Source organism: Myceligenerans crystallogenes (genome assembly GCF_039529775.1).
In the GTDB taxonomy this organism is placed as follows: Bacteria; Actinomycetota; Actinomycetes; order Actinomycetales; family Cellulomonadaceae; genus Myceligenerans; species Myceligenerans crystallogenes.
Genome location: NZ_BAAANL010000002.1, coordinates 195894 through 252439 on the forward strand (window position 1 = coordinate 195894; position 56546 = coordinate 252439).

Consider the following 56546-nt stretch of genomic DNA (forward strand, 5'->3'; position numbering starts at 1 on the left):
GCGCCCCGCGAACGCGAGGCCGTGATCATCCTGGGGTCCGGGCCCAACCGGATCGGGCAGGGCATCGAGTTCGACTACTCGTGCGTGCACGCCACCCTGGCCCTCGAGGGCGACTACGAGACCGTCATGGTCAACTGCAACCCCGAGACGGTCTCCACCGACTACGACACGTCCGACCGGCTCTACTTCGAACCCCTCACCTTCGAGGACGTCCTGGAGGTGTACCAGGCCGAGCTCGCCGCCGGGCCCGTCAAGGGCATCATCGTGCAGCTCGGCGGGCAGACACCCCTGTCCCTCGCGCAGCGCCTCGCGGACGCCGGCCTGCCGATCCTCGGCACCCCGCCCGAGGCGATCGACGCCGCCGAGGACCGCGGCGTGTTCGGGCAGGTGCTCGCCGACGCCGGCCTGCCCGCCCCCGCGTTCGGCACCGCCCGGTCCCTGCCGCAGGCGCGGGAGATCGCCGAACGGATTGGCTACCCCGTGCTCGTGCGCCCCTCTTACGTGCTCGGCGGGCGCGGCATGGAGATCGTGTACTCCGCCGAGCAGCTCACCGGATACGTCGAACGCGCCCTCGCGTCGGCCTCCGCCGCGGCCGCCTCGGCGGGGACGCCCGGCACCCTGCCCGCGCCCCTGCTCATCGACCGGTTCCTCGACGACGCCATGGAGATCGACGTCGACGCCCTCTACGACGGCCACGAGCTGTTCCTCGGCGGCGTCATGGAACACATCGAGGAGGCCGGCATCCACTCCGGCGACTCCGCCTGCGTGCTGCCGCCCGTGTCCCTGTCCGAGGCGGAGATCGCGCGCATCCGCGCCTCCACCGAGGCCATCGCCAAGGGCGTGGGCGTGCGCGGCCTGCTCAACGTGCAGTACGCGCTCGTGTCCGACGTGCTCTACGTGCTGGAGGCCAACCCGCGCGCCTCACGCACCGTGCCGTTCGTGTCCAAGGCCACCGGCACCCAGCTCGCCAAGGCCGCCGCCCGCGTCATGGTCGGCGACACCATCGCCGACCTGCGCGAGAACGGCCTGCTGCCCGCCGAGGGCGACGGCGGCACCCTCGACCTCGACGCGCCCCTGGCCGTCAAGGAAGCCGTGCTGCCGTTCAAGCGGTTCCGCACCCGCGAGGGCATCGTCGTGGACACCGTGCTGGGCCCCGAGATGCGCTCCACCGGCGAGGTCATGGGCTTCGACAAGGACTTCCCGCACGCGTTCGCCAAGTCCCAGGCCGCCGCCTACGGCGGGCTGCCCACCTCCGGCACCGTGTTCGTGTCCGTCGCCGACCGCGACAAGCGGCACGTCGTCTTCCCCGTCAAGAAGCTCGCCGAGATCGGGTTCACCGTGCTGGCCACCGAAGGCACCGCCACCGTGCTGCGCCGCAACGGCATCGACACGCAGGTCGTGCGCAAGTACTCCGCCGGCCGCGGGCCCGCCGGCGAACCCACCGTCGTCGACCTCATCCTGGACGGGCAGGTCGACCTCGTCGTCAACTCACCCTCCGGGCAGGGCGCCCGCGCCGACGGGTACGAGATCCGCGCCGCCACCACCGCCGCCGACCGGCCCATCGTCACCACCGTCGACCAGCTCGCCGCGGCCGTCCAGGGCATCGAGGCGGTGCGCGGCGGCCCGTTCGCCGTGACCAGCCTCCAGGAGCACACCGCCACCACCCACGCCCGCCGCGCCGCCGGCAGCACCACCGACGACACCGCCCAGGAGGCCCTCGTATGACCAGCCCCGGCACCCCGCCCGCCGCGCCGGCGCAGGAGCAGGCGCCCACGCAGGGCACCGCGTTCTCCTTCGGCACCCGGTTCGCCGCCGCGATGGACGAGCACGGGCCGCTGTGCGTCGGCATCGACCCCCACGCCGCGCTCCTCGACGCCTGGGGCCTGCCCGACACCGCCGCCGGCGTCCGGGAGTTCTCCCTGCGCGTCGTGGAGGCCTGCGGGCCCCACGCGGCCGCCCTCAAGCCCCAGGCCGCCTTCTACGAACGCCACGGGTCGGCCGGCATCGCCGCCCTCGAGGACACCCTCGCCGCCGCCCGCGCCGCCGGCGTCCTGACGATCGTGGACGCCAAGCGCGGCGACATCGGCTCCACCATGGCCGCCTACGCCGACGCCTACCTGCGCGACGGCTCACCCCTGGCCGGCGACGCCCTGACCGTCAACCCGTTCCTCGGCCTCGGCTCCCTCGACCCCGCCGCCGAGCTCGCCGCCGACACCGGCCGCGGACTGTTCCTGCTGTGCCTCACCTCCAACAAGGAGGGCCCCGACGTGCAGCACGCCCGCCTCGCCCGGCACGGCAGGCGCCACGACGACCCCGACGGCGCCCAGCAGGTCACCGTCGCGGCCTACATCGCCTCCTACGCCGCCGCCCTCAACGCCCTGTCCAGCCCGCTCGGGTCCGTCGGGCTCGTCGTCGGCGCCACCGTGGGCGACGCCGTGGCCGCGGCCGGGGTGGACCTCGTGGCCGCCAACGCGCCCATCCTGGCCCCGGGAGTCGGCGCCCAGGGCGCCGGCGCCGCCGAGCTCGCCGCCACGTTCGGCGAGGCCCGCGGACGCGTGTGCGCGTCGTCGTCCCGCTCGATCCTGGCCGCCGGACCCGACGCCACCGCCCTGCGCGCGGCAGCCTGCGCCGCCGCCGACGACGCCCGCCACGCCCTGCGCGGCTGACCACACGACAACTCCGGCCGCAATGTGGCACATGTCACACCACTGCTGCCAGCAAAGGGGTTGACAGGAAGGTGATGTGGACTTTCGGAACATTCTGCTTACCCTTTACGGCGAAATGCTCTTGATGGGATGTTCACCAGACCACAAGGACCCCTGTGAATGTGCGCCACGCGGCGGTTCTGGATTGCCGACCAGGGAAGTCATGGCTAGTTTCGATGCAGCAGTCTCGAAAGACCCACGGACGAAGCAACCGTCCACAACCTGAGTAGGTGACTTGCGTGGCACTCCCTCCCCTTACCCCTGAGCAGCGTGCAGCCGCACTCGAGAAGGCGGCAGAAGCCCGGCGTGTACGCGCCGAGATCAAGAACAAGCTGAAGTACTCCCAGGGTTCGCTCAAGGACGTCATCGAGAAGGGGAAGACGGACGACGTCGTCGGCAAGCTCAAGGTCGTCTCCCTGCTGGAGTCCATGCCCGGAGTGGGTAAGGTGAAGGCGAAGGCGATCATGGAGGAGATCGGGATCGCCGAGACGCGCCGCGTGCGCGGCCTCGGGCCGCACCAGTCCGCGGCCCTGATCGAGAGGTTCGGCTGACATCTCAAGCGCACGTACCCCCAACGACCCCCCCGCCCGCCTCACGGTCCTCGCAGGACCCACGGCGGTCGGGAAAGGTACCGTCTCCGCTGACGTCCGCGAGCGGTACCCGCAGGTGTGGCTCTCGGTGTCGGCGACCACACGGTCGCCGCGCCCCGGCGAGGTGGACGGGCTCCACTACCGGTTCGTGAGCCACGAGGAGTTCGACCGGCTCGTCGCAGCAGGCGAGATGCTGGAGTGGGCAGTGGTCCACGGCCAGAACCGGTACGGCACGCCGCGCGGCCCCGTCGAGGACAAGATCCGGGCCGGCGTGCCGGTCCTACTCGAGATCGACCTCCAGGGGGCGCGGCAGGTGCGCGAGGCCGTCCAGACGATGGACGGCCTCGACGCATGCTTCGTGTTCCTCGCCCCGCCCAGCTTCGCCGAACTCGAACGGCGCCTCGTGGGGCGCGGCACCGAGAGCGCCGAGGAACGGGAACGCCGCCTGGCCACCGCGCGCGTCGAGCTCGCCGCGGAGAGCGAGTTCGACGTCACCATCGTCAACGACGAGGTCCATCGCGCCACGGACGAGCTCATGTCCGTGATGGGCGTGCCCGCACTGACCAGGTAAACTGGCCGCCGGACTTTTTCCTGCGCTTACCCCCTTAAATCCCTGAACTTCTGGAGCTGCATCATGGCCGGATCCGTCGCACAGCCCGAGGGCATCACCGACCCGCCGATCGACGAGCTGCTCGCGCACGTGGAGTCGAAGTACGGCCTCGTGCTGTACGCGTCCAAGCGTGCCCGGCAGATCAACGCGTACTACTCCCAGCTCAACGAGGGCCTGCTGGAGAACGTCGGCCCGCTCGTGGAGACGCGCAACCAGGAGAAGCCCCTGTCGATCGCCATGCGCGAGATCAACCAGGGCCTCCTGACCATCGAGGAGATCGACCCCGCCGAGGTCGAGGCCCGCGAGAAGGCCGAGGCGGAGGCCGCCAAGGCGCTGCCCGACTTCCCCGGCTGACCAGGCCCCTCGCGGTGCGGATCCTGCTGGGAGTCAGCGGCGGCATCGCCGCCTACAAGGCGGTGCTGCTGCTGCGCCTCCTGCGTGAAGAAGGTCACGCCGTGCGCGTGATCCCCACGCGGGCGGCACTCCGGTTCGTCGGCGCGCCCACGTTCGAGGCGCTGTCCGGCGAACCGGTCAGCACCGAGGTGTTCGACGACGTCCCGGGCGTGCAGCACGTCGCGCTCGGCCAGACGGCCGACCTGATCGTCGTGGCGCCGGCCACCGCGGACCTGCTGTCCCGCGCCGCGGCCGGCCGCGCCGACGACCTGCTGACCAGCACCCTGCTGGCCGCCCGCTGCCCCGTGGTCATGGCCCCGGCCATGCACACCGAGATGTGGGAGCACCCCGCCACCCGCGCGAACGTCGCCCTGCTGCGCGAACGGGGCGTGCACGTCATCGAACCCGCCAGCGGCCGCCTCACCGGCAAGGACTCCGGGCCCGGGCGCCTGCCCGAACCGGAGGACATCGCCGCCGCGGCCCTCGCCGTCGCCGCACGGCACGGGCAGGCCGCCGCCGGCATCGCCGGGGCCGGAGGCGCCCCGGCCGGGGACCTTACCGGCCTGCGGGTCGTCGTCTCCGCCGGCGGGACGCGCGAGCCCATCGACCCCGTCCGGTTCATCGGCAACCGCTCCAGCGGCAGGCAGGGCGTGGCGCTGGCCGCCGCGGCCGCGCGCCGCGGGGCGCGGGTGACGCTCGTGGCGGCCAACGTCGAGCAGGCCGTGCTCGCGCCCGGCGCCGCCGCCGACGTCGTGCCCGTGGGAACCACCGCGGAACTCGCCGACGCCGTGCACACCGCCGCCGCGTCGGCCGACGTCGTCGTCATGGCGGCCGCCGTCGCGGACTTCCGCCCCGCGCTCACCCCGGACGCCAAGATCAAGAAGGTCCCGGGCCGCCCGCCCGCCCCGATCGAGCTCGTCGAGAACCCTGACATCCTCGCCGGCCTCGCCCGCGACCGCCGCCGGGACGGGCAGACCGTCGTCGGGTTCGCCGCCGAGACCGGCGACGACGACGGCGACGTGCTCACCCACGGCCGCGCCAAGGCGCGGCGCAAGGGCGCGGACCTGCTCGTCGTGAACGCGGTGGGGGAGCGGCTCGGGTTCGGCGCCGCCACCAACGAGGTCACCGTCCTGGACGCGGCGGGCGACGTCGTCGCGCACGCGTCCGGCAGCAAGGACGCCGTGGCCGACGCCGTCTGGGACGCCGTGGCCAAGCTCCGCAGCTCCTGACGTGCCGCCTACCCGCCGCATGCAGGCCGTTGACCCGCGAGATCTGTCTCACCTGTCGGATGGTCTGATTCGCGGGCTGAGACCAGTAAGCTCTTGCTCATGACTGATCTGCGCCTGTTCACCTCGGAGTCCGTCACGGAAGGACACCCGGACAAGGTCTGTGACCAGATCTCCGACGCGATTCTCGACGCCCTGCTGGCGCAGGATCCCGCCTCCCGGGTCGCGGTGGAGACGATGGTGACCACCGGTCTCGTGCACGTCGCCGGCGAGGTGACCACCGAGGCCTACGTCGAGATCCCCCAGATCGTGCGCGACGTCGTGCGCGGGATCGGGTACACGTCCAGCGCCATCGGGTTCGACGGCGACTCCTGCGGCGTGTCCGTCTCCATCGGGCAGCAGTCGCCCGACATCGCCCAGGGCGTGGACAAGTCCCTCGAGGGCCGCGACGACACCGCCCCCGGCATCGACCCGCTCGACGCGCAGGGCGCCGGCGACCAGGGCCTGATGTTCGGCTACGCGTCCGACGAGACGCCCTCGCTCCTGCCGCTGCCGATCTGGCTGGCCCACCGCCTCGCCGAGCGGCTCGCCGCGGTGCGCAGGTCCGGTGAGCTCGTCGGGCTGCGCCCGGACGGCAAGACCCAGGTCACCATCGGGTACGACGGCGACCGCGCCGTCTCCGTGGACACGGTGGTGCTCTCCACGCAGCACGACCCGGACATCGTCCAGGAGAAGCTGCACCGCGAGATCGCCGAGCACGTCATCAACCCCGTGCTGGACGCCGCCGCGGCCGAGTCCGGCCTGGCCGTCGCGGACGCGCGCCTCATCGTGAACCCGACCGGCAAGTTCGTCGTCGGCGGCCCGCAGGGCGACGCCGGCCTGACCGGCCGCAAGATCATCGTCGACACCTACGGCGGCATGGCCCGCCACGGCGGCGGCGCGTTCTCCGGCAAGGACCCGTCGAAGGTCGACCGGTCGGCCGCCTACGCGATGCGCTGGGTCGCCAAGAATGTCGTGGCCGCGGGACTCGCCCGCCGCTGCGAGGTCCAGGTCGCCTATGCGATCGGCAAGGCCCACCCGGTGGGCCTCTACGTCGAGACCTTCGGCACCGAGACGGTCCCCACGGCCCGCATCGAGGCCGCCATCCGCGAGGTCTTCGACCTGCGCCCGGCCGCCATCATCCGCGACCTGGACCTGCTGCGCCCCATCTACCGCGCCACGGCCGCCTACGGCCACTTCGGCCGCGACCTGCCGGGCTTCACCTGGGAGCAGACCACCCGCGTCGACGCCCTCCAGGCCGCCGTCTGACCCGAGTCACCGCGAGCGCGGGGTGGGGCCCACGGGCCGCACCCCGCGCTCTGCCGTTCCCCGTGTCGTCAGGGCTCGTCAGGGCTCGGCCGGGCCGGGATCGTCACCGCACGGCGAGGCCCAGCCCGCGCAGGTCGGCCCGCGCCGCCTCGGTCGTGGTGAAGCGGATCGCGTGGAAGCCCGCGGCGCGGGCGGAGTCGACGTTCTCCTGCTTGTCGTCGAGGAAGACGGCGCGGGACGGGTCGACGCCGAACGTGCGGGCGAGCAGCTCGTAGATGCGCACGTCGGGCTTGGCCAGCCCGACGCGGCCGGAGACGACGACGTCGTCGAGCAGCCCGATCGCGGGAGCGGCCGGCTCGGCGTGGTGGAACGTGTCGGCGGACCAGTTCGTCAGGCCGTACAGCCGTAGGCCGAGCTGGGACAGCTCCGTGACCAGCGCCTCCGAGCCCGGGACCGGGCCGGCGAGCGTGCGCGCGTACCGCTCGGGGTAGGCGGCGAGGTCGGCGACGCGATGCGGGTGGGTGCGCTCGAGCCGGTCCGCGAGGTCGGCGAAGGTGCGCCCGGCGTCCGCCTCGTGGTTCAGCTCCGCGAAGCCGATCTCGTCGAAGAAGGCGGTCGTGTCCTGGCGGGACCAGGTGCGGCCCGTCGTGTCGGTGTAGCCCTCGTAGGCGCCGTACGGGTCCCACTCGACCAGGACGTTGCCGAAGTCGAGCACCACGGTGTCGATCGCCGGTCCGGGCGGTGCGCTCCCGGGTACCGTGGCGGGCACGCTGCCGGGCATGTCGTCGGGCGGCGTGGCGTCCGCGTTCCTGTCGTCGGTCACAGAATCTCCTCCGGGTCCATCCTGGCGCGGGCGGTGCCGGGTTCCCGCCGGGCCGACCGCACCGCCATCGAGGCGCGCAGCCGGCGCGCGAGCTCGTCGCCCTGGTCGAGCGGCACGCGCAGCACCGTACGCACGACGGGCGCGGTCCCGTCCAGGACGTCCGGCGGTGCCGCGGACCCGGGGGCGCCGTCGTCCACCGGCACCGGCCCGAGGACGTTCTCGCCGCTGAGCCCGACCCGGTCGACGACGGCCGCGACGGCGGCCCGGTCGCCCGTGACGGAGGCGACGCGGACGGCGGGCGGCAGCCCGAGCTCGGCGCGTTCGGAGAGCTCGCGGGCGGCGAACCCGCCCGGATCCCAGCGCACAAGGGCCTGGGTGGGGCCGGGCGCGCCGTCGCCGACCAGCAGGACCCGCCCGTCGGGGCGCGCGAGCGCGGCGGCGGCGAGCCACCGCCCGAGCGCCTCGGTCCCGGCGGCGAGGTGCGTGCCGCCGGACATCACCGCGGCGTCGAGCAGCAGGACGGCGGCGTAGCCGCCCTCCGGCACGGGTTCGGCGCCCGGGGTGGAGACCACGAGCGCGGGCGTGCCGGGCACGGTGTCGAGCACGCCCGCGGGGGCCGACGCCGCGGACACCCGCACCGGCACGCCCGGGAACGCCCGCCCCAGCTCCTCCGCCGTGCGCGCCGAGCCGACGCGCACGGACCGCAGCCCGGTCCAGCTGCACTCCGGGCACGACCAGCCGCCCGCCATGCGCCCGCACCAGGTGCACTGCGGGGACGCGTCGGCGTGCGGCAGCCCGAGCGGGCCGTGACACGTCTCGCAGCGGGCCGCGACGCGGCACCGGGAACAGGCCACGACCGGCAGGTATCCGCCGCGGGGCACCTGCACGAGCACCGGCCCGAGCTCCAGCGCCTCGCGCGCCACCCGCCACGCCACGGACGGCAGGCGCGCGGCCGCCGCGGGCCCTTCGCGGGCCAGCTCCACGGAGGTCAGGGCGCGCACGTGCGGCGTGAGGGCACGCAGGGTGTCGCGCGGGGGAGCGAGCTCGCGGGCGCGCCCGCTGGCGAGCATCGCCTGCGCCTGGACGGTGCGGCCGGGCGCGCCGAGCAGGTAGGCCGCGCCGGCCTGCCCGGCGCGGATCGCCAGCACCTCCCGGGCGTGCGGGTACGGCGCATGCGGCTCGGCGAGCGTCTCCTCGCCGTCGCCCCACAACACCACGAGCCCCAGCTCCTGCACCGGCGCGAACATCGCCGCCCGCGTCCCGACCACGACGGGCGCGTGCCTGCGCAGCGCCGCCAGGAACGCCCGGTACCGCGGCGCGGGGCCGTCGTCGGCGGTGAGCCGGACGTGCCCGCCGGGCCCCGCGGGGATGCCCGCGGCATCGAGCGCCGCACGCACGCGGACGACGTCGCGCGCGTCCGGGACGACGACGAGCGCGCCCCGCCCGCCGGCCACGCACGCGGTGACGGCGGCGGCGACGGCCGTCGCCCAGCGCGGGACGAGCGCGCCGGACGACGACGCGGAAGGCCCACCGGTGCTGTCCGTGGCGGCCGCGCTTCTGCTGCCGGAGCGCGTCCCGTCCGTCCCGGGCAGCGCCGACCAGACGGCGTGCGGGCCGTCGCCGCCGAGCACCCGGCGCAGGAACGCCTCGCCGCCGAGGTAGGGCGCCCAGGCCGACGTGCCGGTGCCGCCGGGGTCGGTGTTCCAGTCGCCGGGTTCGGCCGGCAGCTCGGCCTCGGGGCCCGGCCCGGTCCCGCGGAGGTCTCCGGAGCCGCCGGCGTCTGCGGCGTCGTCCCCGCCGGTCTCGTCAGCGGTTGTCTCGTCCTCGTCCGGCTCGTCGCCGGACTCGTCCTCGTCGGCGCTGTCGTCGGAGGGCAGGCCGGGGGCCTCCTTCTCGACCCGGGCGTGCCGGGGCGGGACGGCGAGCCGCAGCACGTCGGACAGGGTGCCGCCGTAGCGGGCCGTGACGGCGCGGCACAGCTCCAGCACCTCGGGCGTCAGGACCTGTTCCGCGGACACGACGCGCTTGAGCGGCACCAGCCGCCCGTCGTGGTCCGACTCCGCGAGGCGCGCGACGATGTACCCGCCGGCCTCCTGCCGCCCGAAGCGCACCTTGACCCGCACGCCCGGCCGGGCGTCGTCGGACATGGGCTCCGGCACGAGGTAGTCGTAGGAGCGGTCCAGGTGCGCGGGCTGCAGGTCGAGCACCACCCGCGCCACGGGAAGCACTGCCGTGATCGGCACCCCGCCGGTCTCCTCGGCCGCGGCGGCGGCCGGCGCGCCGGAACGCGGCGCCGCGCCGGCGGCGTCGTCCATCCCGGGGAGCACGTCCTGGTCCACGCGGCCCATCTCACCACGGCTCACCGACACCCGGGTGCCCAAACCGCCGGATACCCGGCCGGACTCATCCGGCACAGAGTCGCTCCCGTGACGGCTCGCCCGAGGTCGCGTACGCACGACACTCGCGGCATTCCTCGAGGATCGGATGCCGGCACTCGACCGTGTGCCGGAGGAACGCGGCCGCGGCCGCGGTGCGGTCGGCCTCGGCGCTCAGCCGGTCCGCGGCGGCCGAGAGCAGGACGGGGCGCGCCGTCCCGCCCGCGGAGCGCAGCTGCCGGATCGCGGGCAGGCCGACGCCGGCCTGCCGGAGGCGGTGGATGATCCGGGCCTCGTGCACGTGCTGCTCGGTGTAGTCGCGCTGGTTGGCGCCCGACCTGTCCGGCGTCAGCACGCCCTCGTCCTCCCAGTGCCGCAGGACATGGGCGGGAACGCCGATCACACCGGCCGCGGTCGAGATGCGCATCGCCTCATCTTGCCTTCAGGTCGGCCTGAAGTTCTACCGTCCCGGTCATGGAACTGCGTACTCGTCCGAACCCCTTCTCCGGCCTCGACTCCCGGGCCGCGCCGATCCCGCCCGGCCGGCTGGCCGTGGCGGTGACCTCCGGCGTGCGGTCGCTCGTGGCACCCCGTCGGGCGGACCGCCGGCTGCTGGCGACGATGGGCGAGCTGGCCGAGCGGCCGGCGCCCCGGGCGCGGCGGACCGTGCGGCTGCAGACGCTGCGCCAGCGGCCCCGCCGGGTGCCGGGCCGCGTCCTGTACGAGGGCCTGGCCGGGGCCGACGAGCTCAGCCTGCAGTCCTTCGTCGTCCACCATCCCGAGGCCACGATCCTCGTCGACCCGGCCGTTCCCCGCGACCTGGAGAATCAGGCGATGAGTGAGCTGCAGCCCGTGCTGCGCCGCCTCCTGCAGCCACCCGCCTCGACGATCCCGACCGCGCAGGCGCTGGCGGAGTCCGGTGTCCGGCCCGACCTGGCGCTCAGCACCCACGCGCACTGGGACCACGTCTCCGGCCTGCTCGACCTGCCCGGCCTGCCGGTCGTCCTGCACGCCCGCGAGCTGACCTGGGCCGCCGGCGGGACGCGCGCGCCCGCCGGCGGGGTGCGCCGCGGGCTGGCCGGCCGGGAGCTGCTCGAGTTCGACCTCGACGGCCCGCCCGTGCTCACCTTCGAGCGCAGCCACGATCTCCTCGGCGACGGCGCCGTCGTGCTCGTCGACCTGGCGGGCCACACGCCCGGCAGCGTCGGCGTCCTGCTCGCGACCGGCGACGGGCCGGTGCTCCTGGTCGGGGACACCGCCTGGCACGGAGCGCAGGTCGACCAGCTGCACCAGCGCTCGGGATTCCTCGGCTGCCTGGTCGACGACGACCGCGAGGAAACCTGGCGGAACCTGCACCGGCTGCACGTCCTGCAGGACAGGCTGCACGTCGTGCCCGCGCACGACCACGGCCGCGCGGCACGGTGGGCAGATCGCGTCAGGCCGTAGCCCGCGCGGGCCGGTACCGCAGCGCGACCGCCCCGGAGCGGAACTCCCGCCGGTCCACGAGCTCGAGCCGGATGCGCTCACGCAGCCCGGCGAGCAACGTCGGCCCGTGCCCGGCCAGGACCGGCTGCACCACGAACTCGTACTCGTCGATCAGCCCGAGATCCGCGAGCGCCGCCGGGAGCGTCACGCCGCCCACCCAGAGGCGCTCGCCCGGTTCCTGCTTGAGCCGCTGGACGGCCTGGCTCAGGTCGCCGTGCACCAGCTCGGCGTTCCAGTCGACCTCGTCCAGCGTGCTCGACACGACGTGCTTCCTGGCCCGGTCGATGGCTTCGGCGAAGGGGATCTCCCACGCGTCCATCCAGCCGGGCCAGGTTCCGGTGGCGGGTCGGCGCCAGGCGGCTTCCATCATCTGGTAGGTGACCCGCCCGAACAGCAGCGCGTCGGCCTGCTCCATCTCGGTAGTCCAGTAGCGCATCGACTCCTCGTCGGGAGGCGGCCCGGCCTCGTGATGGCAGCAGCCGTCGAGCGTGACGTTGATCGAGTACCGCAGTGTTCTCATCTCGCTGCTCCCTTGGTGTTCGCCCCCGGTCGGCCGGATGAAGCCCGGACGTCCTCGTCACTATCTCGGCGTCCGGATCGCACTACGTCAACCATCCTCGGATCTGCTTCACAGGTCCCGCGACCCGACAGATTTGGTGGTGTCGGGCATCGCCTGGCATCCTGCCTGGTGAAGCCGATTTCTGTGGGATTGCAGGCGAAACAGGCAGGGGCGCTCAGTGGGCGACGAGACCAATCCGGCCGGCGGGGACCTGTCACCGTATTCGCTCGCCGGCGGTCGGCGAACCCCGGACAAGCCGGGGGCGTTGCGTAGGTTCATGTCGTGGCTCGGCGGTTCCTTGCTGTTGTACATCCTCGGCGATCCGCTGAGGGAGCAGGTCATCGATCCTTTGTTCAGCCCGTTGCGCGACGGTGGAAACGAGGTGGTGTCGTTCCTGCTGCGGCCGCTCTCGGTCCTGCTGATCCCCGTCGCGGTCTGCATTGGCGTCGTCGTGCTCGCGATGCGCGGTGCCCCTCGTCCGGCGCGGTGGCCGCGGCGGTTGCGTGGTGTCACGGCGGCTCTCGTGACCGTGTTCCTGGTGGCGACGCTCGCCAGCAGTTACGCGGGCCAGCCGGCGTTGACCCACCTGGCCACGGTCGCGCTGGTGCTCATCGCGGTCCTCCTGCTCGAGGGGAACGCGTGGACCAGGAGTGGCCGACGGGTCGGGCTCGCCGGCACGATCCTTGCCCTGGCCTCGCTGCACTACGGTGTCTCGCAGGCCAAGGCGGGCTCGGGGGCGTTCGAGCTTCTCGCGGATCCTGGTGCCGCGACTCTTGACCTCGCCGGTTTCTTCGGCCTCGGCATCGTCCTGTGCACGTTCGGCCTCGCGGTTCTCGTCGACTCCCGCAGGCTCCTGACAACGGCCCTGCTCGGCGCTTGCCTGCCGATGGCACTATGGAGCGGAATCGCGTTCCTGGCCAGGGGTGTCCCCTGGGCGTCCGCGGCGTATGGGCTCGGAGCGATCGCTCTCGCGGCGGCGGCTCTGGCCCTGCGCCGTAGCACCACCCAGGCGCCCGGCACTGCCGGAGTGATCGGTCGCATCAGCGGCCGGACCGGAACCTGTGCCGCCCTGATCGCCGGGTTCGCGGCGATGGCACTGGCGGTCGCTCCGATCGTCGACGGGCATGGCTTGTACCTCAGCTACCGCGTCCTGCTCGCGGGGACGAGCGCTCTGCTCGCTCTCTCCTTCTGGTGCTGCGCGGCCGCACAGGTCGCGGGCCGGGTGGTTCTCACCGGCCTCGCGGGACTCCTGACCGGCGCCTCGTTCGTCTGGAGCGCGACCTGGAGTGCGATGGCGGGCATCTCCGGGATCGGCGATCCTGACTACGCCATCGACAGGTACAACGACTGGACGCTGGCCGCGAGCTCGCAGGCCCTTCTCGCCGCGGCCTTCCTCGTCGCCGGTGGCGGAATCCTGCTGCGCCGCTTCGACCGCGAGGAGCGCCTCATCGGTCTGATCGCACGGGCCCTGGACCGCTTCATGCGATAGGAGCATGGTCCGTCGGTGCCGTCGTCGGCTCCCGGGACGCGTCCCGGCGTCGCAGGAAGGCCCAGGTCGTGGCGGCTGCCGCGAGGCACAGCCCGCAGTTCACCCGGATCGCGGCCGTCACGCCGTCGAGTGTCGCCGTGGTTCCCGGGCCGTCCGGCGACGCCAGCACCACGGCGGTGAGCACGGCACTCAGGAGCGGCGTGCCCATGGTGATCCCGACCTGCTGGCTCATGGTGGTCAGCCCGGTCGCCAGCCCGTGCTCGGATTCCGGGACGTCGCTGGTGGCGGTGACCATGAAGGCGACGATGACGACGAGGTTGGCGACGCCGCCGGCGAAGGTGGCGGCGAGGATCAGCCAGATCGAGCTCCCGGCCTCGGAGACGAGGACGAGCGGCAGCGTGGCGGCCGCCTGGGCGAGGAAGCCGCCGGTGATTGCCGTCCGGTTCCCGTACCATGCGATGATCCTGGGCCCGATCAGCCCGCCGATCACGGTTCCGAGCCCCAGCACGGCGAACGACAGCCCGGCCGCGAGGGGCGTGTAGCCGAGCACGTTCTGCAGGTAGAGCGTCAGCAGGAACACGAGCGAGGTCTCGGTGGCGAACGCGAGGAACCCGGCGATGTTCCCCCACGCCACGTTCCGCCGGGTCAGCAGCCCCAGCGGTACGAGCGGGTGGGGCACCACGCGTTCCACCACGACGAAGAGCGCCAGCAGCACGACCGCGCCCGCGAGCGCCGCCAGGGTGAGGGGGTCGGTCCAGGAGGTTGCGGCGGCGTGGGTGAACCCGTGGACGAGGGCCAGCAGCCCGAGGGTGACGACGACGGCGCCGGGCACGTCGAGCCGGGGTCGCGTCCGGCTGCGGCTCTCGGCGAGCACGAGGGGTGCCACGATCAGCACGGCCGCGGCGATCGGCACGTTGACGAGGAACGCCCACCGCCAGGACAGCAGGTCGGTCAGCAGCCCGCCGAGGATCGCCCCGGTGGTGAACCCGGCGGCCATGAGGGATCCGTTGAGCCCGAGGGCCTTGTCCCGTGCGCGGCCTTCGGGGAAGGTCCCGATGAGCAGCGCGAGCGCGGCGGGCGCGACGATCGCGGTGGCGAGGCCTTGGGCGACCCGCGCGCCGAGCAGGACGGCGGGCGTGCCGGCCAGGCCTCCGGCGAGCGACCCGGCGCCGAGGAGCGCCATCCCGATCAGGAACATGCGCCGGCGTCCGGCGATGTCGGCGACGCGTCCCATGAGCAGGGTGAACCCGGCGGAGGAGAGCGCGAACGCGGTCGCGATCCACTGCAGGTCCGCGATCCCGAGCCCGACGTCGGCGCCGATGGCGGGCATGGCGACGTTGAGGACGGAGAAGTCGACGGCGAGCGTGAAGCTCGCGGTGAGGAGCACGGCGAGGGCGGTCCGCTGCCGGCCGGTGAGGGTGTCGTGCCCGACGACGCCGGCCGCGGGCTTGCTGGTGGTCATGCGCCCACCCTGGGCGCCGTCGTCGGGCGCAGCCACACCCCGTGGAGACGGTCACGGGCGAGCCTGTCACTGCCGGGGACAGGCTGCGGCGCGCGCGCCGCGTGACAATGGGCGGGTGAGCGACGTGAGCGTGCTGTCCAATCCGCTGGGGGAGTTCCTGCGGTCCCGCAGGGCGGCGTTGCGTCCGCAGGACGTGGGGCTGCGTGGTTACGGCCGACGGCGTGTGCCGGGGTTGCGGCGCGAGGAACTGGCGATGCTGGCGGGCGTGAGCGCGACGTACTACGCGCGGCTCGAGCAGGGGCTGAGCGTGAACGCGTCGGAGGCGGTGCTCGCGTCGATCGCCACGGCCCTGGAGCTGGGGCCGGACGAGCGGGCGCACCTGGATCAGCTGGCTCGGCCGGCGGCGCGGGTGCGGAGGCGGGAGCCGGTCCGGCACGACCAGGCGCGGGCGGGGATGCTGCGCCTGATCGGGACGCTGGGGCAGACGCCGGCGGTGATCCTGGGGCGCCGCAGCGAGGTGCTGGGGTGGAACGTGCTGGGGCACCGGCTCGTGGCGGGGCACCTGGATGCGGCCGCCCCCCTGAGCCCGCGGGAGCGGCCCAACCTGACGCGCATGCTGTTCCTGGACGAGCACACGCGGGAGCTGTACCCGCACTGGCCCGTGGAGGCCCGGCGTGCGGTCGCGTCCCTGCGCGTGCTGGCCGGCAGGGATCCCGAGGACCAGGAGCTGACGGCGCTGGTGGGGGAGCTGACCGTGAAGAGCCCGGAGTTCGCCCGCAGGTGGGCCGGGCATCCGGTGGACCGGTGCGTGTCGGGCACGAAGCTGTTCCGTCACCCGGAGGTGGGGGAGCTCGAGCTCGCCTTCGAGGTCCTGGCTCCCGCGGACGACTCCGGCCACCGCCTGCTGATGTACACCGCGACCTCGGAGGCGGCGGCCGCGACGCTGACCCTCCTCGGCCGCTGACCGGCACCACCTCGCGGGCGGCGCGCCGGGGTCAGTGGGTGTGCGCGGCCGCGAGGTCCCGCAGGGTGCTGATCTCCGCGGCGGCGTCGTCGGCCCCGTAGACGGCCGAGCCCGCCACGAAGACGTTCGCCCCGGCGTCCGCGGTCCGGTCGATCGTCGCGCGGGAGATGCCGCCGTCGACCTGGATCCAGATGTCCAGGTCGGCCTCGCGCGCGGCCTGCCGGGTGCGGCGGATCTTGGGCAGCATGTCCGCCATGAACGACTGCCCCCCGAACCCGGGCTCCACGGTCATGATCAGCACCATGTCGACCTCCCGCAGCAGGCCGAGGTGCGCCTCGACCGGCGTGCCGGGCTTCAGCGCGACGCTCGCCCGCGCGCCCAGCCGCCGCAGCTCCCGGGCCAGCCGCACCGGATCCTTGGCCGCCTCGACGTGGAACGTCACCGACGCGGCTCCCGCCTCGGCGTACGCGGGCGCCCACCGGTCCGGGTCCTCGATCATCAGATGCGCGTCCACCGGGACCGGCGACACTTTCGTGAGCTGCTCGAACACCGGGATCCCGAGCGTCAGGTTCGGCACGAAGTGGTAGTCCATGACATCCACGTGCACGTAGTCCGCGGACGCGATGCGTCCCAGCTCGGACTCCAGGTTCATGAAGTCGGCGGCCAGGATGCTCGGTGCGATCAGAGGCTTCACGGGGCCAAGCGTAGGACAGCCCGCCAGGCAGGGACCGGTCAGCTCTTCTTGCGCAGCAGCGTCAGGTGCATCGCGTCGGTCCCGTGGACGTGCGGCCACAGCTGGACGTCGTCGCGGGCCTTGTCGCCCGCGGGCAGCGGGATCTCGGGCCTGCTCCCGTCGGGTGCGGTGCGCAGGGCGCGCCGCAGCGCCGCCGGCGTATCGAGGCGCTCGACGTCGTCGCGCCGGCGCAGCACGTCCGTGACCACCAGCTGGGTCTCGGCCAGGACGGGGGAGCAGGTCACGTACGCGACCACGCCGCCCGGCTTCACGGCGTCGAGCGCGGACGCGAGCAGCTCGCGCTGCAGCCCGGTCAGCGTCGCCAGGTCCGACGGCGCGCGCCGCCAGCGGGACTCGGGACGACGGCGCAGCGCGCCCAGCCCGGTGCACGGCGCGTCCACGAGCACCCGGTCGTACGACGACGGTTCCGCCGCCCCCACCTCGCGCCCGTCCCCGGTCCGGACCTCCTCGACGACGCCGTCCGGGATCGCCTGCAGTGCCCGCTCCACCAGCCGGGCCCGGTGCGGCTGGATCTCGTTCGCGACGAGCGTCGCCCCGAACTGCGCCGCCATCGCGGCCAGCAGCGCCGCCTTGCCGCCCGGCCCTGCGCACAGGTCGAGCCAGCGCTCGCCCTCGCCGTCGGAGTCCTCGATCGGCACGCCCGCGAGCGCCAGCGTGACGAGCTGTGATCCCTCGTCCTGGACGCCGGCGCGTCCGTCGCGGACGGCGGGCACGGCGCCCGGGTCGTTGCCGTCAAGGACGAGGGCGGTGGGGGCCCAGGTGCCGGGCAGGAGGTCGGCGTCGTGCCAGGCGTCGTCGTCGGAGGTGTCGACGAGGCCGGGGCGGGCCACCAGGGTGACGCGGGGTGCGGCGTTGTCGGCGCGCAGGAGGTCGCCGAGCTCGGCGACGTCGCGGCCGTGCCCGGCGAGGGCCTCGCGCAGGGAGCGGGCGATCCAGGCGGGGTGCGACTCGACGACGGCGAGAGCGCTGACCTCGTCGGGGGCCGCGGCGGTGAGGCGTTCCAGCCACTCGCCGGGCTCGACCTCGGAGACCCGCCGCAGCACGGCGTTGACGAACTGCGCCGGCCCGGCGCCGACACCGGCGCGCGCGAGCGCGACGGTCTCGGAGACGGCGGCGTGCGAGGGCACCCGCATCCCGAGCAGCTGGTGGGCGCCGAGGCGGAGCACGTCGAGCACGGCGGGGTCGAGATCGCCGAGCGGCCGGTCGACGCAGTGGGCCAGGACGGCGTCGTACCGGCCGCGCATCCGCAGCGTGCCGTAGGTCAGCTCGGTCGCGAACCCGGCGTCCCGCCCGCGGATCCTGCGCTCGGCCAGCAGCGGCGGCAGCACGAGGTTGGCGTACGCGTCGGACTCGTCCACCTGCCGCAGCACGTCGAACGCGACCGTGCGGGCGGCGTCGGTCCGCTTGGCCCGCTCCCCGGGAGCCTGCCGCGAGACGGGCCGCTCCCCGCGCACCCGGGCCGCCGACCGCTGCCGCCCTCGGGCGTCCCGCCGCTCGTACCCCGAGTCGCCCCGGCCACGCTCCGACCCTCCGCCGTTGCGGCCACCGCTGGGAACCCGAGAATTGTTCGACACCCGGCGATCCTATTCGCCCCACGGAACTTCGCCCCACCGGACGCCCGCCGTCCAGCCCCGACGGATCCGGGGCCGATGCGGTCGGCCGGTCGTCGACGCCGGTCGGCCCGATGTCGAGAAGTCGGCCGCTCGGGGGACCGACCGCACTGACATCCGGCCGACCGCCTCCCAGCCCAGCTCCCAGCCCAGCTCCTAGGCGGGCGGCCCCAGGGGCAGGCCCGCCTCGACGGCGGCTCGGCCCGCGCCGCGGGCCCAGTCCGGGGCCGGCATCAGCTTCTTGCCCGGGGGCTTGACCTCGCCGAGGGCCACGGCGTGGGTCGCCGTGCCGACCAGGACCCGCTTCCGCTCGGCCCGCACGACGCCGGGAGCCAGGTCCTCGACCTCGGGCACCGGCGTGACCGGGCCCAGCCCGAGCCGCGCGTCACCACCCGCACCCGGACCCGAACCCCGGTCGCCGTCGCCGGCCACACCAGGCAGCACCGTCCACGCCCCCGGCGCCGGGGTGCACCCGCGGATGCGCCGGTCGATCGCCAAGGCCGGCACCCCCCAGCGGATCTCCGCGTCGGCGGAGGTGAGCTTCGGGGCGACCGAGACGCCGTCGGACGGCTGCGGCCGCGGGGCGAGCGTCCCGTCCTCCAGCGCGTCCAGGGTGCACACCAGGAGCTCCGCCCCGGAGACGGCGAGCCGGCCCAGCAGGTCGCCGGACGTGTCGGCGGCCCCGATCTTCTCCGTCGTCGTGCCGAGCACCGGCCCGGTGTCCATCCCCTCGTCCAGGAGGAACGTCGTGGCCCCGGTGATCTCGTCGCCGGCGATGATCGCCCGCTGCACCGGCGCGGCGCCACGCCAGGCGGGCAGCACGGAGAAGTGCAGGTTGACCCATCCCAGCCGCGGGACCGCCAGGACCTCCGGCCGCAGGATGTGCCCGTAGGCGACCACGGGCGCCGCGTCGACGTCGAGCTCCCGCAGGGCCGCCAGGAACTCCGCCCCGCGCGGCACGTCGGTGATCACCGGGATCCCGGCCTCGTCGGCCCGCGCCCGCACCGGGCTCGGCGTCAGCTTCCGCCCCCGCCCCGCCGGCGCGTCGGCTCGCGTCAGCACGGCGACCACCTCGTGACGCGACGCGATCAGCGCCTCCAGCGAGGCAAGAGCGGGTTCCGGGGTTCCGGCGAAAAGGAGACGCACCCGGCCAGTCTAGGTCGCGACCTGGCTGGTCCACGCGATGAGCGGGGGAGCACCCGCCCCCGCCACGAGACGGACGTCACGTCCGCTCCCGCCCCGACCTGTGGCAGGCTGTGCTGCGCAAGCTGTACGAACGAACGTGCTCCGGGGTCGGTGAAAATCCGAGCCGGCGGTGAAAGCCCGCGACCCGCGCCCTGCCTCACGGCAGGCCGGTTGACCTGGTGGAATTCCAGGGCCGACGGTCAAAGTCCGGATGGGAGGAAGCACGTGCGGTCGCGGGCTGCCGCAAACCCGCAAGGGGGAGGCGCGTCCACGGCCGACGCCGTCGTCCGTGCCGTCACGCCGGGAGACCGGCCAGGCGGCCACGGCCCATCGGTGAACCCCCGGAGCGCTGAGGCTCCGGGAGGGAAGTTCACACATGTTCACCGGCATCGTCGAGGAGACCGGCACCGTACGGTCCCTCGTTCACCCTGACGACGACGCAGCCGACGCCGTCCTCACCGTCACCGCACCCCTGGCCGCGTCCGACGCGCGCCCCGGCGACTCCGTCGCCGTCAACGGCGTCTGCCTCACGGTCACCGGCATCGGCCCCGAAGAAGGCCAGCTCGCCTTCGACGTCATGCCCGAGTCGCTGCGCCGCACCACCCTCGGCGCGCTCACCCCGGGCGCCCGCGTCAACCTCGAGCGGGCCCTCCCGGCGAACGGCCGCCTCGGCGGCCACATCGTCCAGGGCCACGTCGACGGCACCGCCACGCTCGCGTCGCGCGAGCCCGGCCCGCGCTGGGACGACCTCACCTTCACCGCCCCGCACCCCCTGCTGCGCTACGTCGCGGAAAAGGGCTCGATCACCCTCAACGGCGTCTCCCTCACGGTCACCACCGTGTCCGACGACGCCGTCGGCGACGACGCAGCCGGCCACGGCAGCTTCGGCGTCTCCCTCATCCCGACCACCCTCGAGGCCACGAACCTCGGCGAGCTCGCCCCCGGCGCGCCCGTCAACGTCGAGGTGGACGTCCTGGCCAAGTACACCGAACGCCTCCTGACGGCGGCAGGACGCCCGCAGGACACCGGGCTCACGCGGGAGGTGACCGCATGACCGCCGTCGTCCCCGATCACGAGCGGCACACGGCCGCCGTCGCGCACACCGTGCCCGCCGCCCTCGAAGCGCTCCGCGCCGGGCGCCCCGTGCTCGTGGCGGACGACGCCGCCCGGGAGAACGAGGTCGACGTCGTCCTGTCGGCCGCGAGCGCCTCGGCCGAGTGGGTGGCCTGGACGGTGCGGCACACGTCGGGCTACCTGTGCGCGCCGATGCCCGCGGCCCGGGCCAACGCGCTGCACCTGCCGCTGATGTGGCCGGACTCCGAGGACCCGCTCACCACCGCGTACACCGTCTCAGTTGATGCCCGCGGCGTGGGGACCGGGATCTCCGCGGCGGATCGCGCCCTGACGCTGCGCACGCTCGCCGACCCGGCCACGACCCCGTCGGACCTCATCCGCCCCGGCCACGTCCTGCCGCTGCGCGCCCGCCCCGGCGGCGTCCGCGAGCGCCAGGGGCACACGGAGGCCGCGGTGGACCTGGTGCGCCTGGCTGGCACGCCGGCCGGATCGCCCCCGGCAGCGGCGGGTCCGGCAGCCGTCGCCGCGATCGCGGAGCTGGTGTCCGACGACGGTACGATGCTGCGGTACGACGACGCCGCGCGCCTGGCCGCGGAAATGAATCTGGTGCTGATCACGGTTTCAGACCTCGTGGAATTCCTTGACGAGGTCGAACCGGTCACCGCTCCCGCTGATCTTCCCGCGGCGGACGGGCCCGCGCGCGTCCGCCGGGTGGCGACGGCGGTGCTGCCGACGGAGCACGGCACGTTCGAGGTGACGTCGTACCGGGACCTGGTCACGGGCGCGGAACACCTGGCCCTGGTCGCACCGCCGGCCCCGGGCGACGCCGCCCCCGCGCCCGCCCCGGCGCTGGTCCGCGTCCACTCCGAGTGCCTCACAGGCGACGCGTTCGGCTCCCTGCGCTGCGACTGCGGCCCGCAGCTCGCCGCCTCCCTGGAGGCCGTGACCGCCGCTGCCGCCGCGGGCCGGCCCGGCGCCGTCGTCTACCTGCGCGGGCACGAGGGCCGCGGCATCGGCCTGGCGGACAAGATCGCCGCCTACGCGCTCCAGGACCGCGGCCTGGACACCGTGGACGCGAACGCGCACCTCGGCCTGCCGGTCGACGCGCGCGAGTACGGCGCGGCGGCCGCGATCCTCGCGGACCTGGGCGTCAAGCAGGTCGAGCTGCTCACGAACAACCCGGCCAAGACGGGCGGCCTGGCCGCCGACGGCGTCGACGTCGTCGGACGACGCCCCCTGCACGTGGGCGCGGGCCCGCACAACGCCCGCTACCTCGCGACCAAGCAGGAGCGGATGGGACACCTGACCGGGGAAACCACCCACGAGATCGCCGACGAATTCCAGGAGGCAGGACGATGAGCGGGCACGGAGCACCGCAGGTGCGGGTCGACGGACGCGGGCTGCGCGTCGTGGTGATCGCGGCGAGCTGGCACACCCGGGTCATGGACGGTCTGCTGGAGGGCGCGCGCCGCGCGCTGCGCGACGCCGGCGCCGACTGGACGGAGGTGCGCGTGCCGGGGTCGTTCGAGCTGCCGGTCGCGGCGTCCCGCCTCGCGGGCCTGACCGGCCGGGCGTCCGGCGACGCCGCGGGCCTCCCGGACGCGATCGTCGCCCTCGGCGTCGTCATCCGGGGTGGCACACCCCACTTCGACTACGTGTGCGCCGCGGCGACCAACGGCCTGACGGATGTGTCCGTCCGCTCCGGCATCCCCGTCGGGTTCGGCCTGCTCACCTGCGACAACGAGGAACAGGCCCTCGACCGTGCCGGCCTTGCGGGCAGCTCCGAGGACAAGGGCGCCGAGGCTGTCCAGGCTGCGGTCGCCACCGCCGTGGTGCTGGAACAGCAACTAGGCTCGGGCGCGTGAAGACCTTCGAGTCCCTGTTCGCCGAGCTGTCCGAGAAGGCCGAGACCCGCCCCGCGGGCTCGGGCACCGTGGCGCAGCTGGACGCGGGCGTCCATGCGATCGGCAAGAAGGTCGTCGAGGAGGCCGCCGAGGTGTGGATGGCCGCCGAGTACCAGTCGGACACCGAGACGGCCGAGGAGATCTCCCAGCTCCTGTACCACCTGCAGGTGCTGATGCTGGCCAAGGGACTGACGCTGGAGGACGTGTACGCGCATCTGTAGCGGGACGGCCGGTCCCGGGCGCCGCCGCGCCGGGACCGGCCCCCTCCCGCACCGCAGACCCGCCGTCACCACTCACCGCTAGGAGGCAGCCGACGATGCTGCGTATCGCCGTCCCCAACAAGGGCTCCCTGTCCGAACCCGCGTCCGAGATGCTCCGCGAAGCCGGCTACCGGCAGCGCCGCGGCGGCCGCGAGCTGGTGCTCGCCGACCCGGCCAACGGGTGCGAGTTCTTCTTCCTGCGCCCGCGCGACGTCGCCGTCTACGTCGGCGCCGGCACCGTGGACGCCGGGATCACTGGCCGCGACCTGCTGCTGGACTCCGGCGCCAACGCCGTCGAGCACCTGCCGCTCGGGTTCGCGCGCTCCACGTTCCGGTTCGCGGCACCCGCCGGCACCGTCACCGACGTGGCCGGGATCGCCGGCAAGCGCGTCGCGTCGTCGTACACCACCCTCGTGGCCGACCACCTCGCCGAGCAGGGCGTCACCCCCGGCGAGCTCGTGCACCTCGACGGCGCCGTGGAGAGCTCCGTGGGCCTCGGCGTCGCGGACCTCATCGCCGACGTCGTCGAGACGGGCAGCACCCTCAAGGCCGCGGGCCTGGAGGTGTTCGGCGACCCGATCCTCACCAGCGAGGCCGTGCTCATCCGCCAGGCCGACGCCGCCGAGCCGGCCGGGGTCCGCACCCTGACCCGGCGCCTGTCCGGCGTCATCACGGCCCGCTCCTACGTGCTCATGGAGTACGTGGTCCCGAACGAGATCCTGGAACAGGCCGTCGCGATCACGCCCGGGTTCGAGTCCCCGACCGTCTCCCCGCAGCACCACCGGGCGGCGTCGGCCGTGCGCGTCATGGTGCCGCGCGGCGACACCAACCGCGTCATGGACGCCTTGCACGACGTCGGCGCCCGCGCGATCATCGTCACGTCCATCCACGCCAGCCGCATGTGACCGCCCGCGGGTGACGGGCCGGGAATGACGGGCCGAGGGAAGGTGCCGTGGCGATGACCGACGACGCGCCGCCCGACGACGCGGGGCGCTACCGCACCTTCCGCGGCCGGTTCACCACCCCCGTGGCGTGGGGCACGGGCGTCGTCATCGTCGCGGGCTGCGTGTTCGTGGCGCTCGTGGCCACCAGCCCCGGATCCCACGACCTGGTGAACCAGGCCTCGATCATCGTCACCGGCCTGCTGTTCGCGCTGCTCGCCGTCCGGTTCGCCGCCATCCGCGCCGTACCCGACCGGCACGGCCTGCTCGTGGTCAACTACGCGCGCGCCCGCCGCCTGGAATGGGCCGAGATCGTCGCCGTCCGGTTCGGCCTCGGCGACCCGTGGGTCCACCTCGACCTCGCGGACGGCACAGTGCTCGCCGTCATGGCCGTCCAGCGGTCCGACGGCGAGCACGGGATGCGTGAGGCGCGACGCCTCGAATCACTCGTCAGCGAGCACGGTGAGGCGCGCGATCCCGGTCCCGGCCACCCTCACGGCGGCTGAACCCGCCGCGACGCTCGCCCCGGTCGTCCGAACGGTCGCCCTCACGGCGCCCGCCACCCGGGTTGCCCCGGTCCAGCTGGATCCGCAGCGCCTGCCCGGCCACCCGCGCCCGGCTCAGACGCGCCATCGTGTCCTCGTCCAGCGGCGCCGAGATGTCCACCAGCGAGAACGACCCGAAGATGTCGATCTTGCCGACGTCCGACCCGGTCAGACCGCCCTCACCCGTCAGCGCGCCCACGATCCCGCCCGGGTTCACCCCGTGCGAGTGGCCCACCGCGACGCGGTACCGCGTGCCCGGACCGCCCGGCGCACGGCCCGAACGCTCCCGGCCGCGCCCGTCCCGGCGGCCCGTGCGGTCGCCGTCCCGGTCGTGCCGCTCACCGTCGCGCGTCGCGCGCTGGCTCGCCGCCCGCGTCCGGGCCTGCTCCCGCTCGTACTCCTCCTGCTCGGCCCGCAGCTGCGGCCCGTCGTCGCCCACCGCCATCGCCGCGAGCGCCGCCGCGGTCTGGACCAGCTCCTCGACGTCGAGGACAAGGGCGCCCTCGCCGGAGGTCGCGTCCGCGCCGGCGGCGTCGTCGGCCGGCGCCGCGGCCGCGGCCTGCTCGGTCAGGTGCGTGCGCAGCATGCTCGCGTACAGGTCGAGGCGCCCGGCCTCGCGGCGCGGGCCGACCTTCTTGAGCAGGTCGGCGAACTTGTGCGCCGACACGTCGCGCGGCGAGGGGATCTCGACCTCCTCGAGGCGGGTGCGCACGGTCCGCTCGATGCGGCGCAGCAGCCCCTTCTCCTGCGGGGTGACGAACGTGAGCGCCTCGCCGGTGCGGCCGGCGCGGCCGGTGCGGCCGATGCGGTGCACGTACGCCTCGGGCTCGCGCGGCAGGTCGAAGTTCACGACCAGGCCGATGCGGTCCACATCCAGGCCGCGTGCCGCCACGTCCGTGGCGACCAGCACGTCCAGCGCGCCCGAGCGGAGCCGCTCGACGATCTTCTCGCGGTCCTTCTGGGCCACGTCACCGGAGATGGTGGCCGCGGAGATGCCCTGCGCGAGCAGCGCGGAGCCCACGTCCTCCGCCGAGCCGCGGGTCCGGGTGAACACGATCGCGGCGTCCGTGTCTGACGTGGCCAGCACGCGCACGAGCGAGCCAGTCTTGTGCCGGAACGGGACCACGGCGTACGTCTGCCGCACGGAGGTGACCGTGGAGGACTGCCGGGTCACGGCGATCTCGACCGGGTCGTTCAGGTGCTGGTCGGCCACCCGGCGGATCGCGGGGGGCATCGTCGCGGAGAACAGGGCGACCTGACGCTTCGCGGGCGCCTGGGAGAAGATCTGCTCGACGTCCTCCGCGAAGCCCATCCGGAGCATCTCGTCGGCCTCGTCCAGCACGAGGAACCGCACGCCGTCCAGGTTCAGGGAGCCGCGCTCCATGTGGTCCATGACGCGCCCGGGCGTGCCGACCACGACGTGCACGCCGTGCTTCAGCGCGCGCTGCTGCGGCATGTAGGGCGAGCCGCCGTACACGGCCTCGACGCGCACGCCGGGCAGGTGCGTCGCGAACGACTCGATCGCGTCGGCGACCTGCATCGCCAGCTCGCGGGTCGGGGCCAGGACGAGCGCCTGCACGTGCCCGCCGGACACGTCGGCGGACGCGTCCACCGCGGCCAGCAGCGGCAGGCCGAACGCGGCGGTCTTGCCGGTGCCGGTCTGCGCGACGCCGGTGATGTCGCGGCCCTCGAGCAGCGGCGGGATCGCGGCGGCCTGGATGTCCGACGGCGTGGTGAAGCCCAGGTCGCGGGTCGCGTCCAGGAGCGGTCGGGGCAGGGGGAGCGAGTCGAAGCGCAGCTCCGGCTCCTCGGCCGGGGCGTCCGCCTCGGTGGCGGCCGCCGGGGCGACCTCGCGGGAGGTGGTCTCGAGGGGGGCGGTCTCGAGCGGGGCGGTCTCGTCGGTGATGGTCTCCACCGTGTTCTCGGGGTCGTCGGCGGGTGCGCTCTCGGCGGGCTGGGCGGACGCGACGGCGTCGTTCAGCGCGTCGTCGTCGGCCGCCCCGGAGAACTCAGACATCTCGGGCGCGGTCAGGATGGCAGCGGGCATGGGGGTGTACAACCGTTTCTTCGTCGAGGGGGAGTCCGGGACACCGGCGTCATACCGACGCCGCGGCCCTGAGTCGCTCACTCGGCGAACACACACTCGCTCCGGCACTGATGACGGCCGGCCACGCGCAGAAGGCGACAAACTCCAGGGGGATCTCGCACATCCTACGTGCCCGACGCCGCCTGCGGCCAGACACGCCGGTGGTGACCTTCGGCACGCCCGCCCCGGGTACCGGCACGCCGCACCCGGCGCGCCGGTACCGATCCGCACTGCGGCGGCCGAAAGACCCGTAGAATGGCGCGGGTGGCGGCCAGGGGACAGGAGATCAGCTCCCGTGTCCTGACGGTGCCCAACGTGATCAGCATGGCCCGGCTGGTGCTCGTGCCCGTCTTCGCGGTCCTGATCGTCACGCGGCAGGACGCCGCCGCCCTCGTCGTCCTCGCGGTCTCGGGCGCCACGGACTGGCTCGACGGCGTGCTGGCCCGCCGCCTCGGGCAGATCACCCGCCTCGGGCAGATCCTCGACCCGCTCGCGGACCGGCTGTTCATCTTCGTCACCCTGCTGGGCCTTGCCTGGCGCGAGATCGTCCCGCTGTGGCTGGTGGCCGCCGTCGTCGGCCGCGACCTCCTGCTCGCCCTGACCGTGCCGGTCCTGGCCCGCCTCGGGTACGGGACGCTCAACGTCAGCCAGGTCGGCAAGGTCGCCACCTTCGCGCTGCTGTACGCGTTTCCGCTGCTCCTGCTCGCCGAGGTGCCCGGCATCTCCTCAGGCGCCGCCGGGACGGCCGCCTACGTCGCAGGCTGGGCGTTCACCGGCTGGGGCGTGGCCCTCTACTGGCTCGCGGGCCTGCAGTACGTGGCCCAGGTGCGCCGGCTGGCGGTGGCCGGATGAACGCGGCAGGACGTCGTCGGCCCGGCACCCGGCCCGATGCCCGGCCCGATGCCTCCATGACCCTCCTGACCGAGGTCATGGAGCGGCCCCTCGACCCCGGGTACGCCGCGGCCGCCCGGCGGCGCGAGGCGCGCCGCGCCGCCGGCAAGGACGCCGACCCCGGGGTGCCCGGCACCGTGACCGCCATGCTCGTGGCCGTCGGGCTCGGCCTGGCCGTCACCGTCGCCGTCGGGCACCTGCGAGCGCCGCAGCCCGTCGCCGGGCAGGCCCGCTCCGTCCTCATCGACCAGGTCACCGCGCGCAGCGAGCAGGTCGAGGAACTCACCGGCCGGTCGGTCACGCTCGCCGGGCAGGTCGAGGAGCTGGAGCGGGCGGGCACGCTCCCGAGCGCGCTGCGCGAGCTGAACGACCTCGACAAGCTCTCCAACGGCACCGAGGCGGTCACGGGGCCGGGCCTGGTCGTCACGCTGACCGACGGCGGCCTCGGCGGGGAGGATCCCGAGGCCGGGGCGGACCAGCGGGTGTGGGACACCGACCTGCAGTTCGTCGTGAACGCGCTGTGGGCCTCGGGCGCCGAGGCGATCTCGGTGGGCGGGCAGCGGCTGACCGCGTCCAGCGCCATCCGGTCCGCCGGGGCCGCGATCCTGGTGGACCTGCAGCCGCTGAACGGCCCGTCCTACAAGGTCGAGGCGATCGGCGACCCCGAGAAGCTCGAGGTCGAGTTCGCGCGGTCCACCGGACCGGCGTACCTTCAGGTGCTCGGCACCCAGGGCGTGGAATCCTCCGTCGCGGGCGCCGACGAGCTGCGGCTCGCCGCGGGACGGCCGCAGACGCTGCGGTGGGCCACGAACGTCAACCAGAAGGACGGAGCATGATCCCTGTCATCGGCCTCGTGGTCGGCGTGATCGCCGGTCTCATCCTGCAGCCCACCGTGCCGGTGGTGCTCCAGCCGTACCTGCCGATCGCCGTCGTGGCCGCCCTGGACGCGCTCGCCGGCGGCCTGCGCGCCGCGCTGGAGGGCATGTTCGACGACAAGGTGTTCCTCACCTCGTTCCTGTTCAACATCCTCATCGCCGCGTTCATCGTGTTCCTCGGCGACCAGCTCGGGGTCGGCTCGCAGCTGTCGACGGCCGTCATCGTGGTGCTCGGGATCCGCATCTTCTCCAACGCGGCGTCGATCCGGCGCGCGATCTTCAAGGCGTGAGCGGCGATGACGGACGCGCGGGAGAAGAAGCACGAGGAACACCAGGAGCACGGGGAACGCGAGGAGCTGCCCGACGGCGGTGAGGTCGCCGGGGCCGGGGGAGAGGCCCAGGAGGACGACGCCGTCGTCGGACACGATCCCGGACACGACGACGCGGACGACGACGCGGACGCGGACAGGACGACCGGCGTCGACACGGACGACCGGGACGGCGTCCCCGGCACGGAACCCGGCGAGTCCGGCGAAGCCCTGGAAGCCGCGGCGGCCCCCGCCCCCGCCCCCGCGCGCCCCGACATCGGCGGCCGGTCGCGGCTCTGGAACCTGTTCAAGCCCGCCGGGCGCCGCGCCGAGTACATCACCGCGGCGCTGTGCGTCGCGTTCGGGTTCGCGCTCGCCGTGCAGGTGGCGCAGTCCACCGGGGAGCAGCTCGCCTCGCTGCGGCAGGACGAGCTCGTGCGGCTGCTGGACGAGGTCACCCAGCGCGGCGACCAGCTCGAGGACGAGGTCGCGAACCTCACCCAGGCGCGCGACGACCTGCGCTCGGCCGACGGGCGCGACCGCGCCGCCCGGGAGCTGGCCGAGCAGCGGGCCGAGTACGAGGGCATCCTGTCGGGCAGGCTGCCCGCGCAGGGGCCCGGCGTCGTCGTCGAGATCGCCGCGCAGCCGGGCACGGTCTCCGCCGCCGACATGTTCAACACGCTGGAGGAGCTCCGCAACGCCGGCGTGGAGGCGCAGGAGATCAACAACGTGCGCATCGTCACCAGCAGCCACTTCACCGAGACCGTCGACGGGCACATCATGCTCGACGGGAACCTGCTGAACGTGCCCTACGTCTGGACCGCGATCGGCGACCCCGACACCGTCGGGCCCGCCCTGGAGATCCCCGGCGGCGCGCTGCCCACCCTGCGCGACCACGAGGCGACGGCCGAGGTCACGCGCCAGGACAACGTCGCGGTCGACGCGACGCGCGCGCCGCAGGACCCTGAGCACGCGACGACCGGCTCGGGGTGAACCCCAGGATCTACCCCGGAACCGGGCGCCACGGCGGCGAGGAGTAGCCGATCCCCGCTGGTGGCATGTAGGTTGGTCGAACCGGGCCTCGGTCGCGAACCCGCACGTGACAGCACCAGCAGCGCCCCGGCGCCCGGAAGAACCCGCAGCACGCATCCCGACCCACCACACCGAGGAGACCCGATGACCGACCCCAGCGGCCACACTCATCCGGTCAGCCCTGACACCACGTCGACGACAGCCAACCTCGGCCGCATCGTGTTCCCCTCGGGGGACGACGCCGCAGCCGGACGCACCGCGCTCAGCCCCGAGGAGGCCGCGGCCGTCGCCGCGCTGCCGCGCCACTCCGCGCTGCTCGTCGTGCAGCGGGGGCCGGGCTTCGGCGCCAGGTTCCTCCTGGACACCGACCGGTGCGTCGCCGGGCGCAGCGAACAGGCCGACATCTTCCTCGACGACGTCACGGTCTCCCGCAAGCACGCCGAGTTCGTGCGCGACGGCGACACGTTCACCGTGCGCGACATCGGCTCGCTGAACGGGACCTACGTGAACCGCGAGCGCATCGACGGCGCGACCCTGTCCACGGGCGACGAGGTGCAGATCGGCAAGTTCCGCCTCACGTTCCACGCCAGCCCGCAGGCCATGCCGCACGCCGTGCCCGGAGTACCGCAGAGGTGACGGCCGGGGCCGGTGGTCAGGCCGCCCGCCAGCAGGCCGCCGGCCGCGGCCCCGAACCGTGGCCCCGCGGCATCTCGCGCCAGGCCACGATGCGCATCAGCGACGTGCTGCGCACGCTCGCGCCCGAGTTCGGGGACGTATCGCACTCGAAGCTGCGCTTCCTGGAGGAGCAGGGCCTGATCACGCCCGTGCGCACGCCGTCGGGCTACCGGCAGTACAGCCCCGCTGACGTCGAGCGGCTACGGTTCGTGCTCACCGAGCAGCGCGACTCCTACCTGCCGCTGAAGGTGATCAAGGACCGCCTCGCGGCGATGGACGCGGGCGACGACGACGGGCCGCGCCCGGCGCCGCGCCTCGCGCCGACCGCCGACGAGGACCGCTCCCGCCGCCGGTGGACGCACGAGCAGGTCGCCGACGCCGCCGGGGGAGTACCGGTCGACCTGGTGGAGCAGCTGGTGCGCGCCGGGGCGATCAGCGAGAGCAGCACGGGGCACCTCGGTCCCGGTGCCGTCGACGTGGTGCGCATCGCCGCGCAACTTTCATCGCATGGCATCGAACCGCGGCACCTGCGCGCGCTGCGCACCGCCGCCGACCGTCAGGTGGCACTGGCGGACCAGGTCACCGCGCCGTGGCGGGGGCGCAGATCGGCCGAGGCGCAGGGTCATGCCGACGCGATGGCCGGCGAGATCGGGGAACTGCTGACCCGGCTGCACGCCGTCTGGGTCCGCCAGGGTGTGGCGGATCTGTGACGCGCGGCCTACCGTGAAATGGTGACGCCCGACGTGCCGATGGTCCCCGTGGAGATCCTCGGCGTCCGCCAGCAGCAGCGCGATCAGGAGATCGTCGTGCTGCTGCTGGACAGCGCAGCCGACCTCGCCGTGCCGATCGTCATCGGCCCCCGCGAGGCCAGCGCCATCGCCATGGCCCAGGCGGGCCTGGCCACCCCCCGCCCCATGACGCACGACCTGCTGCGTGACGTGCTCGCCGCCGTCGGCGTCGGGCTCGAACGCGTCGAGATCGTCGCGCTGGAGGGCGGCATCTACTTCGCCGAGCTGGTCCTGGACTCCGGGGCCCGGCTCGACTCCCGCGCGTCGGACGCCATCGCACTCGCCGTGCGCACCGGCAGCCCCGTGCTCTGCTCGGCCGAGATCGTCGCGCTCGCCGGGGTCGAGATCGTGGACGTGGACCAGCGCGAGGAGATGGAGAAGTTCCGCGCCTTCCTCGACCACGTCAGCCCGGAGGACTTCTCCGGGCCACCACCAGGGCAGTCGCACGGATAGCGAGCCACGACCCCACGGCCCCCGGAGCATTCGCCGCACCGTCACGGGAAGGTGTGACCGAACAGCAACAAAGTGCCCGCGACACGCCGGAGCGCCTGCCGGAGGAACTCCGCACACCGGCCCTAGCGTGGTCATGAAACTTCCAGGAGGCACAGTGAACAGCCATGGTGAGGTCGTCCAAGCCGCCGGTGAACCGATCCCGCACGGCGCCCAGGGTCTCCTCTTCGGTGAGAACCTGACCGAGCGGGACGCGAACACCGGCTACCGCGGGACCACCGCCTGCAGCGTCGCGGGCATCACGTACCGGCAGCTCGACTACTGGGCCCGCACGGCCCTGGTCGAGCCCACCGTCAAACCCGCGACCGGCTCGGGCACCCACCGGCTGTACAGCTTCCGGGACATCCTGGTGCTCAAGGTCGTCAAACGCCTGCTCGACACGGGCGTCTCCCTCCAGCAGATCCGCACCGCGGTCACCCACCTGCGGGAGCGCGGCGTGGAGGACCTGGCGCAGATCACGCTGATGTCCGACGGCGCGTCGGTGTACGAGTGCACGTCGCCCGACGAGGTCGTGGATCTCGTCCAGGGCGGTCAGGGCGTGTTCGGCATCGCCGTGGGACGGGTGTGGCGGGAGATCGAGGGCACGCTCAGCGAGCTCCCGACCGAGACGTTCGGGCCCGACGCCGGCGCCGACGCGCCCGCGGGTGACGACGAGTTCACGCGGCGTCGCCTGGAGCGGGCCAAGGCCCGGCACGCGGGCTGAGAACTCAGAGCAGGGGGCGCAGCGGGGAGATCAGCGCCTCGCCCAGCTTCGCCAGGCCCGAACGCCGCTCCCAGGCGCCCAGGGTCAGCTCGCGCGAGTTGGTCAGGTCGAGGCGGAACACGTCCTCCATGCGCGCCGCGAGCTTCTCGTCCACGATCTCCAGGTTCACCTCGTAGTTGCCCGTGAGGCTGAGGCGGTCGATGTTCGCGGTGCCGACCGTCGTCCAGCGGCCGTCGATCGTGGCGGTCTTCGCGTGCACCATCGCGTCCTGGTACAGGAAGATCCGCACCCCGCCGCGCAGCAACGAGGTGTACATGCCGCGCGCCAGCCAGTCCGCCACCACGTGGTTCGACCTGTGGGGCACCACCACGCGCACGTCCACGCCGCGGCGCGCGGCGGCCAGCAGGGCGGTGTGGATGTCGCGGTCCGGGATGAAGTACGCCTGCGTGATGTAGACGTGGCTCGTGGCCCGGTCGATCGCGTCCAGGTAGAGGCCCCGGATCGGGAACACGAGCTCGCTCGGCGCGTTGCGGGCCGCGCGCAGGTGCGGCATCCAGTCCGGGGAGCCGGCGTCGGTGAGCTGCGGCAGCCTCGAGGCGCGGTGCCGGTTCCAGAAGTCCACGAACGCGTTGCGCAGCTCCCACACCGCGGGCCCCTCGAGCCGCACGTGCGTGTCGCGCCACTGCGTGGCGTACAGGGAGCCGATGTTGTAGCCCCCGACGTAGGCGATGTGATCGTCGACGACCAGGATCTTGCGGTGGTCGCGCCCGGACTTGCGGAGGTTCAGCGCCAGCATCCCCGGGCGGAACACGGGGAACCGCAGCAGGTGCACGTCGGGCGGGAACCGGAAGAACGACTGCGGCACCACGAGGTTCGCGAACCCGTCGACCACCGCGTAGACCTTGACCCCGCGTGCCGCCGCGTCGATCAGGGCCTGCTTGAACTGCCGGCCGATCGCGTCGTCCTTCCAGATGTACGTCTCCAGCATCACGGTCTCGCTCGCCCCGCGGATCGCCTCGAGCATGGACTCGTACAGGTCGGCGCCGTAGGTGTAGATCGTGGTGGCGGTGTCGTCGATCTGCTCGGTCAGCGGCTTCTCGGCGGGGAAGCTCGCGGTCAGCGGATGCATCCGCCGCCGGATCGCGTCCGTCACGGTCAGCGCGACGGCCACTCCGACGGGCACGGCCGCGGCGACCAGCCCGGCCCGCATCGCGAACGTGCGCAGGCGCCCGATCAGCTCGGGGTCGATGTCGATGGTCAGTCCGGCGATGTCGCGGGTCGGCACTCTGCTCACGCTACCCGCCGGCCACCGTGCCCGCGGCATTTTTCGCGCTGACCGGCCCGCTTCCGGGTGGGTTTCAGGGCGATCACCCAGGATCACCCGGAGGCGGTCAGGGGGTGCGCCCGGACCGCGGCCGCCAGTTCGCCGTCGATGCGATCCAGGTAGACGCCCGTGGTGGCGATCGAGGCGTGGCCGAGGAGCTCCGCCACCACCTTGACGTCCCAGCCCTCGGCGACCAGGAGGGTGGCCGTCGTGTGCCGCAGGGCGTGCGGGGTGACCTCGCGGCGCACCTCGGGCGGCATCCGGTCCACGGCCCGGCGCAGCAGGGCGCGGATCGCCTGGGTGTCCACCCGGCGGCCGCGCCAGGACAGCAGCAGGGCCCGCTGCGCGTCGGCGTCGTCCGGGCGGCGCGCGGCCAGGCGCGGGCGCAGCTGCGTGAGGTAGGTGTCCAGCGCCGCGGCGAGCGGCGGGCTGAGGGTCACGCTGCGGACGGCCCCGCCCTTGCCGCGGATGCGCCACACCGCGGAGCCCGCGGGCTCCCCGCCGAGCTCGCGCGTGAAGTCCGCGGTCTCGGCCCGGGCCAGCTCGGAGACGCGCGGGCCGAGGATCAGCAGGAGCGCCAGCACGAGCCGGTCCCGCGCCGCCAGGTCCTGGTCGGGGCGGGCGGGGGCGGCGTCGTCGGACAGCAGCAGCGAACGGGCCGCGCCCGCGGACAGCGCCGTGCGCGCCACCCGCAGCGGCTCGCGGCTGCGCGCCGGGGGAGAGGCCCACTGCATCGGGTCGGCCTGGACCCAGCACTCGCGGGCCGCGTGCGTGAAGAAGCGGGAGACCGACTGGCGGAAGCGGTTGACCGTGGCGGTGGAGCGTCCCGGGCCGGGCTTGACACCGGGATCGGTGAAGCGCGCGTCCGGCGCGGACTGGTAGCGGACCAGGAGCGCGTCGACGTCGGGGCCGCTGATGTCGTCCAGGATCGTGGCCGGGCCGGCCAGGCGCGCGAACTCGGCGACGTCGCGCGAGTAGCTGCGGGCGGTGGCAGGGGAGAGGACCTCACGGACGGCGTCGACCTCGACGGCGGCCAGGTACCGTGCGACGGCTTCGGCGACGGTCAGACGTTCCAGACGCGGTGGTGCAACCATGCAGGTCAGACTATGTGCAGTGACTGACAGTGCTGTCCCGAACCGCCGGGCTCCGGCGTCCTCGGCCGCGCCCCCCCGGCCCGGGGTCGGGGGACGGGTGCGCAATAAGACCGTTGTGTTGCGATATACACCATTGTATGGCGGCAGTGGTCACCGACGTGCCGATCGATCAGGAACGACCGTGCCGATGAACGTCGCACGCCGGCATCGTTCCGCCGGTACGTTGCGTGCGCCGGGCCACGTCGCTCACGATGTCACGCCTCGAACGACAGCCGGCGTCACGCCGGGCCGTCAAGGTCCGTCAAGGTCGCGCCGCACGAGGAGGCGTCGCGGCAGGCGCGCGACCGGCTGTCGCGACAAGCCGACGACCCCCGCCGAGCCGCTGACGGCCTCGCCCGGGGGCGGCCCTCGATCCGTGAAATGACATAATGTTCATTATCGGTTCGCGCCGGAACGGCAGCAGGGAGCCGCCCGAGGGGCGACTCCCTGTGCACGACGACGTTCGTCGGACCCGGTCCTGGTGCTTACCGGTACTGCGCCGCGATCGGGCAGTCGAACGGGTCCGCCGCGCCGATCCCGACGCGGTTCAGGTACCGCACGATGATCCCGTAGGACTCGAACAGCCCCGTCTCCGTGTACGGGATGTCGCGCTCCGCGCAGAACTCGCGCAGGATCGGCCTTGCCTGCCGCAGGTTCACGGACGGCATCCGCGGGAACACGTGGTGCTCGACCTGGTAGTTCAGGCCGCCCATGGCGATCTCGGTGAACCATCCGCCCTTGATGTTCCGCGAGGTCAGCACCTGACGGCGCAGGAAGTCGACCGAGTTGTCCTTCGGCAGCAGCGGCATGCCCTTGTGGTTCGGCGCGAAGGTCGCGGCCATGTAGAAGCCGAACGTCATGAGCTGCACCACCAGGAATGCCGTGCCCAGCACCGGCCCCAGCACCAGGTACACCAGCGCCGTGAAGCCGACGAGCCGCACGCCCAGCAGGGTGAACTCCCAGCCGCGGTGCTTGACGCCGGGCGTCGTGACCAGCGACCGGATCGCGCTGGCGTGCAGCACCGGGCCGAACAGCGTGATCATCGGGAAGAACAGCCAGCCCTGCCGGCGCGTGACCCAGCCCATGAACCCGGTGCGGCCCGCCGCCTCGCCGGGCACGAACACGAGCGTGCCGGTGTCGATGTCGCCGTCCTTGCCGATGACGTTCGGGTTGGCGTGGTGCTTGTTGTGCTTGCGGGTCCACCAGCCGTGGCTGAGCCCGGTGACGAGGTTGCCGATGATCCGCGAGAACCACTCGTTGCGCCGGCCCGAGCGGAACACCTGCAGGTGCGCGGCATCGTGCGCGAGGAACGCCCCCTGGGTGAACAGCACCCCGTACAGCACCGCCACCGCGAGCTGCCACCAGGTCTGCCCCAGCGTCAGCAGCAGCACGGTCGCCACGGCCAGCCCGGCCGCGAGCAGCGCGGTGCGCAGCACGTAGTACCCGTACCGGCGCTCCATCAGGCCCTGCTCGTTCACGAGCTCGGCGAGATCGAAGTAGTCGTTCGTCTGCTTGTTGCGCGCAGAACGCGGCTGGCGCGGCGCCCGCGCGTCGGCGGCCGGGAGGACCGGCGGGGCGGTGGTGGTCGTCATGAGGCCAACGTAGGAACACGGTTACCCCCGGCGCGTCACCCGCAGGAGCCAACCTGACCCCCTACGCAGGTAGCGGGTCGGCGTCGTCGGACGGCAGCGTGGCGGTGAGCTCGAACCCGCCGTCGGCGGTGGCGCCCGCGGTGACGGTCCCGCCCACCGCGGTGACGCGCTCGCGGATCCCGGCCAGGCCGAGGCGGGCCCCGGGCGTGGGTTCGTCGTCGCGGTCCGGCGGGGAGTTGATGACGTGGACCCGCAGCTCGTGGCCGTCGTCCTCGACGGTGACGGCGATGAACGAGCCGGGCGCGTGCCGCAGCGCGTTGCTCAGCGCCTCCTGGACCACGCGGAACGCGGTGAGCCCGACCGCCTCGTGCACCTCGGCGTCGGTGCCCGAGTAGCTGATCTCGACGCCCGACGCGCGGGTGGACTCGACGAGCCCGGCGACGTCGCCCAGCCCGGGCAGCGGCGCGGTCGGCGCGTTGTCGTGCCCGCGCAGGATGCCGAGCAGGCCGCGCATCTCCCCCAGCGCCCGCCGGGACGACGTGGCGATCTCCTCGAACTCCCGCACGACGTCGTCGTCCAGCCCGGGACGCCGGTAGCGCGCGGTGGACGCCTGGACGGTGATGACGGACATGCTGTGCGCGACGACGTCGTGCAGCTCGCGGGCGATCCGGTTGCGTTCCTCCAGCTCCCGCCGCCGGCCCTGCTCGGCGGCGCTGAGCCGCTCGGCCTGCTCCATGCGGACCATGCTCAGGATCCACAGCCGCGCGATCACGCCGACGAGCGCGACGCCGCCGCTGAGCGACACCAGGACGACGCCGTTGGCGACGGCCTCCTCGCTGGTGCCGTCGGTGACGAGGATGGGGACGACGACGGTCTGCATCGCGCCCACGGACCACAGGGACGCGGCCCAGTACCAGGGATGCCGCAGCGCCAGCACGAACACCGTCAGGGAGTGGGCGAGCAGCACGGTGACGGGCCAGGGCCACGGCCACTCCGGCCCGGCGCCCGCGGTGATGACCATCAGCGGCACCGCGCCCGCGACCGACGCCGGCAGCCCGGCCCACGGCCAGCGCACGGCCAGGATCGCGGCGGCGGAGTGCACGAGGGTGCCGGCCATCGCGGCCGCGGAGTTGGCGCCGTACCCGGTGGTCGTCACGGGCCAGCCGACGGCGACGAACGTGAAGGCCGCCACGGTGACCAGCGACCAGAGCCAGACGACCTCACGCCGGGCGATCGAACCGGTGGCGAGGTCGAGGCGCGTCAGGGAGCGCATCCGCCAGAACCGTGCGCGGCGGGGCGCGGCGGCGGGCTGCGGCGTGTCGTGCGGGGTGTCGTCCATCGTCGGTCAGATTATTCGCTCGGACCGGCCGCGTGCTTCCCTCGCGAGAGGGAATCCCGGCGAAGGCCGGGCGGGTGCCGGACGGGCCGGGTCATACCTGAGGGTTACCTTGTTCCCATGTCGCCAGCCGCCGCCCCCGCCGGACATTCCGCCGACGGCACCATCCGGGTGCTGATCGTCGACGACCAGTCGATGATCCGTGCCGGGTTCGCCGCGCTCCTGGACGCGCACGAGGGGATCACGGTGGTCGGCACCGCCGACGACGGCGCGGGGATCACCGGGATCGTCGGCCGCGTGCGACCCGACGTCGTGCTGATGGACATCCGCATGCCCCAGGTGAACGGGCTGGACGCGACCCGCGCGATCATGGCGATGCCCGGCACGCCGCCGAAGGTGATCATGCTGACCACGTTCGACGCCGACGAGTACGTGTTCTCCGCGCTGCGGGCGGGCGCCAGCGGATTCCTGCTGAAGGACTCCCCCGCCGAGGAACTCACCCACGCGGTGCGCACGGTGGCCGCCGGGGACGCGCTGCTGTCCCCCCGGATCACCCGGACCCTCATCGAGGACTACGCGGCGCGCGGGTCCGCCCCCGCGTCCCCCGACGTCACCCTGGCGGGCCTGACCGAGCGTGAGCTCGACGTGATGCGGCACGTGGCCGCGGGCCGCTCCAACGCGGAGATCGCCGCCGCGCTGCACCTCGCCGAGCAGACCGTCAAGACGCACGTCTCGCGCGTCCTGAGCAAGCTCGGCCTGCGGGACCGCACGCAGATGGTGGTGTGCGCGTACGAGACGGGCCTGGTGCGGGCGGGCCGGTAGGCACCGGCCCGCCCGCACGTCGCCGGCCGGCGAGGCCACCTGGCCGGCCCGCCTCGTCGGCCCGCTCCCCGGCCGGCTCAGGAGGCCGCCGCGGTCACGCCGACGTACTCGGCCAGATGCTGTCCCGTCAGCGTCGAGGCGTCCGCGACCAGGTCGGCGGGCGTCCCCTCGAACACGATCCGGCCCCCGTCGTGGCCCGCGCCGGGCCCCAGGTCGATGATCCAGTCCGCGTGGGCCATCACCGCCTGGTGGTGCTCGATCACGATCACCGACTTGCCCGCGTCGACCAGCCGGTCGAGCAGCTTCAACAGGTTGTCCACGTCCGCCAGGTGCAGGCCCGTGGTCGGCTCGTCGAGGATGTACGTGCCGCCCTTCTCCCCCATGTGCATGGCGAGCTTGAGCCGCTGGCGCTCGCCGCCGGACAGCGTGTTCAGCGGCTGTCCCAGCTTCAGGTACCCGAGGCCCACGTCGGCCAGGTGCCCCAGCACCTTCCGCGCGGCCGGCACCTTCGAGTCGGCCGCGCCGAAGTACTCGTGCGCCTGGGCCACGGACAGGTCGAGCACCTCGGCGATGTTCCGGCCGCCGAGCCGGAACTCGAGCACCGCGGCCTGGTACCGCTTGCCGCCGCAGTCCTCGCACGGCGTCGCGACGGTCTCCATGAAGCCGAGCTCGGTGAAGATCTGGCCGTTGCCCTTGCAGGTCGGGCAGGCGCCCTCGGAGTTCGCGGAGAACAGGGCGGGCTTGACGTCGTTCGCCTTGGCGAACGCCTTGCGGATGGGTTCCAGCATCCCCGTGTAGGTGGCGGGGTTGGACCGGCGCGATCCCTTGATCGCCCCCTGGTCGACGACCACGACGCCGGCGCGGCCGGTCAGGTTCTGGTGGATGAGCGAGCTCTTGCCGCTGCCCGCCACCCCCGTGACGACCGCGAGCACCCCGGTGGGCACGTCCACGTCCACGCCCCGCAGGTTGTTCTGGCTCGCGCCGCGGATCTCCAGCGCCCCCGACGGGGTGCGCACCTGCTCCTTGAGCGCCGCCCGGTACCCGAGGTGCCGGCCGGTGAGCGTGTCCGCCGCCTTCAGCTCCTCGACCGTGCCCTCGAAGCAGATCGTCCCGCCGTCGGCGCCCGCGCCGGGCCCGAGGTCCACGACGTGATCGGCGATCGCGATCGCCTCCGGCTTGTGCTCGACCACCAGCACCGTGTTGCCCTTGTCCCGCAGGTCCAGCAGCAGGGTGTTCATCCGCTGGATGTCGTGCGGGTGCAGGCCGATCGTCGGCTCGTCGAACACGTACGTGACGTCCGTCAGGGCCGAGCCCAGGTGCCGGATCATCTTGGTGCGCTGCGCCTCTCCCCCGGACAGCGTGCCCGCGGGCCGGTCCAGGGACAGGTAGCCCAGGCCGATACCGGTGAACGCGTCGAACAGGTGCAGCAGGGCCTGGGTCAGGGGCGCCACGCCGGCGTCGTCCACCGTGCGCACCCACTCGGCGGCGTCGGTGATCTGCATGGCGCAGACCTCGGCGATGTTCTTGCCCCGGATCCTGGCCGAGCGGGCCGACTCGTTCAGCCGCGTCCCGTCGCACGCCGGGCACCTGCCGAACACCGCGGCCGCCTCCACGAACCGGCGCACGTGCGGCTGCAGCGACTCGACGTCCTTGGAGAACATCGACTCCCGCAGCCGCGGGATGAGGCCCTGGTAGGTCAGGTTCATGCCCAGGGCCTTGACCTTCGTCTTCTCCTTGTACAGGAGGTCCGCGCGCTCCTGCTCCGTGTAGTCCTTGATCGCCTTGCCCGGGTCCACGAACCCGGACTCCGCGTAGCCCTTGACCAGCCAGCCGTCGGCCGTGAAGCCCGGCACCAGGATCGCGCCGTCGTACAGGGACCTCGACTCGTCGATGATCACCGACAGGTTCAGGTCCGAGACGCTCCCCCGGCCCTCGCACTGCGGGCACATCCCGCCCAGGTACACCTGCTCGCGCACGACGGCCTTGTCGACCTTCCCGCCGGCCTTCTCGGTCTTCATCACGCCGCTCGCCGTGGAGGTCGGGATGTTGAACGAGAACGCCGGCGGCGGGCCCACGTACGGCTGCCCGATCCGGGAGAACAGGTTCCGCAGCATCGCGTTCGCGTCCGTCACCGTGCCCACCGTGGAGCGGACGTTCGCGCCCAGGCGCTCCTGGTCCACCAGGATCGCCGTCGTGATCCCCGCGAGGTGGTCCACGTCCGGGCGCGGGAGCGAGGGCATGAACCCCTGCACGAACGTCGAGTACGTCTCGTCGATCAGCCGCCGCGACTCCGCCGCGATCGTGCCGAACACGAGCGAGCTCTTGCCCGACCCGGACACCCCGGTGAAGGCCGTCAGCCGCCGCTTCGGGATCTCGACGTCGACCCCCTGGAGATTGTTCTCCCGGGCGCCCGTCACCCGGATCAGGTCGTGCGTGTCGGCCGGGTGCCCGGCTCTCGTCGTGTGGTCGTTCATGACCTCGTCCATGCCTCGTCTCCGCTTGCGGTGCCGGTGATCTGGTACCGGTGATCTGCTCATGCGATCCTGACCCGAACGCTACTCCGGGACACTGACACGCACCCCGGACCGGGGCGTTCATCCCGCCTGGTTGATGCGGACCATGTTCCCCGCCGGGTCCCGGAACGCGCAGTCCCGCGCGCCCCAGTCCTGGTCCATCGGCTCCTGGATGACCTCCGCGCCCGACGCCGAGACCTTCTCGAACGTGGCGTCCAGGTCCGCGGCCTCCAGGACGATGCCCGCGTACGTGCCCTTGGCCATCATCTCCGCGATGACCTTGCGCTCGTCCCCGGTGATCCCCGGGTCCGCCGCGGGCGGCGTCAGCACGACGGCCGACGACGCGCCCGCCGGCGCCACCGTGATCCAGCGCATCGCGCCCTGACCGACGTCCTGGCGCACCTCGAAGCCCAGCACGTCGCGGTAGAACGCGAGCGAGGCCTCGGGGTCGTCGTGCGGGAGGAAGGTGTTGCGGATCGTGACCATCGTGTTCGGGCCGGCGTTCGTGCCTGCGTTCGTGTTCGTGTTCATGGGCACGACGCTAGGCGCCCGCCGGAACCAGCGCTTCTCGATTCCTGACCGGACGCGTCACCGTCCGCGCCACGCAGGGCACCAGCCCCGCCACCCCCGAGGCCCGTTCGTCGGCCGCCAGCCGCCGGTACTCGCTCGGCGGCATCCCCACCAGCTCCGAGAACCGCGTGCTGAACGTCCCCAGCGACGAGCAACCCACCTCGAAGCACACGTCGGTCACGCTGATGTCCCGCGTGCGCAGCAACGTCATCGCCCGCTCGATCCGCCGCGTCATCAGGTACGAGTACGGCGACTCCCCGTACGCCCTGCGGAACTCCCGGCTCAGGTACCCCGCCGACAGATGCACGCCCGCGGCCAGCGACATCACGTCCAGCGGCAGCGCGTACTCCCGGTCCATCCGGTCCCGCACCCGCCGCAGCAGCCGGAGCAGCTGCAGGCGCTCGCGGTCGGCAGGGGCAGGGATCGGCGGGGTCGCTGGGCCGGCGGTGACGCTCATGCTGCGATCGTCGCCCGGCGACGGCGCCGAGTCCAGCCCGCCGGGCACCCCCGTGAACCGGCCGCGCCGCGCAACCCGCTCCCGTCCGCCCGGCGCGGCGTGTTGACACGCCCGGATCCCCGGCCCCGGGAAGTCACCGGATTGCCCATGGAAACCACCTCCTGACCGATTCCCGCCACGCATCGTGATCCGAATGTAATCGAGTTTCACAACCGTTCTCGCCGTCCCGTGCGTTCCTGGAATGGACGGCGCCCGGCAGGGGACGCCGCGCAGCAAGGGGGTACCACCATGAGCACCACGATCGACGGCGGAAACCTGGGCTTCGGCACGAGGGACGCGCACACCGACGACGGCACCCGGAACTACACCGCACCGCAGGAGATCAGCTGGTGGATCCCGCTGGTCGCCTCCGCCGGGGCGCTGGTGGTGATGGTGGTCGCCGGCAGCGTGCTGTTCGGGCAGGTGCTGGCGACCGCGATCGGCGCCCTGTGAGCCGGTGACGCCCGGCGGTGACGCCCTGGGCGCGGGAACCGGCGGCTCCCGGACCTCCGGTGCACCGCGGCGCGTCACCGCGGCGGTGCACCGGAGCAGTACCGGGACCGCCGCTCAGCGCACGGAGGACACGTAGTAGTCGTTGCCGACCGTCCACGCCGCCCAGCCGAACGCGGCGAGCAGGCCGAGGGCGATGACGAGGTTGATCACGGGGTAGCGCCGGTCGCCCGGCTCCCGGATGGCGGGCGCCGCGGCCAGCCCCGCTCCGCCGAGCAGCAGCACGAGCGTGACGAACCAGATGGGGAACACCCAGGCGCCGCTGCTCATCACGTCCGCGACCGCGTTGGCCCACGTGTCGACCCAGGAAGGGGCGCGTTCGGCGAGCCGGTTCCCGGAGGCCTGCGCCTCCGCGAGCCAGAGCCCCGCGTAGGGGACGCCGAGCCCGAGGGCCGCCAGCGCGCGCCAGTCGATGACCGTCAGCTTCGCCATGGGTCGTGTGCCCTCCGGTGTCGAGGCGAGGTGTTGTCCAAGTTGTGACAATCCGCAAACCATTGTGCATTCACGCAGGCCAGAGTGCCACTAGTGGGTGTCATCCGAGTGGACACCGCGGCGCCGCCCGGGTGTAGGAACGCTTTCACCCCTGATTCAACTTTCGGACCGTTTCACCTGGTGGCACGCTATGCGCGAGGGTCCATCGCGCAGTCTTCCACGTCCCCCAGCGTCGCGCGACACGCCTTCATCCCCTCAGGCGTTGTGGCAAGGGAGCTGGACGCAATGACATTGGCGCGGTCGGACACCGGCAAGCCCGCGTACGCGGTCGCCGGAATCACCACCACCGGACTGGACCCGGACCGGGACACCGTGCGGGATCTCGCGGTCCTCCGGCTCGACGAGCGCGGCGGGTTCGTCGACGAGTGGCACACGACGCTGGACGACGGCGCCTTCGCGGACCAGGGCCTGACGGTGCGGAACCTGCTGTCGCAGATGGCCGTCGTCACCCACAACGGGCGCCTCGGCGTGGAGATGCTGCGCCGCGCGCTCGCCCGGGCGGGCTGGGAGGTCCCGGCGCTCGCCCAGGTCACCACGCTGGAGGCGAGCTTCGCCTACCTGCCGCGCCTGGGAAGACGCCGCCTCGCGGACTGCTGCACCGCCGCGGGCGTGTCCGGCCCGGACGGCACGGCGCCCGGCGAGGCGCGCTCCACGGCGGAGCTCCTGGCCCGGTTCATCTCGCCCGTGCCGGGCGTCGCCCCGGTCCGGGACCTGACGAGCGTGACGCTGCGCGCGTGGGTGTACCCGTGGCCGGAGCACCCGTCGCGCGGCATCGTGCCGCTGCGCGCCACGCGCCGCCGGCCCGCGCCGGCGCCGCCCGCGGTCCCGCTGCGGCACCTCAACGCACGGCAGCTGGCCGACGGCGTCGCGGGGACCTTCGGGCACGAGCACGCCTACCTGTCCCTCCTGGCGGACGCGCTGGCGACCGGGCGGCTGCGGGAGTCCGACGCCGCCGGGGGCAACGGCCGGCGTGCGACGAACGGCGCGGCGTCGTCGTCGGCCCTGAGGACGCTCGGGCAGGTCGCGGCGCTGCTGCACGTGCCGGACCTGGCCCGGGTGCACCGGTTGTTCGTCAACACGCTGGTCGCCCAGGCGATCGACGAGGACCGGTACGCGCAGGAGGAACGGCAGGAGCTGTTCCGGCTCGCGTCGTTGCTGGGCGTGCCGTGGTCGGTGGTGCTGGAGCCGATCGTGGAGGCGACGCCGCTGGACTTCCCCAAGATCGTGGACAACACCGGGGCGGCGCACGTGCCCACGGTCACCCGGGGCGCGAGCCCGAAGGTGATCCGCGCGTGGGCGGCCGAGCAGGGGTACGTCATCGAGCCCGAGGAGAAGATCCCGTGGAACGTGGTCCGCGCGTTCGAGGAGGCGCACGAGGAACAGAACTGAGCGGATCCCGGCGCTGACACCCCGTCGACTCTTCCGGGCATGTCGGGCCCGCGGGAGGCATCATGGACGTGACGTGTCCGATGTTCCCGAAACGACGCACAGGAGCGGCGCGGCACCGGCAAGGTCAGCGGTCAGGTATCTGTTCGAGGAGGAGATGCTCGTGGCACGGACAGGAGCGCGCAGCAGGGCCCTCGCCGTCACGGCGTGCGTGGGGGCGCTGCTGGTAGCCGGCGGGTGCGGGCAGATCGGCGGAGCGCCGCCGCCGGACGAATCGGAGACCGCCGAGCAGTGCGCCTCGCTGCTCGGGGCGGACGCGGGCGGGCGGATCGTCATCGGGATGCACAGCGACCAGCCCGGCATGAACTTCCAGGAGGACGACGCCCGGCGCAGCGGGTTCGACTACGAGTTCGCCAAGTACCTGGGCGAGTACTGCGGGATGACGGTGATCGAGCAGGACGTCAGCACGCCCCAGCGGCAGGAGCTGCTGCAGGACGGCGTCGTGGACGTCATCGTGGCCTCGTACTCGATCACCGACGCGCGCAAGCTGGAGGTGTCGTTCGCCGGCCCCTACCTGAAGACGAAGCAGGGCGTGATGGTCGGCGCCGGCTCGGGGATCGAGTCGGCGCGGGATCTCGCCGGCCGCAAGGTGTGCGCGGGCCGGAACAGCACGTCGTGGGACCAGATGATCAAGAACCTGCCCGGCATCACGGCCGTCGAGGCCGAGGGTTTCGGCGAGTGCACCGAGAGGCTCCTGGACGGCGAGATCGACGCCGTCACCACCGACCAGGTGCTGCTGTACGGGTACGAGCACGAGTACTCCGGCCTGCGGGTGCTGCCCGGCGAGCAGTTCGGCAGCGCGGAGCTCTACGGCATCGGGCTCCGCCACGGGGACGTCGAGCTGTGCGAGTTCTTCAACCAGGCCATCAAGGACTACGTGCACAGCGGACGCTGGGTCCAGCAGTTCAAGAACAACCTCCCCGAGCACCTCGACCCGGACGACTTCAAGCCGGTCGACCACGACCTCACCGAGTGCCCGGACCCGGAGGCGGAGCAGTGAGCGGCCGCGGGATCTTCGCCCAGTCCGTCCGGTCGGCCGAGCGCAAGAGCAGGTTCAGCCTGGTGGGCGGGATGATCGTCGTCGTCGGCGCCGCCATCTGCGTCGTGGCGATCGTCCTGGAACCCGAGGAAGGGCGGTCGTTCGTGGACGTTGCCGCCATGCTCCTGAGCTACATCGGCCTGATCCTGGTCATCCAGCAGAGCTACACGCAGTTCATGGACGTGCCGGAGCCGGCCAGCCGTACCGCGTGGGACCGCGTCTGGGACCTCGCGACGAAGCGGCCCCGGATCGCGATCGCGGCGCTGGTGATCCTCATCCTGTCCGGCACGTATCTCACCTGGTACTACACCTCGGCGTCCGGGCAGGTGGTGACCGGGCACATCACGGCGTCGAAGGTGACCGCCGACGGCACCGGGCCCGGCGCCCGGCCGAACGCCGGGTCCGGTGCCGAACCGGCCGGCCTCACCGACTGCTATCCCGCCGGCGGCCGGGAGACCGGCAAGCGGAACGAGGAGTGCGCGGCCGTCCGGATCCAGGTGCCCGGGGAGCCTCCGGCCCGCGGCCACGTCGACCTGACCCCGGTGCTGCAGAACGAGGGCACCACCGGGTCGTGCGTCTCCCCGGCCCACATCGTGCTGACGCCGGTCGTCGACGGCGTCGTCCGCCCCGGCGTGACCGGCTCGTCCGGCCACTCCGTCGACGTCCCGATCGACAACGCCACCCGCGACGCCTACATCCTGGCCGAGATCGACAACCAGCACGACGACGCCGAGTGCAAGGTCACCCTGACCATCACCCGCGCCGTCCTGCACGACTGACGCCGCTCACCCGCCCGGGTAGCCCTGCGGGTTCGCCGACTGCCAGCGCCACGTGTCCTGGCAGATCTCCTCGATCGTGCGGGTCGCGGTCCAGCCCAGCTCCGTGTTCGCGCGCGCCGGGTCCGCCCAGAACGCCGCCAGGTCGCCCGGGCGCCGCGGCCCGATCTCGTACGGCAGCGTCCGCCCGGTCGCCCGCTCGAACGCGTGCAGCATCTGCAGCACCGACGTCCCCCGGCCCGTGCCCAGGTTGTACGCCCGCACCGGCTCGTCCAGGTCGTCCAGGTGCTCCAGCGCCGCCACGTGCCCCTCGGCGAGGTCCATCACGTGGATGTAGTCCCGCTCGCACGTGCCGTCCGCCGTCGGGTAGTCGTCGCCGAAGACGGTCAGGCGCTCGCGGCGCCCGACGGCGACCTGCGCGATGAACGGCATGAGGTTGTTGGGGATGCCCTGCGGGTCCTCGCCGATCCGCCCGGACGGGTGCGCGCCCACGGGGTTGAAGTAGCGCAGGAGCGCGACCTTCCAGCCCTCGTGCACGGCGGCGACGTCGGACAGCACGCGCTCGATCATCACCTTCGTCTGCCCGTACGGCGACGACGCCGACAGGTACTCGTAGTCCTCGGCGTAGGGGACGGGCGCCTTCTCCCCGTAGACGGTCGCGGAGGAGGAGAACACGAACTTGTTCGTGCCGCTCTTCTGCATGGCCCGCAGCAGGGAGAACGTGGCGTCGAGGTTGTTGCGGTAGTAGTCGAGCGGCTTGCCCACGCTCTCCCCCACGGCCTTGTACCCGGCGAAGTGGATGACGGCGTCGATCCGCTCGTGCTCGAACAGCTGCACCGTCTTGTCGGTGTTGGTCAGGTCGAACGCGTGGAAGGGCACGTGCTTGCCGCTCAGCGCCTCCAGGCGCCCCTGCACGGTCGGCTTGCTGTTGGAGAAGTCGTCCACGACGATGACGTCGTGCCCGGCCTCGAGCAGGGAGAGGACCGTGTGGGAGCCGATGTATCCGGCTCCGCCGGAGACGAGAACGCGCATGCCTGCAATGTACCCGGACTCGCCGAAATCGCGTGGCGGCTTCGCCTTCCGGACGCGGCGGTGCCATCCTTGGGCGCACAAGCTTCTTCTCCGTGGCCGTGCGCCCACCCGCGATCCCACGCCACGGATCTGCCTCACTGTTCCGCGTGCCTCATCGCAAACCGTGCCGCCCGCCGTCGGATCGTTTCGACCTGTCTCGTCCCGGCGTGTCCCGCGGCATCACAGGAGGAAGAATCCCCTTGGCCCTGCCCAGTCCCAGCTACACGATCACCCTGCGCGTGGAGGTCCCGGCCTCGCAGCGCGCCACCAGCACCGTCGTCGGCGCCATCGCCGACGCCGGCGCCGCGGTGACCGGCGTCGACATCGCCCACTCCACGCACGAGGGTCTCGTCGTGGACGTCACGTGCGACGCCGTCGACGCCGGACACTCCGAGCGCATCGTCGCCACGCTCGACACCCTGCCCGGCGTGCGGGTCGCGAAGGTCAGCGACTCGACGTTCCTCATGCACCTCGGCGGCAAGATCGAGGTCACGACGAAGACGCCGATCAAGACCCGCCGCGACCTGTCCCGCGCGTACACGCCGGGGGTAGCGCGCGTCTGCCAGGCCATCGCGAAGAACCCCGAGGACGCCCGCCGCCTGACGATCAAGCGCAACACGGTCGCCGTCGTCACCGACGGCACCGCCGTGCTGGGCCTGGGCGACATCGGCCCGGCCGCCGCGCTGCCCGTCATGGAGGGCAAGGCGGCGCTGTTCAAGGAGTTCGGCGGCGTGGACGCGTGGCCCGTCTGCCTCGACACGACGGACACCGAGGAGATCATCCGCATCGTCAAGGCGCTCGCGCCGGTGTACGGCGGCGTGAACCTGGAGGACATCGCCGCGCCCCGCTGCTTCGAGATCGAGGCCCGGCTGCGCGAGGAGCTCGACATCCCCGTCTTCCACGACGACCAGCACGGCACCGCGATCGTGGTGCTGGCCGCGCTGATCAACTCCCTCAAGGTGGTCGACAAGAAGCTGTCCGAGGTGCGGATCGTCGTGTCCGGCGTCGGCGCCGCGGGCAACGCGATCATCCGGCTCCTGAAGGCGCAGGGCGCGCAGCACGTCGTCGCGTTCGGCCGCGGCGGCGCGCTGCGCGCCGGCGAGCTGTCCGGCGACGTGCACCGCGACTGGATCGCGCGGAACACCAACGCCGAGGACTTCACCGGCACGCTGGCCGAGGGCCTGCGCGGCGCGGACGTCTTCGTCGGGGTGTCCGCCGGGAACATCCTCACCGGGGCCGACGTCGCGCAGATGGCCGACGGCGCCGTCGTGCTGGCCCTGGCGAACCCGACCCCGGAGGTCGACCCGATCGCCGCGGGCGAGACGGCCGCGGTGGTCGCGACCGGCCGGTCGGACTACCCGAACCAGATCAACAACGTGCTCGCGTTCCCCGGGCTGTTCCGCGGCCTGCTGGACACGGGCGCCACGGAGATCACCACGGAGATGCTGCGGGTGGCGGCGGTCGCGATCGCGGGCGTCGTCGGCGAGGACGAGCTGAACAGCTCGTTCATCATCCCGGGAGTGTTCGACCCGCGTGTCGCGGAGGCCGTGGCGGACGCGGTCCGCCACGTCTCCGCGAAGTAGGCCCACCGCACCGGAAAGCACCGCCCCGCGGGGATAACCTTCCCGTGTGGCGTACACGGAGCAGCGGACCGACAGGTCGGGGCGCACCGTCCACGTGGGCAGATACCGCGTGGACGGGCGCCTGCGGTCGACCCGGCAGATGGCGTCCCGGCGTGACGCCCTCGCCGAGGCGCGCCGCCAGGAGGAGGCCGGGAAACGATCCGAGTGGATCGACCCGGCCGCCTCCCGCGTCACCGTCGCCGAGTGGTTCGGGACCTGGCAGGCCGGCCGCGCGGACCGCGCCCCCCGCACCCTGGAGGCCGAGCGCGAGCGCTTCCGCACCCTGGTCGCCCCGCACTTCGGCGGCACGCCCCTGCGCCGCGTCACCCACGAGGACGTCACCCGCTGGTCCGCGACCATGACCGCGGGCTCCGGCGACGTCGCCTCCCCCGCCCGCCGCCGCGACGCCGTGCGCCTCCTGGTCGCGCTCCTGGACGCCGCCGTCGACGCCCGCCGCCTGCCCGCCAACCCCGCCCGCTCGGCGTCGGGCAAGGTCACCGCCCTCCCCCGCGCCCCCAAGACCAAACCCCACCGCTACCTCACCCACGACCAGCTGCGCCGCGTCGCCGACGCCGCCGGCCCGCCCGGCACGCCGTCGCGCACACTGATCCTCACCGCCGCCCTGACCGGCCTGCGCTGGGGCGAGCTCACCGCCCTGACCACCGCCGACGTCGACCCGCTGCGCGGCCGCCTCCACGTCACCAAGGCGTGGACCCGCCTCGACGACGGCACCCTCCTGCTCGGCGACACCAAGACCCACGCCCGCCGCGAGGTTCCCCTGCCCGCCGCGGTCGCCGCCGACGTCGTCGCCCTGACCACCGGCCGCGCCCCGTCCGGCCTCCTCTTCCCGGGCGCCACCGGCGCCCCGCTGCGCCGCGAGAGCTTCGACCGCTCCGCCTTCCGCCCCGCGGTCCGCGCCGCCGGCACGGCGGTCGCCGTCGCCGACGGCCTCGTCACGAGACTGCTGTCCGACGACGACGCCGCCGCGCCCGCGCTGCGCACCGCCGGACGCCTCGTGTACGACGACGCCCTGGCGGGCCGCGTCCGCCGCATCCAGGCCGCCCGGGACCTGCGACCCGACGGCGTCTGCGGGCCCGAGACCTGGGCGGCGCTCGCGGAGCTCGACCGGGAGTTCCGCGCGGACCTGACCCGCGGCGAGAAGGTCAGCCGCACCCGCCTGCTCGCCGCCCTGTCCCGCACGACCCTGACCCCCGGCGCCGAGGACTTCGACACCCTCACCCTCCACGACCTGCGCCACACCGCCGCCTCCCTCGCGATCGCGGGCGGCGCGAGCGTCAAGGCGGTCCAGCGCCTGCTGGGGCACGAGTCCCCGATGCTCACCCTGTCCACCTACGCGGGTCTCTTCGAGGACGACCTGGACGCGGTGGGCGACCTCATGTCGGCGGGCTTCACCGCCACGGCGGCGCCGCCGGCACCCGAGACACCCCGGCTGCGCGCGGTAACGTGATCGACAACGGCAACCCACCGAACCCCTTTCATTACCACGGCACGCCCGCCTGTGCACGTTTTAGCGCGCGCCGTCACGCTTTGACCTGACAAGTGCGAGGCCTCGTGTTTGACTCCCGGCCATGCTCGCAACCGGACACAGAAGGGCGCACATGGACCACGACCACACCGGCCCGCGCAGGCCGCTGGAGGAGATCCTCGACGACCTCATCGAGGGCCAGGCCAGACTCGAGAAGGGCCAGGCAACGATCAAGAAGCAGCTCGACGGCGAACTCCTGGTGATCGACAAGGGCCTGGCAGATCACAGCCAGAAGCTCCACTGGACCGGCCAGAAGCTCAACGACAGGTTCGACCACGTGGTCGGCGAGATCAAGGAGCTGAACACCAGGTTCGACAAGCTGGACACGAAGCTCGACAAGGTCGACCAGAAGCGCGCGGCGGAGCACGCGGCCCTGGAGCACAAGATCGACGCGACGTTCGAGGACATGTACGGCAAGTTCGCCGCGGTCAACGGCCGCCTCGACTCGATGGACGCAAAGTTCGAGGCGAAGTTCGAGGCGATGGACGCAAAGTTCGAGGCGAAGTTCGAGGCGATGGACGCAAAGTTCGAGGCGAGGTTCCAGGCGGTCGACACGCGGTTCGAGTCGGTGGAGAGCAAGCTCGACCAGATCCTCGCGCACCTCGCGCCCTCGACGAACTGACCCGGTAGTCGGTTTCGTCAGCGAGCCAAGGCCGCCGCCCGGGCACCAGCCCGGCCCGGCGGCCTTCGCCGTCGCATCTCCCCACCGTCATGTCCCGCCGTTGCGGGTCTCCCGGTCGCGGGTGACGATCGGCAGGTGATCTTCACCAGGGAGCAGGCGCGGCGCCGCGGCGGCGTTGTCAGGTCCGCGGTCCTCCTGCTGTTTCTGGGTGGCGCCCTCGGCGCCGTCGTCGCCGGTGCGACGGCCGTTCCGGCCCGTGCCGAACCCCCGGTGACCCTCGGCTCGTCCGACATCGCCGACCCCGACGACATCCTGTCCCCCGCCGAGGAGGCGGAGGTCCAGGAGGCCCTCGACCGGCTCGACGACGGCGAGGTGCAGCTCTTCGCCGCCTACGTCGACAGCTTCGACGGCACCGACCCCGTCGCCTGGGCGAACGCGTCCGCCGAGAACTCCGGGCTGGGCGCGAACGACCTGCTGCTCGCCGTCGCGGTCGACGACCGGCAGTACGCCCTCGCCGTCCACGACGAGACCCCCCTTTCGGACTCCCGCGTCGACGACATCGAGCGGGCCGCCGAGTCCGCGCTGCGCGACGACGACTGGCCCGGCGCCGCCGTCGCCGCGGCGGACGCGGTTCCGGGCACGGCGAGCGGCGGAGGCACGGGCCTGCTGGTGGGCGGCGTAGCCGTCGCCGCGGTCGCCGGCGGTCTCTACCTCTTCTCCCGGCGCCGCCGGGCAGCGCAGCAACAGGGACGGGACGACGACGTCGTCGGGCACGACCGTGGCACCACACCGCCCGCGGCACCCGAGCTCACCCTCGACCAGCTCGACAAACGCGCCGCCGCCGAGCTCGTCGACATCGACGACGCCCTGCGCACCTCCGAGCAGGAACTCGGCTTCGCGCAGGCGGAGTTCGGCCTCGAGGCCACCAGGACGTTCCAGGCCGCCCTCGACCGCGCACGCGCCGACGCGCAGCAGGCGTTCACGATCCGCAAGGAACTCGACGACGAGATCCCCGAGACCGAACCCCAGCGGCGCCACCTGCTCGGCGAGGTCATCACGCTCACCGAACGCGCCGCCGACACCCTCGACGAGCAGTCCGCCGCGTTCGAGAAGCTCCGGAACATGACCCGGCGCGCCCCGGAACTCCTGGAGGAGACCGCGCAACGCTGCGCCGAGGTGCGCGAGCGCGTCCCGGTCGCCCGGCAGGAGCTCTCCACCCTGTCCACGACCTGGCCCGCCGCGGCGCTGGCGTCCGTCACGCGCAACCCGGACCAGTCCGAGGCCCTCCTCAAGAACGCGCTCGAAGCCGTCGCCAAGGGACGCGACGCGCACGCCGCGGGCAACGACTCCATCGCCGTCGCCCACGTCCGCGGCGCGCAGAACGCCCTCGGGCAGGCCGTCCGCCTCCTCGACGCCGTCCACGACGCCGGCACCACGCTCGCCGAGGCCGGGCCACGGCTGCACCGCGCCATCGCGTCCGTCACCGGCGACCTCGCCGACGCCGAACGGCTCGCCCCCGAGGCCGGCACCGTGACCGCCGCGGTCCGCGAGGCGCAGGAGGCGCTCGCGGACGCCCGGGCGGCGACGCCGTCACCGGGTACGGCCGGCGGCGACCCGCTGGCCGCGCTGTCCCGCCTCGGCACCGCCGAGTCCGAGCTCGACGCCGCCCTCGCCCCGTTCCGCGAGCAGGCCGAGACGCGGGCGCGGGTCGCGGGAAGGCTGTCCGACGCCGTCGCGCGGGCGGACGCCGCGATCCGCGCCGCGGACGAGTACATCGAGACCCGGCGCGGCGCCGTCGGCGCACGGCCGCGCACGCTGCTCGCCGAGGCGATCCGGCAGCTCGGCGACGCCCGGCGGCTGGGACGGGACGACCCCGAGCGGGCCCTGGCCGCGGCGACGCAGGCCGACCGGTCGGCGTCGGGCGCGCTGTCGCTGGCCCGCCAGGAGGCCGAGGACGCCCTCGACGACGACTGGATGCCGGGCGGGTTCGCCGGCGGCGGCCGGTACGGCCGTTCCGGTGCCTACGGACGCCGGGGAGGTGGCGGCTCCGGCCTCGGCTCGGTCCTGACCGGCATGGTGCTCGGCGGCATCCTGTCGGGCGGCGGTGGAGGTGGTGGTGGCGGGTTAGGCGGGGGCTTCGGCGGCGGATCCGGCGGGGGCGGGTTCGGCGGAGGGAGCCGGGGCGGGAGGTTCTGACGGCGTCGTCCCGCACGACGGCGTCGGACACGACGGGCAGACACATGGACCGGCAGGACGAGACCACTCGCGAAAGGCACCACATCATGACGCAGAAGCAGAGCATCCTCGGCCGGGTCGGCCAGCTCGCCCGGGCCAACGTCAACGCGCTCCTCGACCGCGCGGAGGACCCGCAGAAGATGCTGGACCAGCTCGTGCGGGACTACACGAACAACATCGCCGAGGCGGAGCAGGCCGTCGCCGTCACCATCGGGAACCTGCGCCTGGCCGAGCGCGACCACGACGAGGACGTCGCCGCCATCCGCGACTGGGGCGGCAAGGCCGTGGCCGCGTCCCGCAAGGCCGACGAGCTGCGCGCGGCGGGCAACACGGCCGAGGCCGACCGGTTTGACTCCCTCGCCAAGGTCGCGCTGCGCAAGCAGCTGGACGCCGAGACCGAGGTCCGGCAGGCCGTGCCCATGATCGCCGCGCAGCGCGACACCGTCGAGAAGCTCAAGGCCGGGCTCGTCATGATGAAGGACAAGCTCAGCCAGCTGAGGTCCCGGCGGGACACGCTCGTGGCGCGTGCCAAGGCCGCGCAGGCGCAGCAGACCGTGCAGGGCGCCATCTCGTCGATCGACGTCCTGGACCCGACCAGCGAGCTGTCCCGGTTCGAGGACGTCGTGCGGCGCGAGGAGGCGCTGGCCGTGGGGCAGGCGGAGGTGGCCGGGGTGTCGCTGGACACGCAGTTCGCGGAGCTGGAGGCGGGCGACGCGCAGATGGAGCTGGACGCGCGGCTGGCGGCGCTCAAGGCGGGGTCGGCACCCGCGATCGAGCGGCCGGCGGGGGCCTGACGCGCCCCCGGCGGGATCCCGCGAGGGGCGAAAACCAGATATCACCTGCGCCCGGCTCAAGGAAATTGTCCTGGGCGAGGTGACATGCGGTAGCGTTCCCGGCCGTGGTGCATTCCCTTCGAGCTGAAGACCCTCGCGACATCGGCGGATACCGGATCGAGGGCCGGCTCGGCACGGGCGGCATGGGGGTCGTGTACCTCGGCACCGCGCCGGACGGGCGGCAGGTGGCGGTCAAGGTCGTGCGTGCGGAGTTCCTGGACGACATGACGTTCCGGTCGCGCTTCCGCCGCGAGGTGGAGGCCGCCGCGATGGTGCGCGGGCGGCATCTCGCGCGTCTCGTCGCGGCGGCGCCCGACGCCGAGGACCCCTGGCTGGCCACCGAGTACGTGCCGGGGCCGACCCTGGTGCAGGCGGTCCAGCAGCGCGGGCCGCTGCCGGACCACGAGGTCCGTGAGCTTGTCACCGGGCTGGTGGAGGCGTTGCGCGCGATCCACGCGGCCGGGCTGGTGCACCGGGACCTGAAGCCCGCGAACGTGATCCTGGGACCGTCCGGGCCCACCGTGATCGACCTGGGCGTGGCGCACGTCAGTGACGCGACCGCGATGACCGGCACGGGGCTGCAGCTCGGCACGCCGATGTTCATGGCGCCGGAGCAGGCGGTGGGCGAGGCGGTCACGCCCGCGGTCGACGTGTGGGGTCTCGGTGCGGTCACCTGTTTCGCCGCGACCGGCACGGGCCCGTTCGGTACGGGCCAGCCGACCGCGCTCCTGTACCGGGTGGTGCACGACGAGCCGCAGCTGGACGACTGCCCGCCGGGCCTGCGCGGCCTGATCGCGGCCTGCCTGGCGAAGGACCCGGCGGGGCGGCCGGGCCTGGACCAGCTGGCCGACGCGATCACCCGGCAGTCCGGGCTCGATCTGCCCTTCGCGACGGCGCCCGCGCTCCCGGACGCGGGCGCGGACGAGGCGACGTCGATCCGGACGCTGGAGGTGCCGGGACCGGCGGCCCCGGTCCCGTCGGGCAACCCGGCGGCGCGCCGCGGGGTCCTGCTCGGCGTGAGCATCGTGGCGGGCCTGCTGCTGGCGGGCGGGATCGGGACGGCGGTCGTCGCGAGCCTGGCGAACACCGGGGATCCCGGCACTGACGTGGTCGCCGGGCCCGCCTCGCAGAGCCCGTCGGACGCCGCGCGAGGCGCCGGCAAGGCAGAACGTCCCGGCAAGCCGTCCGGTTCGCCGTCGGCCGGGCCGACGACGAAACCCGACGGCGGTCCCGGCGATTCCCCCTCGAACGGGCCCGGGACCCAGGCCCCGCCGTCGTCACCGACCCCGGCGTCGAACCAGACCCGGCCCGCGACGAACGACGGCGGCTCGACGAAGAAGCCTGCGGCCACCCAGCCCTCGGCGACGGCGTCGGCCGGGACGACCACCGCACCGGCGGAACCCACGGGCCCGAAGTCCTGGACCAAGGGCTCCCTCGGCATCGAGGTGGTGGGCGGCGGCTCCCCCGCCGCGGGCAAGACCCTCCACATCACCTCGGCGGGCTGGTCCCCGGCCCTGGTCACCGAGAACACGAACTGCAGCTGGCGCTGGACGGACCGCACCCTCCGCAGCGGCACGTCGTCCTCCTGCAGCTACACCCTGACCAGCGCCGACGCCGGCCACCAGCTCGTGCTCTACATCACCGCCCACCAGGACGGCTACCACGACGCCACGGGCAGCGCGACGTCACCGGTCGTGCAGTAGAAGGTTCCGAGAACTACGGGTCACTCCCGCCAGGGATCGAGCGTCCTGACGCCGAGCGGTGCGAAGTGCTTCGTGTTCCGAGACACCACGGTCATCCCGTTCGCCTCGGCGACAGCAGCGATCATGGAGTCATCCAGCGGCGCCTGCTCCGGGACTAGCGACCGTGGATGCGGGCGGCATGCAGATCGAACGGCAGGATCCGATCACGGAAGCCACGCAGTACCGCCTGATGCAGCCACACGTCGAGCGCTGCGGCGGCAGCTGCGTCTTTCGGCCGCTTCCGGCGGATCCCCTGCTCGATCTCGGAGATCGACATCGCGGTGGTGTACTGGTCCGCCGCAGGAACCGATCGCACCCACCGCTCGACGGCCCGACGACGCCCGGGAACGCGCACCGCTGAGATCACGTTGGTGTCCAGCACGTACATCAGAACTCGATCTCCCTCTGGCGGATGCCGAGACGCTCTGGTTCGAAGTCGATGTGAGCGGTCTCCGGCATGGCGAGGTAATCAAGCATGGTCGGCTCCGGACGCGCGGCGGCGTCCTCGAGGATGATCCGGGCTTCGGCTTCGAGCGATCGGTGATTGCGCTCAGCGCGCTCACCCCGCCTCGGCACCGGCACGCGGTCCAGGTCCGCCGCCACCGTCGTACACCGTGCGCGCCTCCCGCTCGAACTCCGCCGGACCCGACCCGTCCGACGTCTCGTACCGCTGCGAGAAATGCGTCAGCACCAGAT

At 73.3% G+C, this 56546-nt stretch carries 56 protein-coding genes and 1 riboswitch (2 of these 57 cut by a window edge); of the genes, 35 read left to right on the forward strand and 21 right to left on the reverse strand.

Annotation, left to right across the window (positions count from 1 at the left end; genetic code table 11):
• From carB to metK, 7 genes are all read left to right on the forward strand, one after another.
• On the forward strand, positions 1-1725 hold the 3' portion of the coding sequence (carB, locus tag ABD208_RS05600) for a carbamoyl-phosphate synthase large subunit (RefSeq protein WP_344100399.1). Its footprint begins 1686 nt before the window's first position; 1725 of the gene's 3411 nt are visible here — the last part of the coding sequence; the start codon falls outside the window, past its left edge; it ends in the stop codon at positions 1723-1725.
• Positions 1722-2666, forward strand: a complete 945-nt coding sequence (gene pyrF, locus ABD208_RS05605) for an orotidine-5'-phosphate decarboxylase (protein ID WP_344100401.1) — start codon at positions 1722-1724, stop codon at positions 2664-2666. Before carB ends, pyrF begins: the two co-directional genes overlap by 4 nt.
• Positions 2667-2944: 278 nt before the next feature.
• Entirely contained in the window at positions 2945-3256 is a 312-nt protein-coding gene (gene mihF / locus ABD208_RS05610; protein ID WP_344100403.1) for an integration host factor, actinobacterial type, read from the forward strand.
• 1 nt (position 3257) lies between these two features.
• Complete coding sequence (gmk, locus tag ABD208_RS05615; RefSeq protein WP_344101207.1) at positions 3258-3866, forward strand: guanylate kinase; 609 nt, start codon at positions 3258-3260, stop codon at positions 3864-3866.
• Positions 3867-3929: 63 nt separating this feature from the next.
• Positions 3930-4259 (forward strand): DNA-directed RNA polymerase subunit omega, encoded by a 330-nt coding sequence (gene rpoZ / locus ABD208_RS05620; protein ID WP_344100405.1) that lies wholly within the window; start codon positions 3930-3932, stop codon positions 4257-4259.
• A 14-nt stretch (positions 4260-4273) separates the two neighbouring features.
• Positions 4274-5527 (forward strand): bifunctional phosphopantothenoylcysteine decarboxylase/phosphopantothenate--cysteine ligase CoaBC, encoded by a 1254-nt coding sequence (gene coaBC, locus ABD208_RS05625; protein ID WP_344100407.1) that lies wholly within the window; start codon positions 4274-4276, stop codon positions 5525-5527.
• A gap of 99 nt (positions 5528-5626) precedes the next feature.
• The gene (gene metK / locus ABD208_RS05630) at positions 5627-6832 is read left to right on the forward strand and encodes a methionine adenosyltransferase (RefSeq protein WP_344100408.1); all 1206 of its coding nucleotides are present in this window, start codon (positions 5627-5629) and stop codon (positions 6830-6832) included.
• Positions 6833-6935: 103 nt separating this feature from the next.
• Here the strand turns inward: metK and ABD208_RS05635 are convergent, their stop codons facing one another.
• From ABD208_RS05635 to ABD208_RS05645, 3 genes are read right to left on the reverse strand one after another with little or no spacing between them, the layout of a single operon-like run.
• Positions 6936-7655 (reverse strand): HAD family hydrolase, encoded by a 720-nt coding sequence (locus tag ABD208_RS05635; RefSeq protein WP_344100410.1) that lies wholly within the window; start codon positions 7653-7655, stop codon positions 6936-6938.
• Positions 7652-10003 (reverse strand): primosomal protein N', encoded by a 2352-nt coding sequence (locus ABD208_RS05640; protein WP_425561078.1) that lies wholly within the window; start codon positions 10001-10003, stop codon positions 7652-7654. Before ABD208_RS05640 ends, ABD208_RS05635 begins: the two co-directional genes overlap by 4 nt.
• 55 nt (positions 10004-10058) lie before the next feature.
• Positions 10059-10457: a helix-turn-helix domain-containing protein gene (locus ABD208_RS05645; protein ID WP_344100413.1), complete on the reverse strand. Its 399-nt coding sequence runs from the start codon at positions 10455-10457 to the stop codon at positions 10059-10061.
• A gap of 47 nt (positions 10458-10504) precedes the next feature.
• Between ABD208_RS05645 and ABD208_RS05650 the strand changes: the two genes are divergently transcribed.
• Positions 10505-11476, forward strand: coding sequence for an MBL fold metallo-hydrolase (locus ABD208_RS05650; protein WP_344100415.1), 972 nt, complete (start codon positions 10505-10507; stop codon positions 11474-11476).
• Here ABD208_RS05650 and ABD208_RS05655 read toward each other — a convergent pair.
• On the reverse strand, positions 11466-12035 hold the full coding sequence (locus ABD208_RS05655; RefSeq protein WP_344100417.1) for a dihydrofolate reductase family protein: 570 nt from the start codon (positions 12033-12035) through the stop codon (positions 11466-11468). The two genes, ABD208_RS05650 and ABD208_RS05655, sit on opposite strands and share 11 nt — an antisense overlap.
• Positions 12036-12252: 217 nt before the next feature.
• On the opposite strand from ABD208_RS05655, the gene ABD208_RS05660 reads away from it, so the two are divergent.
• Positions 12253-13563 (forward strand): hypothetical protein, encoded by a 1311-nt coding sequence (locus ABD208_RS05660; protein WP_344100418.1) that lies wholly within the window; start codon positions 12253-12255, stop codon positions 13561-13563.
• Here the strand turns inward: ABD208_RS05660 and ABD208_RS05665 are convergent.
• Complete coding sequence (locus tag ABD208_RS05665; RefSeq protein WP_344100420.1) at positions 13553-15025, reverse strand: MFS transporter; 1473 nt, start codon at positions 15023-15025, stop codon at positions 13553-13555. The two genes, ABD208_RS05660 and ABD208_RS05665, sit on opposite strands and share 11 nt — an antisense overlap.
• A gap of 115 nt (positions 15026-15140) precedes the next feature.
• Between ABD208_RS05665 and ABD208_RS05670 the strand changes: the two genes are divergently transcribed.
• Complete coding sequence (locus ABD208_RS05670) at positions 15141-15989, forward strand: helix-turn-helix domain-containing protein (protein WP_344100422.1); 849 nt, start codon at positions 15141-15143, stop codon at positions 15987-15989.
• A gap of 31 nt (positions 15990-16020) precedes the next feature.
• Here the strand turns inward: ABD208_RS05670 and rpe are convergent, their stop codons facing one another.
• The 3 genes from rpe to fmt form a co-directional block, all read right to left on the reverse strand.
• Entirely contained in the window at positions 16021-16683 is a 663-nt protein-coding gene (gene rpe, locus ABD208_RS05675) for a ribulose-phosphate 3-epimerase (protein WP_344100424.1), read from the reverse strand.
• Positions 16684-16721: 38 nt separating this feature from the next.
• Complete coding sequence (locus tag ABD208_RS05680; protein ID WP_344100426.1) at positions 16722-18317, reverse strand: RsmB/NOP family class I SAM-dependent RNA methyltransferase; 1596 nt, start codon at positions 18315-18317, stop codon at positions 16722-16724.
• A gap of 192 nt (positions 18318-18509) precedes the next feature.
• Entirely contained in the window at positions 18510-19499 is a 990-nt protein-coding gene (fmt, locus tag ABD208_RS05685; RefSeq protein WP_344100428.1) for a methionyl-tRNA formyltransferase, read from the reverse strand.
• Positions 19500-19631: 132 nt separating this feature from the next.
• Positions 19632-19767: riboswitch (FMN riboswitch) on the forward strand.
• Between the two features lie 147 nt (positions 19768-19914).
• Between fmt and ABD208_RS05690 the strand changes: the two genes are divergently transcribed.
• The 6 genes from ABD208_RS05690 to ABD208_RS05715 all read left to right on the forward strand — a co-directional run bounded on the left by ABD208_RS05690 (position 19915) and on the right by ABD208_RS05715 (position 24223).
• A complete protein-coding gene (locus tag ABD208_RS05690; RefSeq protein ID WP_344100430.1) occupies positions 19915-20592 on the forward strand; it encodes a riboflavin synthase in 678 nt (225 codons plus the stop codon).
• A complete protein-coding gene (ribA, locus tag ABD208_RS05695) occupies positions 20589-21971 on the forward strand; it encodes a GTP cyclohydrolase II (protein WP_344100432.1) in 1383 nt (460 codons plus the stop codon). The genes ABD208_RS05690 and ribA overlap by 4 nt, the downstream gene beginning before the upstream one ends.
• Complete coding sequence (ribH, locus tag ABD208_RS05700; RefSeq protein WP_344100434.1) at positions 21968-22477, forward strand: 6,7-dimethyl-8-ribityllumazine synthase; 510 nt, start codon at positions 21968-21970, stop codon at positions 22475-22477. Before ribA ends, ribH begins: the two co-directional genes overlap by 4 nt.
• Positions 22474-22737: a phosphoribosyl-ATP diphosphatase gene (locus ABD208_RS05705; RefSeq protein WP_344100436.1), complete on the forward strand. Its 264-nt coding sequence runs from the start codon at positions 22474-22476 to the stop codon at positions 22735-22737. The genes ribH and ABD208_RS05705 overlap by 4 nt, the downstream gene beginning before the upstream one ends.
• Positions 22738-22832: 95 nt before the next feature.
• On the forward strand, positions 22833-23681 hold the full coding sequence (gene hisG / locus ABD208_RS05710) for an ATP phosphoribosyltransferase (protein WP_344100438.1): 849 nt from the start codon (positions 22833-22835) through the stop codon (positions 23679-23681).
• 53 nt (positions 23682-23734) lie between these two features.
• Positions 23735-24223, forward strand: a complete 489-nt coding sequence (locus ABD208_RS05715) for a PH domain-containing protein (protein WP_344100440.1) — start codon at positions 23735-23737, stop codon at positions 24221-24223.
• On the opposite strand, the gene ABD208_RS05720 is transcribed toward ABD208_RS05715, so the two are convergent.
• Entirely contained in the window at positions 24168-26309 is a 2142-nt protein-coding gene (locus ABD208_RS05720) for a DEAD/DEAH box helicase (protein ID WP_344100443.1), read from the reverse strand. The two genes, ABD208_RS05715 and ABD208_RS05720, sit on opposite strands and share 56 nt — an antisense overlap.
• Before the next feature lie 303 nt (positions 26310-26612).
• Here ABD208_RS05720 and ABD208_RS05725 point away from each other — a divergent pair, with 303 nt between their 5' ends.
• The 8 genes from ABD208_RS05725 to ABD208_RS05760 all read left to right on the forward strand — a co-directional run bounded on the left by ABD208_RS05725 (position 26613) and on the right by ABD208_RS05760 (position 32130).
• Positions 26613-27200: a CDP-alcohol phosphatidyltransferase family protein gene (locus tag ABD208_RS05725; RefSeq protein ID WP_344100444.1), complete on the forward strand. Its 588-nt coding sequence runs from the start codon at positions 26613-26615 to the stop codon at positions 27198-27200.
• Positions 27201-27256: 56 nt separating this feature from the next.
• Positions 27257-28075 (forward strand): DUF881 domain-containing protein, encoded by an 819-nt coding sequence (locus tag ABD208_RS05730; RefSeq protein ID WP_344100445.1) that lies wholly within the window; start codon positions 27257-27259, stop codon positions 28073-28075.
• Positions 28072-28404, forward strand: a complete 333-nt coding sequence (locus ABD208_RS05735; RefSeq protein ID WP_344100446.1) for a small basic family protein — start codon at positions 28072-28074, stop codon at positions 28402-28404. Before ABD208_RS05730 ends, ABD208_RS05735 begins: the two co-directional genes overlap by 4 nt.
• A 6-nt stretch (positions 28405-28410) precedes the next feature.
• Entirely contained in the window at positions 28411-29415 is a 1005-nt protein-coding gene (locus ABD208_RS05740) for a DUF881 domain-containing protein (protein ID WP_344100448.1), read from the forward strand.
• A gap of 183 nt (positions 29416-29598) precedes the next feature.
• Positions 29599-30090 (forward strand): FHA domain-containing protein, encoded by a 492-nt coding sequence (locus ABD208_RS05745; protein ID WP_344100450.1) that lies wholly within the window; start codon positions 29599-29601, stop codon positions 30088-30090.
• Positions 30087-30839 (forward strand): transcriptional regulator FtsR, encoded by a 753-nt coding sequence (gene ftsR, locus ABD208_RS05750; protein ID WP_344100452.1) that lies wholly within the window; start codon positions 30087-30089, stop codon positions 30837-30839. Before ABD208_RS05745 ends, ftsR begins: the two co-directional genes overlap by 4 nt.
• 18 nt (positions 30840-30857) lie before the next feature.
• The gene (locus ABD208_RS05755) at positions 30858-31370 is read left to right on the forward strand and encodes a bifunctional nuclease family protein (protein ID WP_344100454.1); all 513 of its coding nucleotides are present in this window, start codon (positions 30858-30860) and stop codon (positions 31368-31370) included.
• Between the two features lie 154 nt (positions 31371-31524).
• On the forward strand, positions 31525-32130 hold the full coding sequence (locus ABD208_RS05760; RefSeq protein WP_344100456.1) for a MerR family transcriptional regulator: 606 nt from the start codon (positions 31525-31527) through the stop codon (positions 32128-32130).
• Between the two features lie 4 nt (positions 32131-32134).
• Here the strand turns inward: ABD208_RS05760 and ABD208_RS05765 are convergent, their stop codons facing one another.
• The 4 genes from ABD208_RS05765 to ABD208_RS05780 all read right to left on the reverse strand — a co-directional run bounded on the left by ABD208_RS05765 (position 32135) and on the right by ABD208_RS05780 (position 37518).
• A complete protein-coding gene (locus ABD208_RS05765) occupies positions 32135-33415 on the reverse strand; it encodes a phospholipase D-like domain-containing protein (protein ID WP_344100458.1) in 1281 nt (426 codons plus the stop codon).
• Positions 33416-33507: 92 nt separating this feature from the next.
• Positions 33508-34548, reverse strand: a complete 1041-nt coding sequence (locus ABD208_RS05770) for a tyrosine-type recombinase/integrase (RefSeq protein ID WP_344100460.1) — start codon at positions 34546-34548, stop codon at positions 33508-33510.
• Between the two features lie 524 nt (positions 34549-35072).
• Entirely contained in the window at positions 35073-36179 is a 1107-nt protein-coding gene (locus tag ABD208_RS05775) for a fatty acid desaturase family protein (RefSeq protein WP_344100462.1), read from the reverse strand.
• A 61-nt stretch (positions 36180-36240) separates the two neighbouring features.
• Positions 36241-37518 carry a sensor histidine kinase gene (locus tag ABD208_RS05780; RefSeq protein WP_344100464.1) on the reverse strand — a complete coding sequence of 426 codons (1278 nt, stop codon included), beginning with the start codon at positions 37516-37518 and terminating at the stop codon, positions 36241-36243.
• A gap of 117 nt (positions 37519-37635) precedes the next feature.
• On the opposite strand from ABD208_RS05780, the gene ABD208_RS05785 reads away from it, so the two are divergent.
• Positions 37636-38337 (forward strand): response regulator, encoded by a 702-nt coding sequence (locus ABD208_RS05785; RefSeq protein ID WP_344100466.1) that lies wholly within the window; start codon positions 37636-37638, stop codon positions 38335-38337.
• Between the two features lie 77 nt (positions 38338-38414).
• On the opposite strand, the gene ABD208_RS05790 is transcribed toward ABD208_RS05785, so the two are convergent.
• The 3 genes from ABD208_RS05790 to ABD208_RS05800 form a co-directional block, all read right to left on the reverse strand.
• Positions 38415-40823, reverse strand: a complete 2409-nt coding sequence (locus ABD208_RS05790) for an ATP-binding cassette domain-containing protein (RefSeq protein WP_344100468.1) — start codon at positions 40821-40823, stop codon at positions 38415-38417.
• Between the two features lie 108 nt (positions 40824-40931).
• A complete protein-coding gene (locus ABD208_RS05795; RefSeq protein ID WP_344100470.1) occupies positions 40932-41381 on the reverse strand; it encodes a VOC family protein in 450 nt (149 codons plus the stop codon).
• 10 nt (positions 41382-41391) lie between these two features.
• Positions 41392-41877, reverse strand: a complete 486-nt coding sequence (locus tag ABD208_RS05800) for a helix-turn-helix transcriptional regulator (protein WP_344100472.1) — start codon at positions 41875-41877, stop codon at positions 41392-41394.
• Positions 41878-42165: 288 nt separating this feature from the next.
• On the opposite strand from ABD208_RS05800, the gene ABD208_RS05805 reads away from it, so the two are divergent.
• A complete protein-coding gene (locus tag ABD208_RS05805; RefSeq protein ID WP_344100474.1) occupies positions 42166-42369 on the forward strand; it encodes a hypothetical protein in 204 nt (67 codons plus the stop codon).
• A 114-nt stretch (positions 42370-42483) separates the two neighbouring features.
• Here ABD208_RS05805 and ABD208_RS05810 read toward each other — a convergent pair whose 3' ends face one another.
• Positions 42484-42858, reverse strand: coding sequence for a hypothetical protein (locus ABD208_RS05810; protein WP_344100476.1), 375 nt, complete (start codon positions 42856-42858; stop codon positions 42484-42486).
• A gap of 285 nt (positions 42859-43143) precedes the next feature.
• Between ABD208_RS05810 and ABD208_RS05815 the strand changes: the two genes are divergently transcribed.
• The 3 genes from ABD208_RS05815 to ABD208_RS05825 all read left to right on the forward strand — a co-directional run bounded on the left by ABD208_RS05815 (position 43144) and on the right by ABD208_RS05825 (position 46182).
• Positions 43144-44307 (forward strand): hypothetical protein, encoded by a 1164-nt coding sequence (locus tag ABD208_RS05815; RefSeq protein ID WP_344100478.1) that lies wholly within the window; start codon positions 43144-43146, stop codon positions 44305-44307.
• A gap of 160 nt (positions 44308-44467) precedes the next feature.
• Positions 44468-45364: a transporter substrate-binding domain-containing protein gene (locus tag ABD208_RS05820; protein WP_344100480.1), complete on the forward strand. Its 897-nt coding sequence runs from the start codon at positions 44468-44470 to the stop codon at positions 45362-45364.
• Positions 45361-46182: a hypothetical protein gene (locus ABD208_RS05825; RefSeq protein ID WP_344100482.1), complete on the forward strand. Its 822-nt coding sequence runs from the start codon at positions 45361-45363 to the stop codon at positions 46180-46182. The genes ABD208_RS05820 and ABD208_RS05825 overlap by 4 nt, the downstream gene beginning before the upstream one ends.
• A 6-nt stretch (positions 46183-46188) precedes the next feature.
• Here ABD208_RS05825 and galE read toward each other — a convergent pair whose 3' ends face one another.
• Positions 46189-47211: a UDP-glucose 4-epimerase GalE gene (gene galE / locus ABD208_RS05830; protein ID WP_344100484.1), complete on the reverse strand. Its 1023-nt coding sequence runs from the start codon at positions 47209-47211 to the stop codon at positions 46189-46191.
• Between the two features lie 239 nt (positions 47212-47450).
• Between galE and ABD208_RS05835 the strand changes: the two genes are divergently transcribed.
• From ABD208_RS05835 to ABD208_RS05860, 6 genes are all read left to right on the forward strand, one after another.
• Positions 47451-48833: an NAD-dependent malic enzyme gene (locus tag ABD208_RS05835; RefSeq protein ID WP_344100486.1), complete on the forward strand. Its 1383-nt coding sequence runs from the start codon at positions 47451-47453 to the stop codon at positions 48831-48833.
• A 46-nt stretch (positions 48834-48879) separates the two neighbouring features.
• Positions 48880-50340 carry a tyrosine-type recombinase/integrase gene (locus ABD208_RS05840; RefSeq protein WP_344100488.1) on the forward strand — a complete coding sequence of 487 codons (1461 nt, stop codon included), beginning with the start codon at positions 48880-48882 and terminating at the stop codon, positions 50338-50340.
• Positions 50341-50491: 151 nt separating this feature from the next.
• Positions 50492-51040 (forward strand): hypothetical protein, encoded by a 549-nt coding sequence (locus ABD208_RS05845; RefSeq protein ID WP_344100490.1) that lies wholly within the window; start codon positions 50492-50494, stop codon positions 51038-51040.
• Between the two features lie 135 nt (positions 51041-51175).
• Entirely contained in the window at positions 51176-53236 is a 2061-nt protein-coding gene (locus tag ABD208_RS05850) for a TPM domain-containing protein (RefSeq protein ID WP_344100492.1), read from the forward strand.
• Between the two features lie 86 nt (positions 53237-53322).
• Positions 53323-54069: a PspA/IM30 family protein gene (locus ABD208_RS05855; RefSeq protein WP_344100494.1), complete on the forward strand. Its 747-nt coding sequence runs from the start codon at positions 53323-53325 to the stop codon at positions 54067-54069.
• 104 nt (positions 54070-54173) lie between these two features.
• Entirely contained in the window at positions 54174-55811 is a 1638-nt protein-coding gene (locus tag ABD208_RS05860; protein WP_344100495.1) for a protein kinase domain-containing protein, read from the forward strand.
• 154 nt (positions 55812-55965) lie between these two features.
• On the opposite strand, the gene ABD208_RS05865 is transcribed toward ABD208_RS05860, so the two are convergent.
• The 3 genes in view from ABD208_RS05865 to ABD208_RS05875 are tightly spaced (each overlapping or abutting the next) and all read right to left on the reverse strand, a layout consistent with a single transcriptional unit that may run on beyond the window.
• Entirely contained in the window at positions 55966-56238 is a 273-nt protein-coding gene (locus ABD208_RS05865; RefSeq protein ID WP_344100497.1) for a PIN domain-containing protein, read from the reverse strand.
• Positions 56238-56453 carry a FitA-like ribbon-helix-helix domain-containing protein gene (locus ABD208_RS05870; protein ID WP_344100499.1) on the reverse strand — a complete coding sequence of 72 codons (216 nt, stop codon included), beginning with the start codon at positions 56451-56453 and terminating at the stop codon, positions 56238-56240. Before ABD208_RS05870 ends, ABD208_RS05865 begins: the two co-directional genes overlap by 1 nt.
• Positions 56410-56546, reverse strand: the end of a protein-coding gene (locus ABD208_RS05875; RefSeq protein ID WP_344100502.1) for an MBL fold metallo-hydrolase. Its footprint extends 844 nt past the window's final position; only the last 137 of its 981 coding nucleotides appear in the window; the start codon falls outside the window, past its right edge — the gene reads right to left on this strand; the stop codon is at positions 56410-56412. The genes ABD208_RS05870 and ABD208_RS05875 overlap by 44 nt, the downstream gene beginning before the upstream one ends.

Bases quoted from the DNA above. Each gene is read 5' to 3' on its own strand.
- ABD208_RS05855 (WP_344100494.1), top strand. From the start codon at position 53,323: ATGACGCAGAAGCAGAGCATCCTCGGCCGGGTCGGCCAGCTCGCCCGG.
- galE (WP_344100484.1), bottom strand. From the start codon at position 47,211: ATGCGCGTTCTCGTCTCCGGCGGAGCCGGATACATCGGCTCCCACACG.
- pyrF (WP_344100401.1), top strand. From the start codon at position 1,722: ATGACCAGCCCCGGCACCCCGCCCGCCGCGCCGGCGCAGGAGCAGGCG.
- ABD208_RS05665 (WP_344100420.1), bottom strand. From the start codon at position 15,025: ATGACCACCAGCAAGCCCGCGGCCGGCGTCGTCGGGCACGACACCCTC.
- ABD208_RS05690 (WP_344100430.1), top strand. From the start codon at position 19,915: ATGTTCACCGGCATCGTCGAGGAGACCGGCACCGTACGGTCCCTCGTT.
- ABD208_RS05745 (WP_344100450.1), top strand. From the start codon at position 29,599: ATGACCGACCCCAGCGGCCACACTCATCCGGTCAGCCCTGACACCACG.
- ABD208_RS05655 (WP_344100417.1), bottom strand. From the start codon at position 12,035: ATGAGAACACTGCGGTACTCGATCAACGTCACGCTCGACGGCTGCTGC.
- ABD208_RS05785 (WP_344100466.1), top strand. From the start codon at position 37,636: ATGTCGCCAGCCGCCGCCCCCGCCGGACATTCCGCCGACGGCACCATC.
- ABD208_RS05735 (WP_344100446.1), top strand. From the start codon at position 28,072: ATGATCCCTGTCATCGGCCTCGTGGTCGGCGTGATCGCCGGTCTCATC.
- ABD208_RS05650 (WP_344100415.1), top strand. From the start codon at position 10,505: ATGGAACTGCGTACTCGTCCGAACCCCTTCTCCGGCCTCGACTCCCGG.
- ABD208_RS05740 (WP_344100448.1), top strand. From the start codon at position 28,411: ATGACGGACGCGCGGGAGAAGAAGCACGAGGAACACCAGGAGCACGGG.
- ABD208_RS05755 (WP_344100454.1), top strand. From the start codon at position 30,858: ATGGTGACGCCCGACGTGCCGATGGTCCCCGTGGAGATCCTCGGCGTC.
- ABD208_RS05805 (WP_344100474.1), top strand. From the start codon at position 42,166: ATGAGCACCACGATCGACGGCGGAAACCTGGGCTTCGGCACGAGGGAC.
- hisG (WP_344100438.1), top strand. From the start codon at position 22,833: ATGCTGCGTATCGCCGTCCCCAACAAGGGCTCCCTGTCCGAACCCGCG.
- ABD208_RS05865 (WP_344100497.1), bottom strand. From the start codon at position 56,238: ATGTACGTGCTGGACACCAACGTGATCTCAGCGGTGCGCGTTCCCGGG.
- ABD208_RS05645 (WP_344100413.1), bottom strand. From the start codon at position 10,457: ATGCGCATCTCGACCGCGGCCGGTGTGATCGGCGTTCCCGCCCATGTC.
- ABD208_RS05720 (WP_344100443.1), bottom strand. From the start codon at position 26,309: ATGCCCGCTGCCATCCTGACCGCGCCCGAGATGTCTGAGTTCTCCGGG.
- ABD208_RS05845 (WP_344100490.1), top strand. From the start codon at position 50,492: ATGGACCACGACCACACCGGCCCGCGCAGGCCGCTGGAGGAGATCCTC.
- ABD208_RS05770 (WP_344100460.1), bottom strand. From the start codon at position 34,548: ATGGTTGCACCACCGCGTCTGGAACGTCTGACCGTCGCCGAAGCCGTC.
- ABD208_RS05715 (WP_344100440.1), top strand. From the start codon at position 23,735: ATGACCGACGACGCGCCGCCCGACGACGCGGGGCGCTACCGCACCTTC.
- ABD208_RS05800 (WP_344100472.1), bottom strand. From the start codon at position 41,877: ATGAGCGTCACCGCCGGCCCAGCGACCCCGCCGATCCCTGCCCCTGCC.
- ABD208_RS05815 (WP_344100478.1), top strand. From the start codon at position 43,144: ATGACATTGGCGCGGTCGGACACCGGCAAGCCCGCGTACGCGGTCGCC.
- ABD208_RS05775 (WP_344100462.1), bottom strand. From the start codon at position 36,179: ATGACGACCACCACCGCCCCGCCGGTCCTCCCGGCCGCCGACGCGCGG.
- ribA (WP_344100432.1), top strand. From the start codon at position 20,589: ATGACCGCCGTCGTCCCCGATCACGAGCGGCACACGGCCGCCGTCGCG.
- ribH (WP_344100434.1), top strand. From the start codon at position 21,968: ATGAGCGGGCACGGAGCACCGCAGGTGCGGGTCGACGGACGCGGGCTG.
- ABD208_RS05640 (WP_425561078.1), bottom strand. From the start codon at position 10,003: ATGGGCCGCGTGGACCAGGACGTGCTCCCCGGGATGGACGACGCCGCC.
- metK (WP_344100408.1), top strand. From the start codon at position 5,627: ATGACTGATCTGCGCCTGTTCACCTCGGAGTCCGTCACGGAAGGACAC.
- ABD208_RS05795 (WP_344100470.1), bottom strand. From the start codon at position 41,381: ATGAACACGAACACGAACGCAGGCACGAACGCCGGCCCGAACACGATG.
- ABD208_RS05780 (WP_344100464.1), bottom strand. From the start codon at position 37,518: ATGGACGACACCCCGCACGACACGCCGCAGCCCGCCGCCGCGCCCCGC.
- ABD208_RS05810 (WP_344100476.1), bottom strand. From the start codon at position 42,858: ATGGCGAAGCTGACGGTCATCGACTGGCGCGCGCTGGCGGCCCTCGGG.
- ABD208_RS05730 (WP_344100445.1), top strand. From the start codon at position 27,257: ATGACCCTCCTGACCGAGGTCATGGAGCGGCCCCTCGACCCCGGGTAC.
- rpoZ (WP_344100405.1), top strand. From the start codon at position 3,930: ATGGCCGGATCCGTCGCACAGCCCGAGGGCATCACCGACCCGCCGATC.
- ABD208_RS05790 (WP_344100468.1), bottom strand. From the start codon at position 40,823: ATGGACGAGGTCATGAACGACCACACGACGAGAGCCGGGCACCCGGCC.